Annotated in this window: 54 protein-coding genes (1 of these 54 running past the window's edge); 21 read left to right on the top strand and 33 right to left on the bottom strand. The window is 46.6% G+C overall.

The annotated features are described in order from the left end of the window. Together BC343_RS25130 and BC343_RS25125 are read right to left on the bottom strand one after the other, a co-directional pair. A protein-coding gene (locus BC343_RS25130) for a porin family protein (RefSeq protein ID WP_078350574.1) crosses the window boundary here: on the bottom strand, positions 1-651 show its 5' end (the start). The gene continues 690 nt to the left of window position 1, outside the view; 651 of the gene's 1,341 nt are visible here — the first part of the coding sequence; it begins with the start codon at positions 649-651; its stop codon lies beyond the left edge, outside the window. Beyond that, a complete protein-coding gene (locus tag BC343_RS25125; protein ID WP_078350573.1) occupies positions 648-1,292 on the bottom strand; it encodes an RNA polymerase sigma factor in 645 nt (214 codons plus the stop codon). Before BC343_RS25125 ends, BC343_RS25130 begins: the two co-directional genes overlap by 4 nt. Positions 1,293-1,558: 266 nt before the next feature. Between BC343_RS25125 and BC343_RS25120 the strand changes: the two genes are divergently transcribed. The 8 genes from BC343_RS25120 to BC343_RS25085 all read left to right on the top strand — a co-directional run bounded on the left by BC343_RS25120 (position 1,559) and on the right by BC343_RS25085 (position 10,974). Then, entirely contained in the window at positions 1,559-2,362 is an 804-nt protein-coding gene (locus tag BC343_RS25120; protein WP_162276938.1) for a glycosyltransferase family 2 protein, read from the top strand. Beyond that, a complete protein-coding gene (locus BC343_RS25115) occupies positions 2,362-3,783 on the top strand; it encodes an oligosaccharide flippase family protein (protein WP_078350571.1) in 1,422 nt (473 codons plus the stop codon). The genes BC343_RS25120 and BC343_RS25115 overlap by 1 nt, the downstream gene beginning before the upstream one ends. Before the next feature lie 118 nt (positions 3,784-3,901). Beyond that, entirely contained in the window at positions 3,902-5,569 is a 1,668-nt protein-coding gene (locus BC343_RS25110; RefSeq protein WP_078350570.1) for a hypothetical protein, read from the top strand. Further along, positions 5,562-6,512, top strand: coding sequence for a glycosyltransferase family 2 protein (locus BC343_RS25105; RefSeq protein ID WP_078350569.1), 951 nt, complete (start codon positions 5,562-5,564; stop codon positions 6,510-6,512). Before BC343_RS25110 ends, BC343_RS25105 begins: the two co-directional genes overlap by 8 nt. Further along, complete coding sequence (locus BC343_RS25100; protein WP_078350568.1) at positions 6,513-7,589, top strand: glycosyltransferase family 4 protein; 1,077 nt, start codon at positions 6,513-6,515, stop codon at positions 7,587-7,589. After that, positions 7,586-8,716 carry a DUF1972 domain-containing protein gene (locus BC343_RS25095; RefSeq protein ID WP_078350567.1) on the top strand — a complete coding sequence of 377 codons (1,131 nt, stop codon included), beginning with the start codon at positions 7,586-7,588 and terminating at the stop codon, positions 8,714-8,716. The genes BC343_RS25100 and BC343_RS25095 overlap by 4 nt, the downstream gene beginning before the upstream one ends. Continuing rightward, the gene (locus BC343_RS25090; protein WP_078350566.1) at positions 8,679-9,941 is read left to right on the top strand and encodes an O-antigen ligase family protein; all 1,263 of its coding nucleotides are present in this window, start codon (positions 8,679-8,681) and stop codon (positions 9,939-9,941) included. Before BC343_RS25095 ends, BC343_RS25090 begins: the two co-directional genes overlap by 38 nt. Before the next feature lie 52 nt (positions 9,942-9,993). Continuing rightward, a complete protein-coding gene (locus BC343_RS25085) occupies positions 9,994-10,974 on the top strand; it encodes a hypothetical protein (protein WP_078350565.1) in 981 nt (326 codons plus the stop codon). Between the two features lie 286 nt (positions 10,975-11,260). Here the strand turns inward: BC343_RS25085 and BC343_RS25080 are convergent, their stop codons facing one another. Genes BC343_RS25080 through BC343_RS25070 form a run of 3 tightly spaced genes read right to left on the bottom strand, consistent with a single transcriptional unit; the run spans position 11,261 to position 14,369 of the window. After that, positions 11,261-12,088 (bottom strand): class I SAM-dependent methyltransferase, encoded by an 828-nt coding sequence (locus tag BC343_RS25080; RefSeq protein ID WP_078350564.1) that lies wholly within the window; start codon positions 12,086-12,088, stop codon positions 11,261-11,263. Then, positions 12,085-13,551, bottom strand: coding sequence for a B12-binding domain-containing radical SAM protein (locus BC343_RS25075; RefSeq protein WP_078350563.1), 1,467 nt, complete (start codon positions 13,549-13,551; stop codon positions 12,085-12,087). Before BC343_RS25075 ends, BC343_RS25080 begins: the two co-directional genes overlap by 4 nt. Continuing rightward, a complete protein-coding gene (locus BC343_RS25070) occupies positions 13,548-14,369 on the bottom strand; it encodes a class I SAM-dependent methyltransferase (RefSeq protein WP_078350562.1) in 822 nt (273 codons plus the stop codon). Before BC343_RS25070 ends, BC343_RS25075 begins: the two co-directional genes overlap by 4 nt. Before the next feature lie 148 nt (positions 14,370-14,517). On the opposite strand from BC343_RS25070, the gene BC343_RS25065 reads away from it, so the two are divergent. From BC343_RS25065 to BC343_RS25050, 4 genes are read left to right on the top strand one after another with little or no spacing between them, the layout of a single operon-like run. Next, on the top strand, positions 14,518-15,681 hold the full coding sequence (locus tag BC343_RS25065) for an amidohydrolase family protein (protein WP_078350561.1): 1,164 nt from the start codon (positions 14,518-14,520) through the stop codon (positions 15,679-15,681). A 3-nt stretch (positions 15,682-15,684) separates the two neighbouring features. Continuing rightward, positions 15,685-16,686 carry a polysaccharide deacetylase family protein gene (locus BC343_RS25060; RefSeq protein WP_078350560.1) on the top strand — a complete coding sequence of 334 codons (1,002 nt, stop codon included), beginning with the start codon at positions 15,685-15,687 and terminating at the stop codon, positions 16,684-16,686. Continuing rightward, entirely contained in the window at positions 16,661-17,626 is a 966-nt protein-coding gene (locus BC343_RS25055) for a GNAT family N-acetyltransferase (protein ID WP_078350559.1), read from the top strand. Before BC343_RS25060 ends, BC343_RS25055 begins: the two co-directional genes overlap by 26 nt. 11 nt (positions 17,627-17,637) lie before the next feature. Beyond that, positions 17,638-18,741, top strand: coding sequence for a glycosyltransferase family 4 protein (locus BC343_RS25050; protein WP_078350558.1), 1,104 nt, complete (start codon positions 17,638-17,640; stop codon positions 18,739-18,741). Here the strand turns inward: BC343_RS25050 and BC343_RS25045 are convergent. From BC343_RS25045 to BC343_RS24945, 21 genes are all read right to left on the bottom strand, one after another. Beyond that, complete coding sequence (locus BC343_RS25045) at positions 18,729-19,778, bottom strand: glycosyltransferase (RefSeq protein WP_078350557.1); 1,050 nt, start codon at positions 19,776-19,778, stop codon at positions 18,729-18,731. The genes BC343_RS25050 and BC343_RS25045 overlap by 13 nt on opposite strands. Beyond that, entirely contained in the window at positions 19,771-21,441 is a 1,671-nt protein-coding gene (locus BC343_RS25040) for an ATP-binding cassette domain-containing protein (protein WP_078350556.1), read from the bottom strand. Before BC343_RS25040 ends, BC343_RS25045 begins: the two co-directional genes overlap by 8 nt. Positions 21,442-21,667: 226 nt before the next feature. Continuing rightward, on the bottom strand, positions 21,668-22,516 hold the full coding sequence (locus tag BC343_RS25035; RefSeq protein ID WP_078350555.1) for an OmpA/MotB family protein: 849 nt from the start codon (positions 22,514-22,516) through the stop codon (positions 21,668-21,670). A gap of 19 nt (positions 22,517-22,535) precedes the next feature. After that, positions 22,536-23,198, bottom strand: a complete 663-nt coding sequence (locus BC343_RS25030) for a DUF2461 domain-containing protein (RefSeq protein ID WP_078350554.1) — start codon at positions 23,196-23,198, stop codon at positions 22,536-22,538. Between the two features lie 37 nt (positions 23,199-23,235). Further along, positions 23,236-23,511: a hypothetical protein gene (locus BC343_RS25025; protein WP_078350553.1), complete on the bottom strand. Its 276-nt coding sequence runs from the start codon at positions 23,509-23,511 to the stop codon at positions 23,236-23,238. A gap of 11 nt (positions 23,512-23,522) precedes the next feature. Beyond that, positions 23,523-24,098: a DUF420 domain-containing protein gene (locus BC343_RS25020; protein ID WP_078350552.1), complete on the bottom strand. Its 576-nt coding sequence runs from the start codon at positions 24,096-24,098 to the stop codon at positions 23,523-23,525. A gap of 90 nt (positions 24,099-24,188) precedes the next feature. Continuing rightward, a complete protein-coding gene (locus BC343_RS25015) occupies positions 24,189-24,845 on the bottom strand; it encodes an SCO family protein (RefSeq protein WP_238381863.1) in 657 nt (218 codons plus the stop codon). Positions 24,846-24,886: 41 nt separating this feature from the next. Further along, positions 24,887-25,243 carry a cytochrome C oxidase subunit IV family protein gene (locus BC343_RS25010; RefSeq protein WP_078350550.1) on the bottom strand — a complete coding sequence of 119 codons (357 nt, stop codon included), beginning with the start codon at positions 25,241-25,243 and terminating at the stop codon, positions 24,887-24,889. A 21-nt stretch (positions 25,244-25,264) separates the two neighbouring features. Then, positions 25,265-25,984 (bottom strand): cytochrome c oxidase subunit 3, encoded by a 720-nt coding sequence (locus BC343_RS25005; protein WP_078350549.1) that lies wholly within the window; start codon positions 25,982-25,984, stop codon positions 25,265-25,267. Positions 25,985-25,991: 7 nt separating this feature from the next. After that, a complete protein-coding gene (locus BC343_RS25000; protein WP_238381862.1) occupies positions 25,992-26,573 on the bottom strand; it encodes a cytochrome c oxidase subunit 3 in 582 nt (193 codons plus the stop codon). Position 26,574: 1 nt separating this feature from the next. Next, on the bottom strand, positions 26,575-27,465 hold the full coding sequence (cyoE, locus tag BC343_RS24995) for a heme o synthase (protein WP_078350548.1): 891 nt from the start codon (positions 27,463-27,465) through the stop codon (positions 26,575-26,577). Then, the gene (locus BC343_RS24990; protein WP_078350547.1) at positions 27,462-28,523 is read right to left on the bottom strand and encodes a COX15/CtaA family protein; all 1,062 of its coding nucleotides are present in this window, start codon (positions 28,521-28,523) and stop codon (positions 27,462-27,464) included. The genes cyoE and BC343_RS24990 overlap by 4 nt, the downstream gene beginning before the upstream one ends. Positions 28,524-28,674: 151 nt before the next feature. Then, positions 28,675-30,564 carry a cytochrome c oxidase subunit I gene (locus BC343_RS24985; RefSeq protein ID WP_078350546.1) on the bottom strand — a complete coding sequence of 630 codons (1,890 nt, stop codon included), beginning with the start codon at positions 30,562-30,564 and terminating at the stop codon, positions 28,675-28,677. 19 nt (positions 30,565-30,583) lie between these two features. Beyond that, positions 30,584-31,744 carry a cytochrome c oxidase subunit II gene (locus BC343_RS24980; RefSeq protein WP_238381861.1) on the bottom strand — a complete coding sequence of 387 codons (1,161 nt, stop codon included), beginning with the start codon at positions 31,742-31,744 and terminating at the stop codon, positions 30,584-30,586. A gap of 82 nt (positions 31,745-31,826) precedes the next feature. Beyond that, positions 31,827-33,080, bottom strand: a complete 1,254-nt coding sequence (locus BC343_RS24975; RefSeq protein WP_078350544.1) for a quinol:cytochrome C oxidoreductase — start codon at positions 33,078-33,080, stop codon at positions 31,827-31,829. Positions 33,081-33,091: 11 nt separating this feature from the next. Beyond that, positions 33,092-33,667, bottom strand: coding sequence for a c-type cytochrome (locus tag BC343_RS24970; RefSeq protein ID WP_317043659.1), 576 nt, complete (start codon positions 33,665-33,667; stop codon positions 33,092-33,094). Then, positions 33,660-34,196 carry a DUF3341 domain-containing protein gene (locus BC343_RS24965; RefSeq protein WP_078350542.1) on the bottom strand — a complete coding sequence of 179 codons (537 nt, stop codon included), beginning with the start codon at positions 34,194-34,196 and terminating at the stop codon, positions 33,660-33,662. Before BC343_RS24965 ends, BC343_RS24970 begins: the two co-directional genes overlap by 8 nt. A gap of 2 nt (positions 34,197-34,198) precedes the next feature. Next, positions 34,199-35,668, bottom strand: coding sequence for an NrfD/PsrC family molybdoenzyme membrane anchor subunit (gene nrfD, locus BC343_RS24960; protein ID WP_078350541.1), 1,470 nt, complete (start codon positions 35,666-35,668; stop codon positions 34,199-34,201). A 22-nt stretch (positions 35,669-35,690) separates the two neighbouring features. Further along, positions 35,691-38,771 (bottom strand): TAT-variant-translocated molybdopterin oxidoreductase, encoded by a 3,081-nt coding sequence (locus BC343_RS24955; protein WP_078350540.1) that lies wholly within the window; start codon positions 38,769-38,771, stop codon positions 35,691-35,693. A 42-nt stretch (positions 38,772-38,813) separates the two neighbouring features. Next, positions 38,814-40,088 (bottom strand): cytochrome c3 family protein, encoded by a 1,275-nt coding sequence (locus BC343_RS24950; protein WP_078350539.1) that lies wholly within the window; start codon positions 40,086-40,088, stop codon positions 38,814-38,816. Between the two features lie 254 nt (positions 40,089-40,342). Beyond that, entirely contained in the window at positions 40,343-41,323 is a 981-nt protein-coding gene (locus tag BC343_RS24945; RefSeq protein WP_078350538.1) for a deoxyhypusine synthase family protein, read from the bottom strand. Between the two features lie 116 nt (positions 41,324-41,439). On the opposite strand from BC343_RS24945, the gene BC343_RS24940 reads away from it, so the two are divergent. Together BC343_RS24940 and BC343_RS24935 are read left to right on the top strand one after the other, a co-directional pair. Further along, positions 41,440-42,576 (top strand): BamA/TamA family outer membrane protein, encoded by a 1,137-nt coding sequence (locus BC343_RS24940; protein WP_078350537.1) that lies wholly within the window; start codon positions 41,440-41,442, stop codon positions 42,574-42,576. A 69-nt stretch (positions 42,577-42,645) separates the two neighbouring features. Then, positions 42,646-43,227 carry a Uma2 family endonuclease gene (locus tag BC343_RS24935; RefSeq protein WP_238381860.1) on the top strand — a complete coding sequence of 194 codons (582 nt, stop codon included), beginning with the start codon at positions 42,646-42,648 and terminating at the stop codon, positions 43,225-43,227. Between the two features lie 73 nt (positions 43,228-43,300). Here BC343_RS24935 and BC343_RS24930 read toward each other — a convergent pair whose 3' ends face one another. Next, positions 43,301-44,086: an O-methyltransferase gene (locus tag BC343_RS24930; RefSeq protein WP_078350535.1), complete on the bottom strand. Its 786-nt coding sequence runs from the start codon at positions 44,084-44,086 to the stop codon at positions 43,301-43,303. Positions 44,087-44,140: 54 nt separating this feature from the next. Between BC343_RS24930 and BC343_RS24925 the strand changes: the two genes are divergently transcribed. The 3 genes from BC343_RS24925 to BC343_RS24915 all read left to right on the top strand — a co-directional run bounded on the left by BC343_RS24925 (position 44,141) and on the right by BC343_RS24915 (position 47,379). Further along, the gene (locus BC343_RS24925; protein ID WP_078350534.1) at positions 44,141-45,010 is read left to right on the top strand and encodes a transglutaminase-like domain-containing protein; all 870 of its coding nucleotides are present in this window, start codon (positions 44,141-44,143) and stop codon (positions 45,008-45,010) included. Positions 45,011-45,164: 154 nt separating this feature from the next. Beyond that, positions 45,165-46,694: a sensor histidine kinase gene (locus BC343_RS24920; RefSeq protein WP_202909860.1), complete on the top strand. Its 1,530-nt coding sequence runs from the start codon at positions 45,165-45,167 to the stop codon at positions 46,692-46,694. Between the two features lie 4 nt (positions 46,695-46,698). Beyond that, the gene (locus BC343_RS24915; protein ID WP_238381859.1) at positions 46,699-47,379 is read left to right on the top strand and encodes a LytR/AlgR family response regulator transcription factor; all 681 of its coding nucleotides are present in this window, start codon (positions 46,699-46,701) and stop codon (positions 47,377-47,379) included. 400 nt (positions 47,380-47,779) lie between these two features. On the opposite strand, the gene BC343_RS24910 is transcribed toward BC343_RS24915, so the two are convergent. From BC343_RS24910 to BC343_RS24900, 3 genes are all read right to left on the bottom strand, one after another. After that, a complete protein-coding gene (locus tag BC343_RS24910; RefSeq protein ID WP_078350533.1) occupies positions 47,780-48,691 on the bottom strand; it encodes an alpha/beta hydrolase in 912 nt (303 codons plus the stop codon). A 205-nt stretch (positions 48,692-48,896) separates the two neighbouring features. Beyond that, positions 48,897-49,989 (bottom strand): peptide chain release factor 2 gene (prfB, locus tag BC343_RS24905; protein ID WP_143822344.1). Its coding sequence is split into 2 segments (ribosomal slippage): positions 48,897-49,928 and positions 49,930-49,989, totalling 1,092 coding nucleotides; the frame shifts between segments, so codons are not numbered across the junction. Positions 49,990-50,314: 325 nt separating this feature from the next. Beyond that, complete coding sequence (locus BC343_RS24900; protein WP_078350531.1) at positions 50,315-50,752, bottom strand: hypothetical protein; 438 nt, start codon at positions 50,750-50,752, stop codon at positions 50,315-50,317. A gap of 262 nt (positions 50,753-51,014) precedes the next feature. On the opposite strand from BC343_RS24900, the gene pgi reads away from it, so the two are divergent. Further along, positions 51,015-52,661, top strand: coding sequence for a glucose-6-phosphate isomerase (gene pgi, locus BC343_RS24895; RefSeq protein WP_078350530.1), 1,647 nt, complete (start codon positions 51,015-51,017; stop codon positions 52,659-52,661). Between the two features lie 158 nt (positions 52,662-52,819). Here the strand turns inward: pgi and BC343_RS24890 are convergent, their stop codons facing one another. Genes BC343_RS24890 through BC343_RS24880 form a run of 3 tightly spaced genes read right to left on the bottom strand, consistent with a single transcriptional unit; the run spans position 52,820 to position 54,224 of the window. Next, positions 52,820-53,191, bottom strand: a complete 372-nt coding sequence (locus BC343_RS24890) for a DUF805 domain-containing protein (RefSeq protein ID WP_078350529.1) — start codon at positions 53,189-53,191, stop codon at positions 52,820-52,822. A gap of 43 nt (positions 53,192-53,234) precedes the next feature. Then, the gene (locus tag BC343_RS24885) at positions 53,235-53,612 is read right to left on the bottom strand and encodes a DUF805 domain-containing protein (RefSeq protein ID WP_078350528.1); all 378 of its coding nucleotides are present in this window, start codon (positions 53,610-53,612) and stop codon (positions 53,235-53,237) included. Positions 53,613-53,651: 39 nt separating this feature from the next. Next, positions 53,652-54,224, bottom strand: a complete 573-nt coding sequence (locus tag BC343_RS24880; RefSeq protein ID WP_078350527.1) for a dihydrofolate reductase family protein — start codon at positions 54,222-54,224, stop codon at positions 53,652-53,654. Between the two features lie 178 nt (positions 54,225-54,402). Here BC343_RS24880 and BC343_RS24875 point away from each other — a divergent pair, with 178 nt between their 5' ends. From BC343_RS24875 to BC343_RS24865, 3 genes are all read left to right on the top strand, one after another. Further along, positions 54,403-55,374, top strand: a complete 972-nt coding sequence (locus tag BC343_RS24875) for a GlxA family transcriptional regulator (RefSeq protein ID WP_078350526.1) — start codon at positions 54,403-54,405, stop codon at positions 55,372-55,374. Positions 55,375-55,551: 177 nt separating this feature from the next. Then, positions 55,552-56,427, top strand: coding sequence for a CPBP family intramembrane glutamic endopeptidase (locus BC343_RS24870; protein ID WP_078350525.1), 876 nt, complete (start codon positions 55,552-55,554; stop codon positions 56,425-56,427). A gap of 262 nt (positions 56,428-56,689) precedes the next feature. Continuing rightward, positions 56,690-57,655 carry an IS110 family RNA-guided transposase gene (locus BC343_RS24865; RefSeq protein WP_078347262.1) on the top strand — a complete coding sequence of 322 codons (966 nt, stop codon included), beginning with the start codon at positions 56,690-56,692 and terminating at the stop codon, positions 57,653-57,655. Positions 57,656-57,671 lie beyond the last annotated feature (16 nt).

The following is a 57,671-nucleotide window of genomic DNA, read 5'->3' as shown; positions in this document are numbered from 1 at the left end:
ATCGCGCTGTGCCACCATATTAGCTTTGCCCGGCGGAACGGTATCTACCTTTACAACCGCTACATTATTGGCAGCAGGCGGCGTGGTATCTTTTTTAACAACATTAACATTACTGCTGTTATTTGCCGATGCTACGTTATTGATATTAGAAGTCGCTGCAACATTGTTATTGAAATGCGGGATATCGATACCATTACCCGGCTTTAATTTGGCAGTGCCGGTATTGTTCTGCCCCGGCAGCCTGCCTGCGGCAACCGCCGGGGTATGCAGTGGCGTGCTGTCCAACTGTAAATTCTCAACCCCCGCTTTGTTATCCGCAACATTGTTCAACGAGTCGCCTGTAATAGCTTTAATGCCATCAGTCCTAGCGGTATCGTTGTTTATCTTTTTCTCTGTAGGTGCTTTCACAATAGTATCGCCCGGTTTCACTTCGGTAGTTTGCCCTTTAAACAGGTACCAGCCCAAAACCAGCAGCAACATTGCCGCAATGCCACTCACTATGGGTAGCCAGTAAACTATAAGGGGGCGTTTTTTACCGGCATCCATCATTTGCTCAAGGGCGTCCCAGTCATCCTCGTTGTAGGCGAGGTTGTTCCCGGGCTCCTCCAGGCGCTTTTTAAATAATTTATCTACTTCCTCCCCCTCTTTCATCTCCTGATACCATTATTATAAAAAGCATTCCTAATGTCGTTGCCTACCATGGCCACAATGGGGTTATAACCCATCCCCCGGTTGTAGTTACTGTTGTTGTTGGCGGCTTCTTCTGCTTTTAATACCATTAATTTAAGTTTTTGCCTTGCCTTGTGCAGGTTCGATTTAGAGGTGCCCGTGCTAATGTTCAGCATCTCGGCTATCTCCTCGTGCGAGTATCCATCAACCGCAAAAAGGTTAAACACCGTACGGTAGGCCTGCGGCAATTGCTGCACCATACGCAGCAGGTCTTCATAGTTCAGGTTACGGTCAACCAACTGGCCGTCGGTAAGGTGTTCTGCCTTATCCAGATCATCGGTATAGGCCATTTTAAGGTTTGCCCTATAGTAATCTATAGATACGTTCATCATTATACGCCCCAGCCATGCTTTAAAGGGCCTATCCAAATCGAACCTATCTATATGCGTAAATACCTTTAAAAAGCCCTGGTTCATTACCTCGGCAGCTTCCTCGCGGTTGTTGGCGTAGCGCAGGCAAATACCCATAGAAAAGCCGTAGAATGCTTTATACAGCATCTTCTGGCATTTCCGGTCCTGCTTTACACAGCCTCGTATCAGTTGGTGTAACTCTTCGTCGCCCATGCGGGGTATTAAACTATATGCCTATAAATTTAACCTAATCTACCTACATCACGAAGCCCGAAGCCTAAAGGTTGCCTGTTTATGTAAAAAATATTTTACAACTTTTTAAACCACTGTTTTTAAATGCTTTAAATATTCAACTAAAAGCTCTCCCGCAATTATTGCCCCTGCATTTATAAAAGCGAGGCAACCCAAGCCGCTTTTGGTACGATATAGTTTATAACCTGCCGGCGCTGCCGCAGATGTTTACCTGTTATCTGTTTCGTATGATACCTGTTTCTATCGTCATCATCACTAAAAACGAAGCTGCCATTTTGGGCAGATGCTTAAAAATGGCCAATTTTATAAGCAATGATATTGTAGTGGTTGATAATGGCAGTACCGACGGCACTACAAAAATTGCCGAAGCCTTTGGTGCCCGGGCCTTCCAAATGGGCTGGGATGGGTATGGCGCCAACAAAAACAAGGGCATAGCATTGGCGCGCTACGATTGGGTATTAAGCATAGATGCCGACGAGATAGCCGATGTGCAGCTCATCAATACCCTGCATAAATTACCGTTGGATAATGCCAGCGTGGTTTATGATATCCAATTCCGGTCGTACTTTGGCGATAAGCTTATCCGTTTTGGCACCTGGGGGCGCGACCATCACCCGCGGCTGTTCAATCGTACGAAAGTGCGTTGGTCGGAAACGGAGGTGCACGAAACACTGGTGCTGCCGCCCGATGCCCGGGTAAAAAAGATAGGCGGTTACCTGCACCATTACTCGGTACAAAACATTGCCGAGTGCGAAAAGAAGGCTACCCATTACGCGCGTTTAAGCGCCATTAAATACGCCAATGCCGGCAAAAAAGCAGGCTTTGCCAAGCTGTACCTATCGCCTGTATTCTGCTTTTTGATGAGTTATATTTTCCGGTTGGGATTTTTGGATGGCGAAGAGGGTTTTGCCATCGCCCTGATGCTTTATAAAAACACCCGGCTGAAATACCAATACCTCAAACTGTTTGAAGGCAGGAAATACTTACCTTCGGATAAGCCCCTGCCCAAAAAACTGGCGGTTGAATACTAATGGCATTCAAAAGCACCCTGTTCCGCAACCTATCTGCCAATACGCTGCAACTGGTGGTAAACCAACTGGCGGGGCTGGCTATTTTCTACCTGCTATCAACAGGCTTAACAAAAAACGATTTCGGCTTACTGAACCTCGCATTAGCCATCTTAATGATAGCTTTCAATCTGCTCTCGCTGGGCATCGACCAGATAAGCATCCGCAAAATTGCAGCTGGGGATAATACAGCCGAAGTATTAGGGCTTTACATTTTTCATGTGCTATTTACCGGGCTGATATTTTACGGATTAATACTGGCAGGCGGTATATTCTTCTATCAAACCGCAGCCGTTTATCCCTTGTTACTGCTGATAGGAGCAGGTAAACTGATGATATATTTCTCCACGCCGTTCAAGCAGGCAGCCAGCGGCATGGAGCGTTTCCGGTTGATGGGCTTGATGCTGGTGGTATCTAACCTTTTAAGAAGCATAGCTTTGATGATACTTGCCCTGCTGCATATTATCTCCCTGCAAAACGCTGTAATTGTTTTTATTGCGGGCGATGTGCTTGAACTGACCATATCCGCCATAGCCTTTAGCCGCGGTACGGGTATGCACTTACACATTCTGGTTAATAAACAAAAATACTTTGCGTTGCTGCGCGAGGCATTGCCACAAACAGGCGTGAACATTATCACCTCCGCCATTGCCCGATTCGATTGGGTGTTTATCGGCATTATGGCATCGGCAGTAAAGCTTGCCGAATACAGCTTTGCCTATAAGGTTTTCGAGATGAGTACCCTGCCCTTGCTGGCTATTGCACCATTGCTGATACCCAAATTCACCAAAATGTTTAAGCAGGGCATGCCCGATACGGAAAGGCTTAAATACCTCATACGGATAGAAATGATAATTGCCGCTTTTACCGCACTGGTGCTCAACCTGCTTTGGCAGCCGGTAATGGATGCGGTTACCCACGGCAAATACGGCGCGGTAAACAGCAACACTTTTTTTATCCTTACGCTTTGCATCCCCTTCCTCTACCTCAATAATTTTTTGTGGACCATCTTCTTCGCCAAAGGCGAAATGAAGATGATACTCCGGGGCTTCGTCATCACACTTTTGGTGAACGCGGGGTTGGATTTGGTGTTGATACCGCTCTTTGGGAACGAAGGCGCAGCGGCGGCTTTCCTGGCATCGTGCTTGGCGCAAGCGGCGTTTTACCTCTACCATAACCAAATAAATGCGCTCAATGCTATTTGGCAAAATTTGCCGCTTTGTATGGGCTGTGCGCTCATATCGGGCTTTGCATCAAAGGCAATTACTGCTAATTATTGGCTGTCGGTACCGCTTGCCTGCATATTTTTTGCCTTGTTGCTATCCACCACTAAGCAGCTGAAAATCAGCGATGGCAGGGCGGCCTTAAATTTATTTTCTGCATAAATCTCCCGGCCTGTATCGCCACTCAGGCAACCATTGCAAAATACCCGGCGTAATTGTTTTTGAAAACCGGCCCGGCGGGCAGGATCACACTACATCAAAAACAGCACGGAAAAACGCAATGGCCATCAGCCTTATAGCCCTCAACACCCACAAATGGAAGCAGTATGCCGATTGGAAACTGCTTACCCTGCTGCTGCTGTTTTTGAACGTGAAACTGGCAGTGAAGATACCCGCTATTGCCCTGGTATACCTGCTGCAATTCAATTTCAAATTCGGCTTCAGCTTTAAAAATTCAAGGCTGCCACTATTTTACCTGCTCATTTTGCCTTTATCGCTTATTGGCTTATTCATCGGCAAGGGTTACCTAAATACCAACTATGTTATTGTGGTTGCCACGGGTGTTTTCTTTTGGCTGCTTTGCCTGCTGGCGGTGCACCAGGTAAAACTATCGGTAGAGCAGCATAGCGCCGATGTTATCCATCGCACCATCCTCATGTTTTTTATCATCAACGCCATCGCATCGGCGCTAAACCTGCTGGCCATTATTGCCGAAACGCACGAGCTTAACCCCTACACCTACCAGGGCAACTACCAAAAATATTTCATCGGCACGGGCGACTATATCAAGGGCATCACCTTTGATACCAGCACCACCAATGCCGCCATTAATGCCATGGGGGTAATATACTTTTTGGTGCGCCAAAAACCGGTTATGGTTCTGGTTTGTATGGCTACCCTGCTGCTCACAGGCAGCAACTTCATCAACATTGCTTTAATACTCATCCTTGCCGGGCTGTTCGCCCTTAACAGTGCGCCTTACCAAAAAAGCCTGGTGCTCATCTGCCTCATGTTTTTGGTGGTGTTTATGGTGAAGGTATCGCCGCAAAACAATACCTACCTTGCCGAAACGGTTAAGAACATTTTCGAAGGGAATAAAATGCATGGCGCAGTTGCGCAAACGGTAGATCTGCCCATCACCCAACGGCCCGACTCTACCCTTAGCCCCGAAGAGCGCAAAGAAAAAACAGCCCAGCTGTATTTAGATAGCCTGAGTGCAGCCACCTATTTAAAAGCGCACCCGGCAGTAATTGCGGCAGCCCCGCCGAAACCGGTTATCCGTAACGAGGAAGGGCGCATTACCTTGCCTAAAGTGCCTATCCACTCGGCAAGTTACCAAAGCATAAAAGTGCCGCAGGCTGCGCAACAGCCACTTATCAAATTCATCAACACGCACGATAGCGCCCTGCCTATTTCTGCCAAAACTATTAAGGTACCTAAACTGCCGGGCAAAGCCATCAGCATGGTACAAACCATAAAATTTATGGCTACGCATCCCGGTAAGATATTGTTGGGCGATGGCATGGGGAACTTCTCATCCAAGCTTGCCTTCCGGGCAACGGGATTGGGCATTGCAGGTGGCTATCCGCAAAAGTATACTTACATCAACCCCGATTTTTTGCATAACCATTTAGATGTATACCTCGATTTCTTCAGTAAACAAACCGGGCTGCACTCGCTCACTAATAGCCCGTTCTCGGTATACGGGCAGTTACTCAGCGAATACGGGCTTATGGGCGTCGGCATTTTTGTGGTGTACTACCTGTGGTTCTTCGCCCGGCATTACCGCAAGCTAAGCTATGGCTTGCCGCTGCTGATGCTGGTAATGGCGGTGCTGTTCGTCGATTATTGGTTCGAGCAATTATCCATCATGATATTTTTTGAATTGCTGATGTTCCTCAACATTAAAGAAACTGCTGAACAGGAAGGAGGGCTTACACATGCCTGAACCTAAAATAACCGTGCTGATGCCTGCCTACAACGCGGGCAAATACATCGGCGAGGCCATAGCATCGGTACTGGCGCAAACCTTTACCAATTTTGAGCTGATGATAGTGAACGATGGCTCTACCGACGATACGCTGGATATTATCAGCAGCTTCGACGATAACCGCATAGTAGTTATCCACCAAAGCAATAAGGGCGTATCTGCTGCACTAAACACCGGCTTAAAATATGCCCGTGCGCCTTACATTGCCCGCTTTGATGCCGACGATGTTTGCTACCCCAACCGCCTGCAGCTGCAATACGATTTTATTACCGCCAACCCGCAATACAGCATTGTAGGCTCGGAGGCGGATTATATTGATAACGAGGGCGAGTTTTTGTTCACCCACCAACTGGCGGCATACAGCTACGCGGATATCAAACAGCTTGATGTAAGTGTTTGCCCCATGATACACTCCTGCGTACTGTACAAAAAGGATGTTATTGTTGGCGCAGGCGGCTACAACGAACATGCCTACACATTTGAGGACCATTTTTTATGGGCGCAACTGCTGAAGACCGAGCAAGCCTGCAACCTGCCGCAGCCGCTGATAAAGGTACGCCTCAACCCCGAATCGGTTACTATCGACGAAAAATGGCATACCCGCAAGTTCAGGGCCATTAAGCAGGAATCGCTGAAAACACGGCGCATATCTGCATCAGAGGGTATAGAATTACAACGGATAGGCAAAGGGCAATATTCTGCCAAAAACAAACATGGGGCCTACTATGCGCTCTGCGGCAAAAAATTTTTGCTGAACAATTACCAGCCGCAACGCGCCCGCAACCATGTAGTACGCGCCATAGCCTTGCAGCCGCTACGGCTCGATAATTACCTGCTGTACGTTATCAGCTTTCTGCCTTATTCACTCATCAACTGGCTTCACCTTAACCTGGCAAAATAAATGAAAGTAGCATTTATCACACGGTCTACACTGTACTCGGTCCCCGGGGGCGATACCGTGCAGGTGGTACAAACTGCCGGGCATTTGGCTGCTATTGGGGTTGATGTAGAAATTAAACTGGCCAACGAAGCCATCCCCTATGCCGATTTCGACCTGCTGCATTTTTTTAATATCACCCGCCCGGCGGACATCCTGTCGCACAGTGCCCGCGCCAAAAAGCCCTTTGTAGTATCAACCATTATGTGCGATTACAGCGAGTACGATAAATACCACACCAAGGGACTGCGTGCGCTCCTTGGCAAATTACCCGCAGGCAGCATCGAATATTTTAAAACCATAGCCCGCTGGTTCTTAGGGAAAGATAAGTTGGCAAGCATGGCCTACCTGTGGCTGGGCCAGCACAACAGCATCAAAAAAATACTGCGCGAGGCTGCTTTGGTATTGCCTAATTCGCTATCAGAATACCGGCGCATTGTAGGTACTTATGCTTACAGGTCGGAGTACAAAGTGGTAACCAACGGTATAAACACCTCACTTTTTAACATTAGCGGTCAGCCTGTGCGCAACCACGAATTGGTGATCTGCGTGGCAAGGATAGAGGGCATAAAAAACCAGCTCAACCTTATTAAGGCGCTTAACAATACACGCTTTACTTTATTGCTGATAGGCTCGGCAGCGCCCAACCAGCAAAGCTATTACGAAGAATGCCGGGCCATAGCGGCCAGAAACGTACAGTTCATCAACCATATCCCGCAGCAGGAACTGCTATCGTTCTACCGGCTGGCCAAAGTACACGTGTTGCCCAGTTGGTTCGAAACCACGGGGCTAAGCTCGATAGAAGCTGCCGCTATGGGCTGCAATATTGTGATAACCGATAAAGGCGATACCCGCGAGTACTTCGAGGACGACGCCTTTTACTGCGACCCGGCACGCCCCGACAGCATACTGGCGGCCATTGAAAGGGCAAGCGAAGCGGAGTACAACCAAAATTTACAAAAACGCATCGAACAAAAATTCACCTGGCAGCGGGCGGCCCTGCAAACCTACCAGGCATATCAATTAGCATACTCAGCATGAAACTACGAATTGGCATTTTAGGCACACGCGGCATCCCCAACTATTACGGCGGTTTCGAGCATATCTCCGAATATGTATCGGAAGGGCTGGTAAAAAAGGGGCATTCGGTAACGGTATATAACTCGCACAACCACCCCTACAAAGCCGATAACTGGAATGGTGTAGATATAGTTCACTGCTACGACCCCGAATACCTGATAGGTACCGCCGGGCAATTCGGCTACGACTTTAATTGCCTGGCCGATGCCCGCAAACGCAATTTTGATGTGGTGCTGCTAATGGGCTATACCAGCAGCTCGGTTTGGGGGAAGTTTTACCCTAAGGATAGCACCATCATCACCAATATGGACGGGCTGGAATGGAAACGCAGCAAATACAGCAAACCCGTGCAGCGTTTTTTAAAGTACGCCGAGAAATTAGCCGTAAAGCATAGCCAGTATTACATTGCCGATTCGCGCGTCATCAAAACTTACCTGAAAGATAAATACAGCATCGATAGCTGCTACATACCCTACGGAGCCGACCTGCTATCGGACCATGAGCGCGAGCAATTGGATAACACACAGGCACAAAAGGAAGATTACTTTTTGCTGATGGCCCGCATGGAGCCCGAGAACAATATAGAAAGTATACTGGAGGGCTTCAACAGCAGTACATCCGAAAAAAGCTTTAAGGTATTGGGCGATACCGGCAACCGCTTTGGCAAGTACATCACCCATAAATTTAAGAACGACGAGCGCATTCAGTTCAAGGGTTCGATATTCGATAATGCCGCCGTGCGTTCGCTGCAGAACAACTCCTACCTGTATTTCCACGGGCACAGCGTGGGTGGTACCAACCCATCACTATTAGAGGCAATGGCCAGCGAGGCGCTTATTGCCGCGCACGATAACCCGTTCAATAAATCGGTACTGAGTTCGGATGCCTTTTATTTTAACAATGCTGCCGAGGTGCGCCAATTGGTAGAGAACGTGCAGCGGCACGATACGGAGAAAACCATGGTAAAAAACAACCTGCACAAAATACAGTGCCAGTTCAATTGGCCCAAGGTAATTGACGAGTACGAAGAATTTATAATGGAATGCTACTATGCCCGCAACTTCGAAAAAATTGTTTACGGTAGCTGATAGCCCGGCAAACCAACTCAGCTTTTATCATTTAGCGTTGCTATTGTTAAGCCTGCCTTACGACAGGTTTTACAGCCATTTGATACTCATCAGCTTCCTATTGCATACGCTCGTTAACTTGCGTAAAGGCGAAATAAAACCCGTTTTCACCCTAAGCAACCTGGCACTGGCATCGGTATTTTTTGTAACGGTAGCGGGTACGCTCTACAGCAGTAACAAGCCCATGGCCTTCAACGAATGGGCCAAACAAATCACCCTGCTGTTGTTCCCGCTGGCCTTGTGTTTAAACCCTATCGACCTAAAAAAATACCGCGATAAGCTGCTTTATATTTTTGCCATCGGCAGCGCGGTAACTATACTTTACCTATATCTGGAGGCATTGCGCACTATCCGTTTTTATCATTTACCCTTATCGGCTTTGGTTTCGGCAGATTTTACCAATCATAATTTCTCGGGGCCGCTGGATATTCATGCTACCTTTTTTTCGATGCAGATAGCCGTTGCGTTGGTGTTTTTAATAAGCCAATTGGTTAAGGGTAACGGCTCTAAAATTTTGAATATCGTTTGCTGCGCGATATTATCCGTCGGCATCATCCAGTTGGCTTCTAAATCGGTTTTCATTGCCTTGCTTATCATCATCAATATTTGCCTGCCTTACTTTTTATTGAAGGGCACCGCAAGATGGCGCTTCGCGGCAATAACAGTTTCGTTATCGGTTTTGGTGTTTGCCGGCATCTACAGTCTCGGCAATTTTAAAGAACGCTACATCAACGACCTGAAAACCGACCTGAGCAAAGCGAAAGCCGATGAGCTTTTCGACCCGCGGCTGGCACGCTGGCAGGTGGCGCTGAAACTTGTTGGGCAGGCACCCATCATAGGCCATGGTTCGGGCACCGAAGTTGGTTTATTGAAGCAACGCTTCTTCGAGGCCCGGTTCTATCGCTCGTACCTGGCGGGGCTTAATGCGCATAACCAATATATCAGTTTCCTTATCAAAACGGGGATTATCGGGCTGCTGGTTTACTTGGCTACGTTATACTTCGGCTTCGGGCGGGCGTTGCGTAGGCGCGATGTTTTGTTGTTGGCCTTTATGGTAATTGTAGCCACTGTTTCCTTCTCCGAGAATTTTTTGGATGTAGATAAGGGTATATTTTTTTACGCGGTATTCTTCTCGCTTTTCCTCTTTTCGGAAAAGGAAGATACATTAAGCACAACCGATAAATAGTTTACACACAGGCAACCAAACAGGGCTTGCCCCCGTCATTACAGTATACCCCATGAAGATGCACACCGGCTTAAAACCCGTAACAGATAACATAGCAAATAACCACAGGGACGTGTTAAGGATAAACAAAAATATTTTAGCTGCACTGGCGTACTTTGATATGTTCGACTACCCGCTGACCTATGGGGAAATATTTATGTTCCTGGGCGAGCGCCATTGCAAAAGCGAATTTACTGAAGCGCTTAATTACCTGGTGGCCGGTAAAATGGTATACCACTTTGACAAGTTCTATTCGCTGAAAAACGATTACCTTATTGTTATCCGCCGTAACCGTGGCAACCAAAAAGCTGCCGAAATGATAACCAAGGCAAGGCAGGTGGGCAGCTTCCTTATCCAGTTCCCTTATGTGCGGGGTATTGGCATTTCCGGTTCGTTATCTAAAAACTTTGCGGATGATAAGTCGGACATCGACCTGTTCATCATTACCGCTAAAAACCGCCTTTGGGTAGCCCGCACGCTGATGCACTGTTTTAAAAAATTCACCTTTTTGGTGAACAAGCAGCACAACTACTGCATGAATTATTATGTAGATGAGCAGCAATTGCAGATAGCCGAAAAGAATATTTACACCGCCATCGAAACAGATACGCTGATACCCTTAGAGGGCGACCTCACGTTCGAACGTTTCTACACGGCCAACACCTGGACACGCAACCTGCTGCCCAATAAAACCCTGCGGTTAGCATCGGCAAAGCCATTGAAAAAGTATTTTCTGAAAACCCTGATAGAAACCTTACTGAATAACCGGATGGGCGAACTGTTGGATAATTTTTTCCTGCGCATTACCTCATCCCGCTGGGCCGAGAAAACAAAGCAGAAGAAACTGAACCTTCGTGGGCTGGTGATGGGTATGTCGGCAGGCAAGCACTTTGCCAAACCCGACCCGGTAAATTTTCAAAACCGGTTGATGGAGCGGTATAAAAACAAGTTGAACTATGTGCTGCAATTGACGGAGGAACGTGTGGCGCAGTAGGTTGTTGCGCTTCCGACCATCCTGATCAGGGGGCTCCTCCGGAGCCGAAAGATGCTTACTTTTTTCTACAAACACGTGGCCCACTCCGGGGTCTCATTTGTCCTGAAATAGGTTTACGCTCCGCTAGGAACATCGTTCTCGCAGCGCATTGCATTTTCCTGAAACAGGTTTACGCTCCGATAGGAGCATCGTGTTTGTAGCCAAATTAAAAAGCGCATTTTGGCTACAGCATAGCCTCCTTGCGCTTCTCTTCGCGCCCGTTCCGGTGGTTCCCACCGAAACGAAATTACGACGTTTTCCTTACCGTAATAATGTAATAATCCCCAATATATTTCCAGGGCCAAGTATCTTTTAGCTTATCCTCTAAACGGGATAAAAACCTATAAGCCAAGGGGTGTTTCTCCGCAAAACCTTCTATGTACGATGGCGGCACAATAGTGCACAATCCTTCGATACCAACGAGCTCAAATTTATTTCCCAAATGCCTAATTACATACGATGGGTTATAATACCAGCATTTGAAATGTACCCCCTCTACATGAGCCGCCCGCCCTTTAGCGCTAAAGAACCTGCGGAATGCTGTTTTGAATTTGCCCTTAAAAACCAGCAGTGTTTCCCATAAACAAAATTTGGGGAGAATAACCAGCGTTGCCAGTCCGCCGGGGTTTAGTAAGGCGGGGAATGACGCCAGCACTTTATCCAACTCGCCGGTACAATTTAAACCTGCGAAGTTGGAGAATATCAGGTCGTAAGGTCCTTTGCTTTGAAGTTGTTGCAGTTCGGTGTAGGAGCAAATTTCGTTAGTGATTATATCTGCAAATCCTGCACTTATTGCTTTCCGTTTCAACTCGCTTTGCATCCCTGCGGAAATATCCGTAGCATGTACCCTGAAACCGTTCTGCGCAAAAAACAAGGCATCTTCGCCTGTGCCGCTATTCAGTTCTAAAATACTGCCGCCGGGTTTTACATGCTGCAATACATGGCTGCGCACCCTTTCGCGTTTGTAGGCGATGATGCTATCGCCCGAATATAGCTTGTCGAACACAACAGATTGGTTGCTGAAGGCCGCTTGGGCAAGTTGTTCGTTTTGGGCGGAGCCAATAGCTTCGGTCATAAGGCACTCTCCAATCGGTTAAGTTTTAGTTTTTCGATATAGGTACGCGGCGTATGGTAAAATACCGAAAGTGCTTTGCGCAAGCCAGCCTTAGTAATGGCCGACGGCTGCCTGAACAGTTTCAGCAGGCTATTTTTGGCCAGGTGCTTATGGTAATTTTGGTGCACGTAGCTGTGTAGCTGCTTATAGTACGGCGCGGGAAAAGTATTGGTAAACATCAGCGCCATCTCGTCGCTATCGCTCCAATTGGTTTTCTTTTTAAGTTCAGCTTTCACGCGTTCGTAAAAGCCGGTACCCGGTAAGGGGTACGATACTGATATGCCTATCTCGTGCGGCAACAGGCGGTTGATCATATCGATGGTGAGGCTGATATCATCCCGCGTTTCGCCGGGGTACCCGAACTGGATGAAGAAGGACGGCTTGATGCCATGCTTTTTCATCAGCCCGGTGGCAGTTTCTATCTGGGCGATAGAAGTGCCTTTATCCATGGCATCCAGTATTTTTTGCGACCCGCTTTCGGCGCCTATCCAAACATTATCGCAGCCGGCAAGGGCAAGTGCTGTCACCAGTTCTTCTTCAACCAGCAGGTCGGCGCGCGATTGTATCTTGAATTTAATACTTATCTGCTCCCGCTCTATCAACCGGGCAAATTCCATCACCCAACCCGGCTTCAGGCCAAAAATATCGTCACAAAACCAAATATGATCCATATTATAGTTTTGCTTCAGCAGCTTTATTTCATCGAGCACGTTTTGCGGGCTGCGCGAATTATAGCGGTTGCCGTAAATAGGCTTGGCGCACCAGTTGCATTTAAAAGGGCAGCCGCGCGTGGTGCCTATGTTGATAGAAAAATAACCTGCGTTGGCCATCCAACTATCGCGGTATTTACCGATATCCACCAGATCCCATGCGGGTAATGGCAGGCTGTCAAGGTCTTTAAGTACAGGGCGTGCAAGCGTTTTTACAACCTTGCCGGCATCACTATAGGCAAGCCCCATAATGCCGGCATAGTCGGTGCCGTCATTTTTTATATAGTTGCAAAGTTCCAGCAGCGTATGTTCTGCTTCGCCGATGATCACAAAATCGGCACCTTCGGCGAGGTATTCAGCGTAGCGATCGGTAGAGTCGGAACTTGAAACGATCACCGTGCAACCCCGCGCTTTGGCCAGCTTGCACATTTCAAAAGCTGCCTCGCGCATATTGGTGAGGCACATTTTGGTGAGGTAATTAAAGCCATCATCGTAAACTACGAAGAACTGCGGTTGATGCTGTTCAATAGCAGGCAGCACTTCTGCAGCACTATGCGCGAACATGGTATCGTGCAGTGCTACATCGTAACCATTCTCCCGCATCAGCGAGGCGGCGTAGATGGTACCCAGTGGGGCATAGGGCAAACCTATCGACCATTGTTTTGGATCGAACCTGAGGAAATACGAATGGCTGAATAAAATGCTGCTCGTCATACAGAGGTAGTTTCGGTGTTGTTCATCACCTTTATCCAATAAAAAGGGCTGCCCTTTAGCAGGCGCGCCACTGGTCCGGCTGGTTTGTGCATTACCTTGTAATTAAAGCCCTCCAGTTCATCTAACCTGTGATGAAAGTAAAAGTCTGCCAGTTCGGGGTAGCCCATGCCGGTGTAATACTCCTGCGTCCGTTTGGCGGCATCTGCCACCGTAAAGTGGTCGTAAAAGTTACTGTCCACCAGGTGTACCTCTCCTTTTGGGGCGAGCCAGGGTAGTAGGCCGTGCAGCACCTCGCTCAATGGCGAAAAATATTGTATAGCGGCGGCGAATAACACTACATCAAATTGCGTTGCGCCAAAACGCCCCCTGTTTAAACTGCCGCTAAAAAATTGCAGGTTGGGTTTATTAAAAACACGTTTGGCCTGGTGCACCTCGGTGCGGTTCACGTCTATGGCACATACGTTGGCCTTAGGTATATCCGCCAGTTTTGCGGCAAGCCAGCCGTTACCGCAGCCGATCTCGAGGATATTGAGCGTCCGTTTTTTCGCGGCGAGGTACCTCACCAGCCGCTTAGCCGACTGCCTGCGGATGCGCCATTCGGCGCGGTGTATGTGTCCGCGAGGTAATGCCGGTAAGCGCGCCAGTTGCAGGTCGGTATATATGCGTTGTTCCCGGCGGCGCAGTTCCAGGTATAGCGCTTCAAAATCGGGGGTCGGGGCCTCCGCGGGTATGTTGTTGAGGGGTTGCAGCATATCCAATACTTCATCATCAAAAAAAGCCCCGGGCAGCAAAGCTGGCCTCACCGCCGGGGTGCCCATATAACAAAAACTTTTATCCTATCCGCACTTATCGTAATCACATTAATAGTTACGCCGCAATGGGGAAAGCCGTTGCCTCCGGGTATAAATAAAGCATGCTGGCAACCTTTAACAAAGGGCCGCCGTAACCTTTTATACAACCGCTGCGATGATACTAAACAATGTGCAACTGATAGATGGCTCTACCGCGAGCATCCGCGTTAGCGGGAGCAAAATTGCGGAAGTATCGGCTGTGCCCATGATAGATAAAAGCGACCCGCAGATCGTCTTTTTAAACGCGCTGGCTTTCCCGGGGCTCATCAACTCGCACGATCATCTCGATTTTAACCTCTTCCCCAAGCTCGGGCATCGCGTTTACAAAAGCTATACCGAATGGGGGCCGTACATACATCAAGAGTATCCCGCTGAAATAGCCTCAGTACTAAAAATACCTGCCGAATTGCGCCTTCAGTGGGGCATTTACAAAAACCTGCTTTGCGGCGTTACCACTGTGGTGAACCATGTTGGGCCAAAAGTAGTTGCGCAAAGCCTCATCAATATCGTTGATAATAAGCAGGATCTGCACTCGGTAGGCTTTGAAAAACAATGGCGAAAAAAGCTTAATAACCCGCTACGTTTCAGGCAGCCGGTGGTGGTGCATATAGGCGAAGGCACTAATGCAGAAGCACGTGCCGAGGCCAATAAACTGATCAGGTGGAACCTGTTGCACCGCAACCTAATAGGCGTGCATGGAGTGGCCATGAGCCCGGCGCAGGCAAAAGCTTTCGAGGCGCTGGTGTGGTGCCCGCAGTCGAACTATTTCTTGCTGAACGCTACCGCGCCTATTCATCACCTGAAGAAATATACCCATATCCTTTTCGGTACCGACTCTACCCTTACTGCCGACTGGGATATTTGGGAGCACATCCGCATGGCCCGCGGCACCCAAATGCTTAACGATAATGAGCTATACCGCGCTTTAACCACTACGGCGGCAGAGGTTTGGAAACTGAACAGCGGCGAAATAGCGGAGGGCATGGATGCTGATATTGTGATAGCCAAAACCAACGGCAAAACACGGGGCATGGAAGCCTTTTACCAGGTAGATCCGGGGCGTATTTTACTGGTTATAAAAGGTGGCGAAATAAAACTGTTCGACCAAAGCCTGTACCACCAACTGAGCGATGTTCCTTTATCTCAGTTCAGCAAAGTGTATAGCGGCGGGGCGGTAAAATATGTGCAGGGCGATATAAACGGGTTGATGAACGAGATAAAACGATACCGCCCCGATACACCATTTCCTGTTTACCAACCATCCGAACCTGCCGCCTGATATATGGATGTATTACAAAAGATAGCCGGCAGAACCAGCCAAAAAATGCGCCGCCTGCGCGGAGGGCTTTCGCATTTTACGGGTGCCGATAAGCGCTTTTATGCCAGAGCCCGCGGGTCACGCATACTTTGCTATCATGGCGTTTGCCAAAGCCATCCCACCAAATTCAATTCGCTGTTCATCACCAAAGAAACTTTCGAACAACATTTGCAATACTACATGCGGTACTTCAATATGGTATCGTTGGATGACTACTATAAGCAAAACTTCAGCAACAACAAATTCAATATCTGCCTCACTTTTGATGATGGCTTTGCCAATAACTACCATTACGTGCTCCCTTTGCTGGAGCGGTATGAGGTACCCGCCACTTTTTTTGTTACGGGCATTGGCGCTGCCGGCTATGATATTTTGTGGAACGATATGCTGAGCATTGCAGGCTTGTATGGCCCTGAGAGTTTCACATTTGAAGGTGGTACCTACCGAAAGAACAAACATCGCCAATACTGCAATACCGCAGGACAAAGCCTGAACAACTTACTCAGGCAAACAGGCTTTGGCCAAAAGGCAGAGTTGCTGCGGATGCTGGATAAAACACTCCCCTTCCGCAGGCTGAAGCAGGAAACGGACTACTGGCTGCAAATGAGCGCCGAAGAAATTACGCGGGCTTCGCGCTCGCCCTTTGTTACCATTGGCGCGCATGGCTACTACCATAACGACCTGGCGGGCATCTCTGCGGCAGATGCTGCCAAGGAAATGGCAGACTGCAAATATTACCTTGAAGGTCTCACCGGGAAAGCTGAGAACAGCATCGCATTCCCCTATGGCAGTTATAACGCCAATGTTACGGCAGCCGCAAAGCAATGCGGTTACACGCAGTTATTAACTGTAGACATTAAAGACCCTGCCGATCATAACGACGTATCTCTCCGAGAGCGCCTCACCATCAACCCATTCATCTCTATCACCAACCAACTGTATGCAAACATTAACGGAGCCTATTGAAAGCATCACCCTCCCGGGCGGGTACCGTGCCGAGCGTTTCAGCGCCCAAAAGCTGGACTGCCTTAATTACCTGTACGCCGCCGTTTACAACAAGCTCCCACCAAAAGAATACTTCCTGCAAAAATACAATACCTCGTTTGCCGTAGTGAGTTACACAGGCTACCTGGCCTACAGCGATGATGGACTTCCGGCCGCTTTTTACGCCGTGCTGCCTTGCTTTGTTGAACACGAGGGGCGGTTGATACTAGCTGCACAATCGGCAGATACCATGACTCACCCCGGGCACCGCAACCAGGGGCTTTTTGTAGCCCTTGCCGAGCTTACCTATAGTTTGTGCCGAAAGGAGGGCATTCGCCTGGTGTTCGGTTTCCCCAACCAAAACTCGTTGCCGGGTTTTATGAATAAACTGGGCTGGCAGGCAGCAGGCCAATTAGAGCGCTTTGCCCTACCGGTTAAAACAATGCCGCTCGAAAAACTCGCCGCCAAACTCAGCTTTTTATCGCCGTTGTATAAATGGTATGTAAACCTGCGGCTGGCAAAGGCACAACGAAGCGGGATAGCCAATTCGGTATTAGCCAATGGATACGCAGGGCTTTACCGCGACGAGGACTTTTTAGCCTACAAAACCTACACGCCTACCTATGCCATGCAGTTCGGGCGAACTTGGGTTTGGTTCAAAATACAAAACGGCATGCAGGTTGGCGATATGCTTGGCCCGACCGGTGACGTTGACGCTACGGTTCAACAATTGATAAAACTATGCACTAAACTTGGTTTACAGCAAATACAGTGGCAGGTTACAACAAAAAGCCAAAGTTATCCTCTACTGAAAAAATATGCCTCACCATTACTTTCGTTCACCATTGGTATCAAAGATCTTGGCGCGGGTATTGCGCCGCAGCAGTTCGACTTTACCTTTGCCGATATAGATATTTTTTAAAGCCCCCCTGCATGAGATTTGTTTTTGCCGGTTACGTGCATTACTCAAATGATTTTGATAGCCCCGATGCCTGGCTGCAGCGCACCAATGCCTACACCGGTATACTGCAGGCGTTGGCCCGCCATAACGAGGTGATCAGCATAGAACAGATCAATTACCAGGGGCGGCAGTTCAGCAATGGCGTCGACTATCATTTTCGTCGATACCCCCGGCTTGCGCTGCGCTACTTCCCCCAGAAACTGAACCGGTACATTAAACAGCTACGGCCTGATGTAGTGGTTATCCACAGCCTCAACTTCCCTTTTCAGGTGATACTGCTGCGGTTGATGCTGGGCAGGCGGGTAAAAATAATGGTGCAAAACCACGCCGAGAAACCTGCAAATGGAATAAAAAAGCACCTGCAAAGACTGGCTTCCCGCTGCACCGATGCTTACCTGTTCGCCTCCTACGCTATGGGGCTGGACTGGGTGAAAGCCGGCAGCCTGTCATCGCCTTTAAAAATTCATGAGGCTATGGAGGTGTCCTCTGTTTTTTATCCGATAGATAAAACTGAGGCGCGACAAAGAACAGGTGCTGACGGCAACCCTGTGTTTTTATGGGTGGGCAGGCTGAATGCCAATAAAGATCCGCTTTGCGTACTTAGGGCATTTTTAAAATACGCGGCCAAGCACCCCGATGCGCGCTTGTATATGCTTTACCATACCGAAGAATTGCTGCAAGAAGTAAAAACCCTGCTTGACGAAAACGAACATGGCCCTTCAGTAACCCTCATCGGTAAAGTCCCCCATGCTGAGTTGTTGTACTGGCTCAATAGTGCCGACTTCATCCTTTCGGGTTCGCATTACGAGGGGAGCGGTGCTTCGGTCTGCGAGGCTATGTCCTGCGGGTGTGTACCCATTGTTACCGATATTCTTTCTTTCAGGATGATTACCAATAACGGTGATTGCGGGATGCTGTACCCTCCGGGAGATGAACAGGCCCTGCTGGAAACATTGCTGCAAACCGATAATATCGACATTACAGAAAAAAGGCAGAAGTCGTTGGCCTACTTCAAATCGCATTTATCTTTCGACGCCATAGCCAAATGTATGGCGGAGATCGCTTATTCGTTGTAGCCGAATAGCACCATCATTGCCTTTACATTATCGGCAACGGGGTATGGCAGCATATTCGGGCCTTGTGCGGGAGATTGCTCCGATAGGCCTTGCACCGTTCGCTCTAATTCTACCTCGCTGTTGATGATATGCCAATTGGCGATATCATGGTTCATGGGGCGGATATAACTAACCACACAGCAACCTGCATAAATGGCTTCGAGGCAAACGGTACTGAAGCCCTCGTATTCGGACGGGTGGACGAATACTTTCGTGCGCTGCATCAGGGCTAATACCTGCCAGTGGGGTATCTCGCCCACCAAGGTTAAATTATCTTCAAGCCCGAGGTTAGCTATCATTTCTTGTAGTGCCTTCAACTCCGGGCCTCCACCGCAAAGTGTGGCTTTTATGCCGGGCTTGCTTTTCGTCAGCTCGAAGATCAGCTTTACAAACAGGTGATAGCGCTTCAACGGTATCAGCGAACCAGCACCTAAAATATCAATATCCCTCAACTGATCAACACTTAACGCTGCAGGCTCCACCCCCACAGGGATCACATGCGCAGGGCGAATACCGTAATTATCAAAATACCGGCCCATCACAAAGTCGGATATCGCTATCAATTCATCGCTCTTAGGTTTTATCCAACGGGCATACTTGTTTCCTGCTTTTGCATCTTGCCCCAACAGCCAAGCGTAATGTTTTAACCCTTTCCACTTTGCGAACATACTACCAACGAACGATGCTTCGCCCAGCCAAAAACTAAGGATGCCAATAAGTTGATGCTGCTTATATAATTTTTGTAGCACGCGCCAGGCCTTAAGCCAGGTCATGACCCGGTGCAACCTCCCCCTACCCTTTCCGCCAAATGCAATTATCTCTACACCATGCCATGTATAGCTTTTCGCCTCCGCAGGATATTGCAGGGCAAGTACGATCAGATGCAGTTCGGGGTAGGTTTGCTTCAGCGTCCGCACAAAAACCTGCTGCTGCGGAATAAAGCCATCTCCTTCGTGCGCAGGGAAAGCGGGGCTGATGATGACGAGCGTATCAGGCATAAGCTTCGGTTAAATTCAGCACTTTAGTACAAAATGCAAGGCTTGCTTTGTTGTGGGTTATCAGTATCACTATCTTTCCTCCGGCCACCAGTTCAGCCAGCCGTAGCAATATTTCCTGCTCGGCATCGCTATCCATTTCGCTGAAGGGTTCGTCGAGTATCAGCAGGTCAAAATCGTGGTATATGGCGCGTGCAAGTGCCAGCCGTTGCCGTTGCCCTCCGCTGATGTTTTTGCCGTTCTCGGTAATCAGTTGGTTTATGCCATCAGGATATTGGGTAAGCACTTTATCCAACCCGCAAAACTGTAGCGCGTATTGCAACCGCGGCCGATCGGGTTCATCATCGCTCAGCGTGATATTCTTTATTAGGGTATTATGAATAAAGAAAGGCTGCTGCTTTACTAAAGAGATATGGCTGCGATAAGCCGCCCTATCTGCAAATGCAGTTGGTTTATGGTTGATACTAATGTTGCCATCCTCCACCTCTAAAAAGCCAAGCAATAAATTGATGATGGTAGTTTTCCCCTTTCCCGAAACGGCGGATAACCCCAACAGATCTCCCTTACTTAGTTCAAACGATAAGCCTTCCAACACCCGGCGTTGGGGGTAGCTAAAAACTACATCTTTAAACTCAATATTGTCTATTTCGTTGATGGTAGCCTTGGGAGATGTATTCAGTTCTTTGTTAGGCATAAGGCTATCCAATATAAACTCGTAGGTTTTTATCTGCCCTGCGCTGTTCATCATTTTCACCAAAGCCGGCATCACTTTGTAAGCGGCGGCCATAAATACACCAATGGTTAGCATATCCATCCCCGCTACGGGGCCATTGCTCTTACTTAATACGACCAACATTAAAATACCCGCAACGGCAAAAACTTCCATGGCGCGTGCGGGTAGTGCTTGCCAGGTTTGCTGCGAGGCCAGGGTATTATTCAGCCCTTGCTGATAACGCAGGTAACGTCTGCTGAAAAAGCCTTCGCCATCGTAAATATTGCTTTCCACGTAACCCGCCAACGATTCGTTAAGATGTTGGATAACCTTTGCGTTGGTTGCTTTTATCTGCTGTTTCAACGCAGTTAACTTTCGACGGCTAAAGTAATGCAAAGCTAAAGACGGCGGCAGTAACAGCAATGTTAAAGCCAGCACAAGGGCTGGATGGTAAAGCAACAAGACCGTAAGGGTAAAGGCAACCAATAACCCTTGCGATACCATTTGCTGTAAACCGGTAAGTATATGATGGCTAAACTCGATAGGCTGGTTGCTGATGCGCCGCATCTCTACTGATGAATCGGTATGCACAAATCGGCCATATCCATCGCGCAGGTATTGCAGTATATTCCTCTCCGACAAACGTGAAGCCACGCCGTAAAAAAAATGATGCTGTTTTTTTTGAACCCAAAAGCCGAAGGCATTCTTCGCGGCAAAGAGTAGTAAGAACACCCCCATCAGCAACAAGGGCTCTTTACCGGCAAGCATTTGTGTGAGCCATGCTTTGCTGCCATTGGGGGCTGTACCGGTGTAGTAATTAACCAAGAGTACCAGCGCGCTCAAAAAGGCGATATCCAGTAAAGTGGTAAACACATCAAATGCAACAAGCCACGCCAGCCTGCGTTTCTCGTGGGGGAACAGTATGCGGGATATGCTTTTTAAAATTTGTACCAATATCGTAAGGCTGTATTAGCGTTACGGTTGGTTTGGAGGTTAGGTTGCCTCGGTTATGATGGTGGCTATTTTACCGCAAAGGGCGCAAAGAAAAAACGCAAAGGGCGCAAAGTTTTTGTTTTGCGCCCTTTGTTAATAAAGTTGGTATAGTGCTTCATTCAATTGCGTTTTTAAGCCTTTGCGTTTCTTTGCGAAAACTTTGCGCACTTTGCGGTTAAAATAAAGCCTATTTGGTTATCAAATTATACAATTCATCCAATTTCGGCGTCAACACAATTTCTATACGGCGGTTTTTGGATAGGGCCTCGGCGGTGGTACCTGCATCTATCGGCTGGAACTCGCCTTTGCCGGTAGCGGTAAGCCTGTGCGGGTCTACCATTTCTACTTCGGTTAGGTAACGTGTTACCGATGTTGAACGGAGTACGCTCAGGTCCCAGTTATCTTTTATCTGCCCAAGGTTCTTTACTTTCTTATCGTCGGTATGCCCCTCTACCGAAATATTAATATCCGGTTCTTTGTTCAATACTGCCGCAAGTGATTTCAATGCTTGTTTACCCTTATCATCTATCACTATACTGCCCGAAGGAAAGAGCAGTTTATCGGTTAAGGATACATAAACCTTGCCGTTGCGTACATCCACACTTAAGCCGCTTTGTTGGAAGCCAAGTAATGCTTTCTGTAGTTTTTCTTTGAGGGCATTGGTTGCTTCATCGCGCTTGCGCAATATTTCTTCTACTTCTTTCAAACGTGCTTCGCGTTTTTGCAGGTCGGCAGATAACTGGCTTACTTTACTGTTGCTGGCGTTGTAGTTGGAGTTAAGCGAATTGTAGTTTTTATCCAGTGCGCCGTACTTCTTATCCAGGTCGTTGTAGTTACCGGTTAGTTTGGCTATGTCGGCATGCAAGCGTGCTGTATCGTTCATCAGTCGAGTACGCTCGTCTTCTAAATTAGTGGTACGCGTGGCCAGCGAATCGCGCTGAGCTAACAGGGCTTTGTATTTTTTGGGAGATAATACCACGCAGGCATTTAGTGCCATCATAACGCATACAGCAGCAAAAAGGGATTGGATCTTCATGATAAAATATATGTTGGTTTTAGCTTATCGCGCGTCTCAGGAAAACATTCAGCGGGTATATGCGGGCACATAGCACGGCAATATCATCGGCAAATGTGGGGCTTTGTACTTCCTTATCGGTGAATTTATGAAACACCACAAAGCTTTTCAGCTTGAGTAATTCGATGTTCTCATTATCGGCGCTGTAATCGCGCGGAATGGTTTTTAGCTGTTCCTGCGCCCTGAAATCGCCAAACAGCTTTACAAAGCCGGGCTCATCAATGATTTCTTTCAGTTCGGCAGCGTTGTAATCTATTTCCTGCCTTATGGCTTTCAGGTGCTCGGTTTCGGGCATCCAGTAGCCGCCGGCAATAAAGCTGTTGCCCGGCTGTATCTGCAGGTAATACTCGGCACCGCCCAATTTGGGGCCAAGCGTAGGAAGGCTTACACCGAAGTTGTTTTTATAAGGCGTTTTGTTTTTACTGAAGCGGATGTCGCGGTAAATACGCATCACGCATTTTTTGGGGTCAAGGTCGGGGCTAACCTCGGGGTCCACCTTATGCACCTTGCCAATAAGCGAAGTGGTTAAAGCAATCAGATTCTCGCGTGCGGTATCGTAGCGCTCCTTATTGGCCTGGAACCATTCGCGGTTGTTATTATCTACAAGTTCTTTTAAAAATGTAAGCGTTTGGGGCTGTATCATTCCGCAAAACTAATTTTACCCTTTGGTTGGGGCAATTTTAATTTAAGTTGAACTTTTCGTTAGGCACATTAAGTGCAACGTTTTTGCGGCGATAACTTTTGTACCATATAAAGCCACAGGCGGCAACTGCCAGGTAAGGCGCGGCCAGCAAATACATAATACCCGCATTGAGGCCTTTGGTAGCATGATTACCGCTCTTATTGCTCGATTCTACCGTAGCGGTACACATAGCACACTGCGCTTTGGCAGGCACGGTGCCCAATACCATTAAACCAAACATGAGTACGAAGAATAAATAGCTTAATTTTTTCATGTGTTTACCTGTTAAAAGTGGTAGTAGGGTTTAATCATCAAATATACAACAACGCCCGATACCGTAACGAATAACCATATAGGGAACGTCCATTTTACTAATTTCTTGTGTTTGGCCACCTGCATTTGCAAACCCGAGTTAAAGCTCAGCAAAACCAAAGGCAATACGCCTGCCGCTAATATTATGTGCGGAACAAGTATAGCAAGGTATAAGGTACGTAAACCACCCGCTGCTGTTTTCTCCTCTGGAGAAGCAATAAAGTCGCCGTTTACATCGCCATAAGGTGTATCGTGCTGCATCAGGTAATGGAACAAGATGTACGACACCAAAAAGAGCGACGAAAGGCAAAACGTTAAAATGTTAAGCCTTTTATGCAGGGCAACGTTGCCTTTTTTGATAACGCTAAGCGATACCAACAGCAATATGCTGCATGTACCGTTTAATATCGCATTCAGCATAGGCAAGTATGGCGTGAACGAGGGTGGTGTTGCAGGGCCCGGTATAATGTGGCGGTTAAGCAGAATCACAACGGCTATTACAAAAACGGTAACGCCGGCAACAAAACGGAATATGAATTTATCAGTCATGTTATGTTAGAGTCAAGAATCAAGACGCAAGAGTCAAGATCATATATATAGTTAGCAAGTCCCTTGATACACTCCGCAGACTTCTCGTGTCTAATAAAGCGCCTTATCTACTTTCCGTAGTTCTTCGGCTATCTGCACTTTTATTTCGTCGTTCAGCTTCATTACGTCGGCACGGGTGCTGCCCGAGTAATAGCCTCGAACGCGCCTTTCGCCATCTATCAGTATCAGCTTGTCATCCAAAATATAATTGCCTTCGCCTGTTTTCAGCGCATTTACCAATAAGCCGTTGCGGGCAAGGTTATAGGTGGTAGTAGTATCGCCACGCAAAAACAACCATTTATCGCTCGGCTTAAATTTATCGGCATAGGCCTTTAAAACCGGCGGTGTGTCATGATCAGGATCCACCGTAATGGAGGCGAATTGCACCATCTTATTCTTACGGTAATTTACATCAAGGCTATCCATAAAGCTATTCACAGTGGTGCAAACTTCGGGGCAGCGGGTGTAAAACAGGGCAACAACCAATACCTTCTTGTCGAAGCTTTTTGCGTTTACCGGTTTGCCGTTCTGGTCGGTAAAGGTAAAATCGCCAATAGTATGGTAAATGGTATCGGGTATAACCTTACCGTGCACTTTATGGCTGGTTTTAGCCACCGTTTTACTACCGTAAAAAGCCAGCGGCTTGTATCGGTTTTTACCTTTAGCGGTTAGTAAATAATATAAAAATCCCGGTAATGCCAATATCATTACCAGGATCGTTATTTTTTTTAGAAGGCTTGCCTTGCGCATTACGACTTAACGGGGCGCAACAACTCTACCCAGTAGTGGCTTTCGTTGGTAAGCACCAATATTAACCCGATGATGAACAAAATAGGTACGATGATAGATAACATCAAACCAACTTTCTCAAACTTAAGGTGCATAAAAAATGCAACTATATAAAATGCCTTAAGCAAGGTTAATATAATGTAGATAGGATTCGCTAAATGCAGCGGTACAATATTTTTAGGCACTAATGCAAGCGCGATGATGAACTCAACTACGGTGATACCAAGTAAGATCAAAAACACCTGGATGATCTTTTTCTTGGTCATTCCTTCGTGTTCGCCGTGGGCTGCGTGTGCTTCGTTATGTTCTGATGACATGATATTGATCAGTTTAAATTTTTATACTAAATAGAAGAAGGTGAATACAAACACCCATACAAGGTCTACAAAGTGCCAGTAAAGGCCAACTTTTTCAACCATTAAATAGCTACCACGTTTCTCGTAAGTACCGGCTAACACGTTAACTGTGATGATGATATTGATAACAACACCGCTGAATACGTGGAAACCGTGGAAACCAGTGATAGTGAAGAACAGGTTAGCAAATTGCTGTGCGTATACAGTATAGCTTGCTTCCGGGCCTTCTTTAAACAGGTGCTTCAACTCTTCCATGTGCGGAATGCTGCCCCACCAAAAACCTTCGTGGTGCAGGTGAGTCCACTCTAATGCCTGGCAACCCAGGAAGGTGAAACCACCAATAATTGTAGCTACCATCCACCACAGTACTTCTTTACGAGCCATACGGTGGCCGGCCTCTACCGCCAACACCATAGTTACCGAACTTAGGATGAGGATAAACGTCATTAAACCTACAAACACCAGTGGTGCGCCGCTATCCGTCATACCGGGTACCGATTGGAATACCAAATCAGGTGCGGGCCATGCGTCAGAGCTGAAACGTAATGCGCCATAGGCGATCAAAAGAGAAGAGAAGGTAAACGCATCCGACAGGAGGAAAAACCACATCATCATTTTGCCATACTCTACTTTGAAAGGCGACGAGCCTCCCGACCATGGCGTGGTTTTTACTTCATCAATAGGTGATACTTGTGCACTCATGTGTTTGTTAATATTGGTTCAAAAGTAAAAAAACATACAGATAAATCCATATAATATCGACAAAATGCCAAAATATAGAGGACATCTGCATTCCGAATAAATTCTTTGCCTGGGGCCTTTCCTTGTAGCTTCCCCACAAGGTATTGGCCAGTAATAACACACCTGCTAAAATGTGTAATAAGTGCATCCATATAAATACATACACAAATGATTGCGATGCATTAGGATTGCTGAAATAAACGCCCATACCGGGCAGCAGTATTAACCATGCATAGGTTTGCAGCGCAAAAAATGCTACGCCTAAAGCAATGGTTATAATCAAAAACAACCGTTGTTGCCCTAATTGTACCTGGCGTGCCGCGCGCGATGCCATAAACATGCTTATGCTGCTTAATACAATAACAACGGTACTGTAGGTAAAAATGGCGGGCAACTTCATGTCCATACCGGTGCCATGGCCGCCGGCGTATACGATAAACCCGCTGGTTAGCGCTGCAAAAAACATGAACGATGTGAATACGAAAACCCACATGTTGAATTTTTTTGGCGCAAACTGGTATTTATCTTCCTGTTCTATCTTAGCCATCATCTTACTTTCCTATAAAATCAAACAAAAACATTAATTGCACTACCGGCAAATAATAAAAAGAGCCAAACATTAGCTTACGTGCCGCAGGAACGTCGAGCGTACGCAGCAGGCCGTATGCCTGGTATAAAAACAGCAGGCTCATGGCTAATGATACCCCGCCTACATAGTAACCACCGTAACCGTAAATAGTTGGCAGTAAGCTTACCGGCAGCATTATTATCGCGAATATGAACGTTATAACCGCGCTCGGCAGGTCGCGTTTACCCGTTGGCAACAGCCTGAAGCCGGCCAACTTATAATCATCATCAAGCACCCAGGCAATGGCCCAAAAATGCACAAACTGCCACACGAACTGTATTCCAAACAATATCAGCGCTATCTCGTCTATCCTGCCATGTGGCTGCCCGGCTACGTAGCCTATTAAAGCGGGTAATGCGCCCGGTATTGCTCCCACAAAAACCGCAATAGGCGATTTCTTTTTTAAAGGGGTATAAACAAAAGCGTACAACACTATCGAGAATACCGAAAGTAGGCCGGTTAATATATTCAGGCTGCCTAACAAATAGGTGCCCAGTATACCCATCCCTAAACCCAGCACCAAGCCCTGGCCGGTTGCCATACGCCCGGCAGGCATAGGCCTGTCCATCGTACGCTTCATTAGCTTATCGGTATCCACCTCAATTACTTCGTTGAAGCAGTTGGCTGCCGATGTTACCAAAAAGCCACCTATAACCAGTTTCACCCAGTTGATCCACATGGTGGTGCTATACAGCGTACCCCAGGTGGCATTGGTGTTGGCTTTTACGGCTATGATGAAAGATATAGATGCCGAAAAGGTCACCAAAAAGGTAAGCCTTAACTTGATCAGTTTATTAAAATCACTCATCTTCATCTTCCCGCCCCCTGCACACTTACCGACTTAAACAAATTAAGCAACAGGTAAAACTGCGCGCCAAAAACTAAACTCGCTAATACTATATGTGTTGCCTGCGCATAAGGCGGCAGGCTCGAATAACTTAATACTATACCGGTCACTATTTGCAGCATCAGCATCAAAAACGTAAAGCTCATTAGCTGCTGCTGCATCGAATGCCTGTTAAAAGTCTTCCTTATTAATGCGTAAAGCACAATGTTCAATATCAATACAATTACCGCCATATCGCGGTGCTGGCTAAATACCTCGCCGGCACGGCTTACCCAGCTATTGCGGTAGCTACCTTCCAAATGGTTGGCAACCGCATCTATCTTCTCGCGCACTTCGGTACCAAACGTTATTTGCAAAACGCTAAGTACCAATACAACCAGGGTAAGTACCACCACAAAGGGCTTTACCTGTAATGCGGGCCTGCCGTTAACTTTAGCCATATGGTAAGTTGTAATGGCTACTGCCAATATGGCCAATGCCAATAGCATATGTACCGTAACTATCCAGGCAACAAGGTTGGTTGATACTACAATAGAGCCCAACCACCCCTGGAAACCCACCAGCACTAAATTAAAAATGCTGAGGATAGCTATAAGCTTGTTCTGCCTCCAATATTTAAAAGAATAAACTACGCTCAATAGCATAAATATACCGGCTATTACACCAACTACCCGGTTAACGTATTCCGTCCAGGTACGGGCGCTATTGAACTCCTCGGGCACCAATATCGATTTATCGGTACGTATGCGTGTTGCGAGCTGTTCATAACCAAAAACATCAAGCATTTTTGCAAATTTGAGGTTCTTGGCCACGCGCTTCTCTACATACATTTGTTTGTAGTTTGGCGGCAACTCCGATGCATCTGTCGGCGGTATAACCCTGCCGAAACATTTAGGCCAGTCGGGGCATCCCATTCCCGAACCCGAGCTGCGCACTACTCCACCTGCCAGTATCACTACAAATAGTGATATGATGGTAAAGAGGTTTATTTTTAAAAATACTTTGCCGGGTGCGTTATTGGCCATTCAAATTATTTCTAACAAATAAGGGTAACTATTTTAAGTCTTAAGTTGGAAGCCGAAAGTTTTAAGTCCTAAAATTTCCGACTTAGAACTTCTGACTTTAGGCTACGGACTTGAAACAGTTACCCCTAAAAGATCAGATCTGTATAAAACGTTATTTTACTTCGTCGCTCTTTTTCTGAGCTTCTGCCCATTTAGCATAAGCTTCAAGGCCTGCAGGGTTGTCTTCAAAATCGTGAGGCAAGTTAGAGCTCATAGTTTGCGACAACGGTACTGTTTGAGGGATGTAATCCTCATCGGCACCAGGCTTGCTGTAATCATATGGCCAACGGTAAACGGTTGGTATTTCGCCAGGCCAGTTGCCGTGGATGTGCTCTACAGGTGCTGTCCACTCCATTGTATTTGCTTCCCAAGGGTTTTGAGTTGCTTTTTTACCCCAGAATATAGAGTAAATGAAGTTGAACAGGAATGCAAATTGTGCTACGGCCGCCATAATAGCTGCCCAGGTTACAAAGGTGTTAACAGATAACCAGCGTTTCATCGATTCGAACTCGGTGAAAGCGTAGTAACGGCGAGGCACACCATCTAAGCCCATAAAGTGCATTGGGAAGAACACCAGGTAAGCACCAATAAAGGTGATCCAGAAGTGCAGGTAACCCAAACGCTCGTTCATCATACGGCCGTACATTTTAGGGAACCAGTGGTAAACACCGGCCAACATACCAAATATAGCTGCCGAACCCATTACCAAGTGGAAGTGAGCTACCACGAAGTAAGTATCGTGCAGGTTGATATCCAAAGTAGCGTTACCCAGGAATATACCTGTTAAACCACCGGAGATGAAGAACGACACCATACCGATAGCGAACAACATAGCTGCGCTGAAACGGATATTACCGCGCCATAATGTTGCCAGCCAGTTGAATGTTTTTACCGCCGATGGCACCGCAATAATCAATGTAGTGATCATGAACACACCGCCCAGGAACGGGTTCATACCCGTAACAAACATGTGGTGGCCCCAAACAATGAACGAAAGAACGGTGATACCGATAAGCGAGTAAACCATGGCGTGGTAACCGAAGATAGGTTTACGTGAGTTTACCGACATAACCTCCGACGATATACCCATCGCAGGCATAATTACGATGTACACCTCAGGGTGACCCAGGAACCAGAACAAGTGCTGGAACAGGATAGGGCTACCACCTTCGAAAGGTTGAACGCTGCTACCACCCAAAACAATTTCTGAAAGGTAGAAGCTTGTACCGAAGCTACGGTCGAATATTAAAAGTACAACACCCGCAACCAGAACCGGGAAGGCCAGGATACCGAGGATAGCGGTAAGGAAGAACGCCCAGATAGTTAGAGGCATTTTCCAAAGGTCCATACCCTTGGTGCGCATGTTAAGTACAGTACTTACATAGTTAATAGCACCCATTAATGATGATGCAATGAAAAGCACCATACTGATGAGCCACAAAGTCATACCCATTTCTGAACCGGGCATTGCTTTTGGCATAGCCGATAGTGGCGGGTAGATGGTCCAGCCACCGCTTGCAGGGCCTTTTTGTACCAGGAACGACGAAAGCATTATAACACTGGCCAAAAAGAAGAACCAGTACGATAACATGTTCATAAACGGCGATGCCATATCGCGCGCACCAACCTGCAATGGAATAAGCAAGTTACTAAAGGTACCGCTAAGGCCCGCAGTTAGTACGAAGAATACCATGATGGTACCGTGAATGGTAACCAGTGCCAAATAGAAGTTGGCATCTAAACGGCCACCGGGAGCAAAACGGCCCAGTAAAGTTTCTAATAAAGGGAATGCTTTATCAGGATAAGCTAATTGGATCCTGAACAGGATAGAAAGAATCATCGCGATAACCGCCATAGTAATACCTGTTACCAGGAATTGCTTGGCAATCATTTTGTGGTCCTGGCTGAAGATGTACTTCGACAGGAACGTATCGTGATGGTGGTGTCCGTGATCTTCGTCGTGGTGTGCTACTTCGTGATCGTGAACTGCTAATGTTGACATACTCGCTAATCTTTTTGAATTAATTGTTTAACGCTAACCTGTTTTCTTTTGCGGCCGGTTTTGTTTCGGCAAATTTCAGATCCTTTTTAACCTGGTCGGTCATGTAAGGTTTCTGTGTTGCTAACCATGCCTGGTATTCGGCCTCTGATACAATACGTACAACTTTTTTCATGTTGTAGTGGGCACCACCGCAAATTTTATTGCAATAAACCAGGTATTCGAAGGTTGGGTCGCCTTCCTGGCGGCGCATTTCTGCGGTAGTAACAGTTGGCGTAAATTTAAAATAGGTTGGCAAGCCCGGTACAGCGTTAAGCTGAACGCGGAAGTGTGGCATGTAAACGCTATGGATAACGTCTTGTGCGTGGATATTTAATCTGATAGATTTGTTTACCGGCAATACCATGGTATCGGCCTGCAAATCGTCGTAAGTGTTTTTATCAACTGCGAAATCTAAACCCAGTTTATTAGTACCGGTTACCAGTTTGTAATTGGTTTTACCCAATTTACCATCTGTACCCGGGTAACGTAATTCCCATGCAAACTGGTGGCCTGTAATATCAACATCTATAGAAGCAGTTTCGCCTTTGGCATCAACCGTATTGGTAATTTGCTGCCAAGTGAAGAAACCGAATATCACCAAAATGGTTAATACGATAGCCGGTGCAATGGTCCAAACTTTCTCGATAGTGTTATCGTGTGGCAGGAAGTGTGCACGGCGTTTTGCATTGTAACGGTAACGGAACAAGAAAGTGAACAGTAATATCTGGGTTATAACAAACACGATCATGGTAAGTACCGTAGTTGTCCAGAACATCTGGTCGATCTTTTTACCGTGTACCGATGCTGCGCCAGGCAATATCATTGAACCGTGTACAGTAAACGACCAGTATGCACCATACATACCCGCTACCAGGAATATAAGGCATAAAACGCCCATTACATTATGCCAGTTAATAGGCTTTTTACCTTGTATTTGCTGGCTAAGATCGTATACACGTAATATTTTGCCTACAATGCCAATGGCAAAACATACCACAGCAAATAGTAAGATATAATATGCGGGGCCAAGCCAAACACTTGGGGTAGCTGCATCGCCGGTGGCAGCTGCCGCAGCAGGCGCCTCTTGTGCCATAAGCAGGTTGGTACCCAACAGCAGGAACGCAGCTACAAGCGAAAGCATTTTTTTAGAACTAATTAAACTTTTGAATCCCATTTTATTGGCTTTATATGAATGCTGTATTTTGGTGCAAAAATAACAATTATTAAATGTGATGATGCAGGCTCTCTTGCAAGAACGGATGTTTTTTAGGTATAAGCGATGTAAACTTGCTTAACTGCGTAAGCATCAGGAAAGTAAACAAGCCGCCAAATGCCAGGAACGAACCTACTTCAGCAAAACCAAATTCTCTGTGCTCTTTTACAGTACCCGGCATAATCATGATGTAATAATCTAACCAGTGGCCTGCAATAAGCAATATACAAACCCACATCAGGCGGTTAGTCATACGTTTCGCATCGCGCGACATTAACAATAGCAATGGCGACAAGAAGTTCATTACGATGTTTAACCAGAACCAGAATTTGTACTCAGGCTCCCAACGGATATAGAAATAAACCGATTCCTCAGGAATGTTGGCGTACCAGGTCAGGAAGAACTGTGCGAACCAAACGTAAGTCCAGAAGATAGAGAAACCAAAGATGATCTTACCCAAATCGTGCAGGTGGTTTTCAGATAACCAGCCCATGTAACCTTTTTTACGCAAAAGGATAATTACAAGTGTGATTACCGCAACACCGCTTACGTGCATCGCAGCTAAGTTATACCAACCGAACATGGTAGAGAACCAGTGTGCCTCTAAAGACATGATGGTACCGAACGCAAATATCGGGAAGGTGAAACCGAAAATTACAAGGAAAGTACAAGCTAAAGCAAAGCTTTTGTTGTAGTTACGCATACCGCCTTCGGTATCTTCGTCGTTAGATGCTTTGGTTAGCGCGTAGCCGAAGTAGCTATAAGCTGCCAAAAACACAACCAACATACCGTAGAAGAATTTCAGGTTAAGGAAACCCGATTTACCGTCGATAATTTTATCGTAGTTTTCTGCTTTAGGGTCGGTAAGGCCATGAGTAGCCCAGTGTGCATAAAGGTATGGCTCAACCTCGGTTTTACCATGCTCGTGTACCTCGTGGGTGGTAAACAAACCGGCAGTAACTACCAGTATCAATACCAAACTTGCTATAGGGAGTACTTTTGCAAATGCCTGCGGAACCCTGATAAGCGATGCAGACCAACCTGCCTGCGCTACGTATTGGTAGGCTAAAAAGAAAACGCCCGCTATACATACGCACACAAAGTAGTACGACATCAATAATAGGTTGCTGAAGGTTTGCGCAACGTGGCCGGTTGCAAAGCCAATGGCCACTGCAATAACACCAACTGCAAGCGCAGCCAAACTCCATGTTTTGGCACTGCCTTCAAATTTAAATGTCTCTTCGAAACTATTATGAGTCTTCATTAATAATGATCTTATAATTTTTGTAATTGGTGAACATACATCACTATTTTCCAGCGGTCTTCAGGCGCAATTTGCGATGCGTACGAACCCATTGAGTTTACACCGTAGGTGATAGTGTGATAAATTTTACCGTCGGTAAGGTCTTTCATAGCACCACCGCGCGATGATTGCCCTTTAGAATACGAAGGCGGAGCCGGGTAACCATGTTTTACAACCAAACCATCGCCTTCGCCGGTAGTACCGTGGCATGGCGAGCAAAAAGTAGTGAACAACACTTTACCTTCAGCTAAATGCTTTGGTGTTTGGGCTATCAGGCTGGCTACTTCCAGGCTGGCTTTATCGTAACCTTCACGTGTGTTAGGGTAATCGAATTTTTTGAAACCCACCGGTATAGTACCTGCCGGCGGAACCTGTGCAGTTTTGCCGTCTTTAAATTGCGAGTTTGGTTGGTCGGGGTCGTATGCGGTATGTTCGTACATATTGGGAGCATATTCCCAGCCTGTGCTGCGCCTATCTTTGCACGATGTTGCTACAATAGATGCAGCAATAACGATAGCTGTTGTGCCCAATATTTTGATCTTATTCATAGCTAACATATTTTCTCTTGTTATGCTTTATTTCTACAGCGCCTGCTTCTTTTAATAAATTAGTGATATCCTCGTGAGGTACGTTACCTTTCGCATCAACAGCTATAATAAAACGGTCGTCGGTTGCACGCAGGTCCATTACCCTTGGCGCACGGCCCGGGAAAAGGTGAGTAGCGGCAAAGAAGGTAAGCGTCATACCAAAGGCTGTGAACAGGATGGTCCACTCGAAGGTAAATGGTACAAAGTTAGGCATAGCGAAATTTGGCTTACCGCCTACGTTCATTGGCCAATCGTGTACCAAAGTATAATAAACAATGCTGAAGATAACCGAAGCACCAAGGCAACCGAAGCAAAATGCAGCGTAACCCAACCTCGAATCTTTTATGCCCAATTTAGCCTCGATACCGTGAATAGGCATTGGCGTATATACATCGTAAATAGGGATGCTATTTTTTTGCAGCTTCTCTATCCCGTGCATCATTTCATCGGGATCATCAAATAGGCCTAATATAAATTTTGTGTTGCTCATTTTTATATTTTTTCGTATTGAGACATATCAACACTGTCATACTTCACTAACGACTCTTTGTAGTACTGAACTTCCGCCGGCTCTAAGTGGCCTTCGTCTATCAGTTTCTTTTTAGATTGCTCACTGGCTGTTTTCAGCAACAGTTTCACCTCTGCCATAGCCACTGAAGGCAATACCCTGATGAACAACAGGAACATGGTGAAGAACAAACCGATTGATCCAACAAACACACCTACGTCTATCCAGGTTGGGTAGAACATAGCCCAGCTCGATGGGATGTAGTCGCGGTGCAGCGAGGTAACGATAATTACGAAACGCTCGAACCACATACCAATGTTCACCACGATAGAAAGTGCCCATGAGAACTTGATGTTGCGGCGCAATTTAGCCGACCAGAATAACTGCGGCGAAATTACGTTGCAGCTCATCATGCTCCAGTATGCCCACCAGTACGGACCAGTTGCGCGGTTGATGAAAGCGTATTGCTCATATTCTACACCAGAGTACCATGCGATGAAGAACTCGGTGATGTAAGCCACACCCACGATAGAACCGGTAAGCATGATGATCTTGTTCATCGATTCGATGTGGAACATGGTGATGTAGTTCTCTAAACCTAATACCTTACGGGTAACCAGCAATAGCGTTTGCACCATGGCGAAACCCGAGAAGATAGCACCCGCAACGAAGTATGGCGGGAATATGGTTGTGTGCCATCCCGGTTCAAGGGAGGTAGCAAAGTCGAAAGATACGATGGTGTGTACCGAAAGTACCAGCGGTGTAGAGATACCTGCAAGTATCAACGATACAGTTTCAAAACGCTGCCAGGTTTTTACCGAGCCTGTCCAACCGAATGAAAGTATCGAGTAAATACGGCGGCGAAGGCCGGTAGCGCGGTCACGGATGGAAGCAATATCGGGCAACAAACCGGTGTACCAGAATACTAATGATACCGAGAAGTAAGTTGATATCGCAAACACGTCCATCATCAGCGCCGAGTTCCAGTTTACCCAAAGTACGTACTGGTTGGGTAATGGTAAACAGAAGTAAGCTAACCATGGGCGGCCCATGTGCGCCACAATGTATGTGGCGGCGCAAATTACCGCGAAAATGGTCATCGCCTCTGCCGAGCGGTTGATGGAGTTACGCCAGTTTTGGCGGAAGAGCAACAGTACCGCCGAAATAAGCGTACCGGCGTGGCCTATACCTACCCACCACACGAAACCGGTGATGTCCCAGGCCCAGCCTACTGTTTTATTTAAGCCCCATGAGCCTAAGCCAAACCAAAAGGTAAAGCTGATAGACACTACCCAAAGCATAGCACCAAGGGATGCAACTACGAAGCCGATCCACCAGGCCTTATTGGGTTTATTTTCTACAGGGTTTAATACCTCGTTAGTAATTTGGGCATAGGTGATATTCTTGCCCGTAATTAACGGTTCCCTGATTATCGATTCACTGTGAGATGCCATATATATAAATCTCTTGTAGTAATTAAGCGTGTAATTCTGATATCGTGTTCCTAACCTTCACCTGGTAGCCAATACCCGGTTTCACGTTCAACTCTTCCAGTACGTAGTAAGTACGCTCGCTGGCCAAAGCCTTCGAAACTGCAGAGTTAGGATCGTTACGGTTACCAAATACAATTGCATTTGCCGAACAAGTTTGCTCGCAGGCCATTTTAACTTCGCCATCGGCCAATGGGCGTTTTTCTATTTTAGCTTTCAGCTTACCTGCTTGTATACGCTGTACGCACATCGAGCATTTTTCCATTACACCACGGAAACGGGTAGTAACATCAGGGTTCAACACCAATTGAGTGTGCTCGTTGCTCAGGTAGTTATCAAAGCGGCTATCGTTCCAGTAGTTAAACCAGTTAAAGCGGCGAACTTTGTAAGGGCAGTTGTTTGCGCAGTAACGTGTACCAACGCAACGGTTGTAAGCCATTTGGTTCAAACCTTCGCTCGAGTGAACGGTTGCCAATACCGGGCAAACAGTTTCGCAAGGTGCGTGGTCGCAGTGCTGGCAAAGCATTGGCTGGTGTACCACGGTTACGTTATCAAAGTCTTGCAGTTTAGCAATATCTTTTTCTTTAGTAACCATGCCTGTACGGCCGTCTGTTTTAGCCTCACCGTTTTGCTCGAAGCTGTAGTAACGGTCAATACGTATCCAGTGCATTTCGCGACGGCGGGCAACCTCGGCCTTACCAACAACAGGGATGTTGTTTTCGGCGTTACAAGCTACAACGCAGGCACCGCAACCGGTACAAGCATTCAGGTCGATAGCCATAACCCAGTCGTAAACCGGGCGTGCGTGGCTTGCATCGTCATCGCTCTTATCCCAAAGGTCGTATTTCTCGTGTTCTTCTTCGCCTATACCTGCTGCTTTATCCTTTTTGTATTCGGTAAAGGTAGCTTCGCGGATAACGGTACGGCCTTCAAATGAACTGTGTGTTTGTGTTTGTGCAAGCGGGAATATATCGCTTGTTTTTTCTACCGATACACCCGAAACGGTTTGGAAAGTACCATTAAGCAGGTTGTAGAAAGGGAATGCGTTTTTACCAACGTTGTTACCAACCAAACCGGCAGAGGTGCGGCCGTAACCAACAGCCACCGATATGGTTCCCCTTGCCTGGCCCGGTTGAGGCAATACAGGCAGGTCGATAGTGTAACCGTTAGCACCTTTGATGGTAATTACCTGGAATTCTTCCAGGCCCATCTCTTTCACATCGGCAATGGCCATTGCAGCAAAGTTATCCCAGGTAACTTTAGATACCGGGTCAGGCAATTCCTGCAACCATGGGTTGTTAGCTTTTTTACCATCGCGCATTGCTGGTGTTTGGTAAACCTGCAATTCGAATTTGCCTGCAGCTGCTACTTTAGCGCTTTGGCTGATGATGGTTTGTGCAACAGCATTAAGGTCTAAAGCAAAGCTGTAAGTGCCTGCTGCAACCGGTGCTGCGTTGATGAAGCCTTTTTGCAAAAGGGCTTCCCAACCAGCCTGGCCTGCTAAGCCGCCTTTGGCCAATAAGTTGGTGTCCCAGTTATTGCGAACGTAAGTGTAATAGCTTTTTACCGCGTTATCGCTCCACAGCAACAGGCTTTCTTCTGCCTGGCGGGTGTTGCCTACCGGGTTAATGGTTGGCTGCATTACGGTGTAGTAACCTTCAATAGCGCTATCATCACCCCACGACTCTAAGTAGTGGTGGTTTGGCGCTACAGCGGTACAAAGTGCCGAAGTTTCATCGGCCTGGTCAGAGAAAGTTACTTTTACACGTACTTTAGCAAGTGCAGCTTCTATCTCTTTTGTATTGTAGTAATCGTAAGCGGGGTTAGCATCCAGGAAGAATACGGCATCAACCTGGCCAGCTTTTGCATCGGCAATAAATTGTGCCCATACAGTATCGTTACCTGCGTATTGGCGCGATGGAGCATCCAGATCGATAGTAGTGCCGTAGCTACCCAGCAGGGAGTTGATGGCGTTTACTAAAGTTTGGATAGATACATCGTTAGAGCCTGCAACTACCAATGCTTTGCCTTTTGCTGCCAAAAGTTCTTTAGCGGCCAGTACAATTGCTTTATCAGCGTTTGCGTTGGTTAATTTTTTTGAACCCGGTAAAGTAGTGCCGGTTAGGGCGTTGTACAGGTTCATTAGTGCTATACCTTCTTCAGATGCTTTTATTGGCAAACGAACGTCGGCGTTAGTACCTGTCATGCTCATACCAGCTTCGAACTGGATGTGGCGCGACATTTTCTTTTCTTCCAGCGATTTGCTGTTGCGGTTTTTTACGTATTGCGTAGTAAACTCTTCGCCTGATATCCAGGTACCCAGGAAATCGGCACCGAAGCTTACAATTACATCGGCATTACCAAAGTTGTAGTGAGGTACTACTGCTTTACCAAAGCTGTTTTTGTTTGCCTGGATAATACCTGTGTATGATACTGCATCGTAAGTAACGTGGGTAGCAGTAGGGAAAGCCAGTATAAAATCGGCAATAACAGCTAAGGTAGAAGGGCTATGTACCGTTGACGATACGATGCTGATTTTTTTACCAGAGGCTTTAATAGCAGCAAGTTCGTCTTTTACATATTTATCAAGCTGTGGCCAACCTGTAGTGTTGCCGTTTAGCTTAGGGTCTTTAACGCGGTTGTTATCATACAACTCCAGTACCGATGCCTGTGCCTGCGCGCTTAAGCCGCCTTTTGATAAAAGGTCGCCGGGGTTACCCTCAACCTTAATTGGCCTGCCCTCGCGGGTTTTTACAAGTATTGCACTGCCTTCGTATGTTGAAGAGTAGTAGTTGGCAACACCCGGAGTAACCTCCTCTGGTTTTACCAAGTACGGGATAGATTTGTGTACCGGAACCTTTTGGCAGGCTGCAAGAGTTACCGCACCCACACCAAAACCAAGCGCCTTCAAAAAGTCGCGGCGTGGTGTTTTTGCCGATAATCCGCCTCCGCTTAAAACCTCTTCAATAGGTATCGGCTCCGCAAACTCATGCTTATTTTTCTCAACAAATTCTGGCGTTCTGTTTAGTTCCTCTAAACCTTTCCAGTATGTTTTATTGCTATCCATTTAAGTTATATAAACTGTAATGCTAAGTTCTGTTCTTGTTTATTAATAGTGGCACTTGCCGCACTCTATACCGCCCAATACATCAACGGTAAGTTTCTTACCTTTTTTGATATCGTTGTGCATAGCCAATATCTTATCGTAGTAACCGTTGCCTTTAGAGTTCACGTTAGTACGTTTGTGGCACTGTATACACCATTTCATGGTAAGCGGCGAGTATTGGTATACTTCCTGCATTTCCTGCACTTCACCGTGGCATTTTTGGCATTTAACGCCGCCAACTACTACGTGCTGCGAGTGGTTAAAGTAAGCCAGGTCGGGCAGGTTGTGGATACGTACCCACTGGATAGGCTGTGCTTTAGTGCTGTCGTATTTCTGAGTTTGCGGATCGTAACCCAGCGCAGTGTATATTTTCTGTATTTCCGGCGACTCGGTTTTAACAGCCTTGTGGCAGTTCATACAAACGTTAAGCGACGGGATAGAAGCGTTTTTAGATTTGAACGCACCGGTGTGGCAGTACTGGCACTCAATTTTCATGGTACCGGCGTGCAGTTTGTGCGAGTATTTAATTGGCTGTACCGGTTGGTAACCCTGGTGCATATTGGTGTTCCACATAGTAACCCAGCTAAAGCTACCCAAAGCTATAACACCGCAGAGCACAATAAAGAAAACAAGTTTCTTGTTCTTCAGCGCTTTTTTAACGCCTGCAAACTTGTCGGTTTTTTCTTTTTCTTCTTCAACCTCTTCCTCAAATACCAGGGTATCTTTGTTTTTGGTCAGCAAGTTTTCCAACGTACCGATAACCCTGTTTAATACCAGGATAACGATGAAGGCAATAACGATAACGCCGATAAGTGCAAGGATAACCAGGTTGCTTGGGCCTGCATCTTCTGCAGCAGCACCGCCACCGGCAGGTCCTTTAGCTTTTGCTTCCTGTTGTTTTTTCCAATCCTCACGTACGTAGTGGATAACGTTGGCAACATCAGCATCAGATAGTTCGGCAAAAACCGTCATACCTGCCTGGTTGTACTCGTTAAAAATTTTAAGTGCTTTTGGATCTTTTGCGGCGATAAGGGCCTGGTTGTTTTGGATCCACTTGGTTAGATAGGCATCGTCAGTTTCCTGGGTAAGTTGAGGGCCAAGAGCCGGGCCAACCATACGGGTTTCTACTTTGTGGCAGGCGGTACATTTGGCTTTGAAGATAGCTTCCCCTTTTGCCGCATCGGCCTGTGCATTTGCAGTAAGCCCGCATAGCGCAATGCCTGCAACCAGCAAAACCGACTTCGAGAACTGTTTAAGAATCAATGAGATATTTCTCATAAAGTGTATTTATGCTAAATAATTATAATAGTTAATGAGTTAAACTGACGTAGTGAATTACGTTTTAGCCACTTTTACAGCCACAAAAGTAAAATTTTATAAGGTATGGGTGACAAATTAGTGACAGTTAAGTCTAATTTATAATCGTTCTAAACTAATTAAAAAAGGCCTTTCTTAGCTATGAGAAAGGCCTTTTTAACTCCTATTTAAAAAATTGCCAACAAAATATTTTTTGGCTTTTTTCTAAAAAATAATTATTGTTTTAATATCCAGGCAAAAATGAGTGGTGCAACAATGGTTGCATCGCTTTCTACAATAAATTTAGGGGTGTTGATGTCCAGTTTACCCCAGGTAATTTTTTCGTTTGGCACCGCGCCCGAGTACGATCCATAAGAAGTAGTAGAATCAGATATCTGGCAGAAGTAGCTCCAGAAAGGAATCTCCGGCATCTCCATATCCTGATAAAGCATAGGCACAACGCATATCGGAAAATCGCCGGCTATACCGCCGCCTATCTGGAAAAAGCCTACGCCTTTGCCTCCCGAATTTTCCGGGTACCACTGCGCCAGCCATGCCATGTATTCGATACCGCTTTTCATAGTGGTAGCTTTTATATCGCCTTTGATAACGTATGATGCAAAGATATTACCCATGGTGCTGTCTTCCCAACCCGGTACCACAATTGGCAGGTTACGCTCGGCAGCGGCCAGCATCCACGAGTTTTTAGGGTCTATCTCGTAGTATTGCTCCAGCTCGCCGCTTAGCAATATTTTGTACATAAATTCGTGCGGAAAGTAACGCTCACCGGCGGTATCTGCATCTTTCCAAATTTTGTAGATATGTTTCTGCAAACGGCGGAAGGCTTCTTCCTCCGGGATGCAGGTATCAGTAACGCGGTTGTAGTGGTTCTCTAAAAGGTCCCACTCATCCTGCGGGCTCAGGTCGCGGTAGTTGGGTACACGTTTGTAGTGCGAGTGTGCCACCAGGTTCATAATATCCTCTTCGAGGTTAGCGCCTGTGCAGCTGATGATATCTATTTTTCCCTGGCGGATCATTTCGGCAAGCGATATGCCCAGCTCGGCAGTACTCATGGCACCGGCAAGGGTAACCATCATTTTACCACCTTCCAGCAGGTGTGTTTCGTAGCCTTTTGCTGCATCTACCAATGCTGCTGCATTGAAATGCAGGTAGTTTCTTTCGATAAATTGCGAAATAGGGCCTCTTTCTGTGCTCATAATTATTGATGCTGATTATTTTGCGCAAAAGTAGGCATTTTGAGGTTAACTGAATTTTAATTTGAAAAATGGCTAAAACAAATGCTTAAACTTTACCTTTAGCATCAACTACCTACATGAAAAAACTTGCCTTTTTACTGCTCTTTACGGCTTCCTTACAGCCTGCTTTTTCTCAAAATTTCCTGCCGAAATTCATTCGCAAAATGTACTTCGATAAAGACACTACCAAGAAAATCAGCTTTGTGATACTGCCTGTGCTAAGCACCGCACCCGAAACCGGCGTTGAGCTTGGCGGTGCCGGGTTGTATTCTTTTTACACCGATACCACCGCAAGCCACAATACACGCGTATCAAACGTGTTCGCTTACGCAACCATAACTACCAAAGGGCAAAGCCGCTTTAGCCTGAGCACCAACTACTGGACCCCGCAAAACAAGTTCCACTACATTGCGGCTATCAGCTATATTAATTTCCCGTTCGATTTTTATGGCACAGGCAATCAAACCTTAAAAAGCAATGCCGACAGGTTAGGCTTGAAACGCTTTAAACTGGCGCTGAATGCCGAAAAGCGGATATCCAAAAAGCTGTATGCCGGTTTGGTAGCCGGCGGGTTCGATTACCGCTTTACAGACGAAGATAAAACCGGAATATTTGAAACCGATGCAAGCCTCGAAGGCAGGCATGGCGGCACATCGGTATACATGGGCCCTACCCTCATCTTCGACGATCGTAATAACAATACCTACACCACCAAAGGCGCGGTTATAACAAGCTATTTTAATGCCATGAAGGGTATAGGAAGCAACAGCAGCTACAGTGGTGGCTTATTCAATATCGAGTACGCGCAGTTTTTCTCGCTTGGCAAAAGCCTTGTTTTAGGGTTTGATGTGCAGGAACAAAGTTTAACCGGTAGCCAGTCGCCATTTTACCTGATGCCTGCTTTGGGCAGCGACGAGATGATGCGCGGCTACTACAACGGCCGTTTCCGCGACCGCAACCTATTAGCCGCCCAAACCGAACTGCGTTACCGCATTGGCAACCGCATAGGCATAGTGGGCTTTGTAGGCACCGGCCAGGTATGGAACAAAAACTTCAGTTTCGACGATTTTAAACCCAACTACGGAGGTGGCTTGCGCTATTTCTTCGATACCGAGAAAGGCTTGAGCGTACGCGTAGACTACGGTGTAGGCGAGAAACGCCCTAACGAGAAAAGGATGAGCGGTTTTTATATCGGGCTGGGGGAAGCGTTTTAGGCCGGATGTGCATATGGGCAAATTTCAGATGTGCAGATGATTTGTTAAATTTGATAAAAAATGGAAGTGATGCAATTATCTGATCTCGATCTTAGTAAGACTTATAGTTACGCCGATTATCTCAAATGGACATTTGAAGACAGGCTTGAACTTATCAAAGGAAAGATATTTAAGATGACGCCTGCTCCAAACTTGTATCATCAGGATATATCGGCAGTTGTTTCTGGTGAGTTATATGATTACCTGCGCGGGAAGCCGTGTAAAGTTTACAGTGCTCCTTTTGATGTAAGGTTGCCTCGTACCGACAAGGCCAACGACAAAGTATATACAGTAGTACAGCCCGATGTTTGCGTAATATGCGATAAGGCAAAGCTGGATAAAGGAGGTTGTATAGGTGCTCCTGATATTGTGGTAGAAATACTATCGCCGGGTAACAACCAAAAAGAACTTCGTAATAAATATGAAGTTTATGAAGAATCGGGTGTGCTGGAGTACTGGATCATCTCCCCGCAGGATAAAACTTTTATGAAGTATATATTAACGGATAAGCAATATCAGCCAACCAAACTCATGACCATTGGCGACACGATAATTACCCCTATCCTCCCAGGATTTGAATTGGATCTTGAAATAGTATTTGCGGGAATATAGTACTTCATAGATAATGGTTCATAGGGGCTTCATTCTCCTGCTATGAACTATCATCTATCAACTATGAACCGCCCTAAAACCGTATCTTAAAATCTTCCTTCACCCTGCCACCTTTAAAAAACACCAAGCCTATCCAAAATAGGTCCACCGTTACGGTTACTTGCGGGTTGGCCTTTATTTGTGCCCAGGCTTGTTTCATGCCTTCGCTCCAGTAGATATCATCGAAGATAAGCATAGTATCTTCGTGCACCTTGGGCAGGCATTGTTCAAAGTAGTTTAGAGTAGCTACGCGTTGGTGGTTACCGTCTATATATACCACATCCAGTTTATCCAGCTTACTTAATACGCCACTAAGGGTATCATCAAAATTACCAGTAATCAAGTTCACATCACGGATACCTGCACTATCGAACACCTCTTTGGCTACGCCTGCGGTTTGCGGACAGCCTTCCATGGTGTACAGTTTAGCATCGGGTGCGGCCTCATGCAGGTATAGCGTGGTTATGCCCAGGCAGGTGCCCAACTCTACAATGCTTTTTGGTTTGGCAAAGGCCGTGAGGCGGTAAAGCAGTTGCGCCAGTTTTGGCGATTTGAGCGCATTGATGGTAATATCGCTTATCTTCTTCTCGCGGTTCTTGTTCAGGTGCGAACCGGCGCCAAGGTCGGTTACGGTAATTACGCGATCGTCTATCAACAGGTTATCACGTTCTCTTTCAATTTTATCGTAGGCGTGCTTGGGCTTGTAGTCGTATATCACTTCGTCGACCAGTTTGTATACAAACGGCGAATGCAAACCATGACGGTTTTTTGACGTGAAACGATGAAACAAGAAATCTTTAGTGAACGTTAACTTAGACATTGGTTTATATTGCTGTAAAAGTATATAAACTTTAGTATTTTAGTGCATAGCAATATGATAGACCCTAAAGAACTCAACTCTCTTATACGATTGCTCGACGACCCTGATACGGAGATATTTACTCACGTACACCAAAAATTACTGTCGTACGGACCCGAAGCTATCGAATACCTCGAGAATGCTTTTACGGAAGCTTTCGACCCGATACAGCAGGAACGCATTGCCAATTTGGTGCACGAGATACAGTTCGGCATGGTAAAAAACGACCTCAGGCTTTGGTTCCAGGGGGGCGCGTTCGATCTGCTGCAAGGCATCCTCATCATTAACCGATACCAATACCCCGACCTTGACGAGCAAAAGGTGATCAACCAGATCGAAGCCATTAAACGCGATATATGGCTGCAAATGAATAACGAGGGCAGCCCGGTGGAGCAGGTAAAACTCATCAACCATATTTTTTATAGTATACACGGCTTTAGCGGCAACACCGCCAATCACCGCGACCCGCAGAACAGTTACATTAGCCAGGTGCTGGAATCTAAAAAGGGCAACCAAATATCGCTTGCTATTATCTATTCCATCATTGCCCAAAAGCTTGATATACCTGTTTACGGTGTAAACCTGCCCCAGCATTTTATTTTAGCCTATTTGGATGAGAGCCGCGAAACCGAGTTTGAAGGCGGTATACTGTTTTACATCAATGCCTTTAACAAAGGCTTCATTTTTGGCCGCAGGGATGTAGATATGTTCCTAAAGCAGCTTAACCTGAAATACGACAAGCAATTTTACGAGCCATGCTCTAACGCCGATATCATCCGCCGCGTGCTGCGCAACCTCATCAGCGCGTATGAACACGCCGGCGCATCTGCTAAGGTAGATGAGTTAAATGAGTTGTTACAAATACTTGAAGCCCCGGCCCCCTAACCCCCTGAAGGGGGAACCGAAATTCAATTACGCGAATCAAAAGTTCCCCCTTCAGGGGGCGGAGGGGGCTTCGTCCCAACTATTAGCGGTTTCATCCCATTCTCTTTGCCTGCTTTATTGCCGGGGGTATCTTGCGGCATAATTTAACACCTGCATGATCACTCTTGTAAAAAAACCTATCGACCTAAAGAAGATCGAATATTGGGCATCGGGCACCATCTACGCCTTTATTTTATTGCTGATGCTTACCCGCGTTGCCGGCAGCAACGTAAACCCTGTATGGACACCCTACCGCTACCTTTATAACGAACTTCATCTGCACTACTCCTATTCTAAATACTATTTTTTCCCCATGGTGGCGCGGTACAGCCTGTACTACTTCGCTTTCCTGCTGTGGAATTTTGTGATCATCCCCTCGCTGGTAGAAAGGCGGCGTACCGTGTTGATGATCGTACTGGCGGTGGCACTATTCGGGGCGATATGGCTGTTCTGCGGCATTACCGATACCTGGCTTAAGGGCTATCTGTTTTACAACCACACGCCCGGTTACGTGTACAACATTGTTTTTAAAACCAATTTGATATACGCCATTTGGGTGATGATGATGCTGACGCTGTACAGCGTAATAAAACACGTGGCCAACTACCTGTTGGATAATACCGACCGTATACAATCGGAATATAAGGTGCTCACCCGCGACAGCATCATAGCGCTAATTGTGTGGATGATATTGGTTTTCGGCTTATTACTGAATGATGCCAATATCGATATCATTGCCATGTTCTTCGTTATCCCCCCTATTGCCATTGGCGTGCATGGCTTATCCACTTACAGCCTTATCCCCACTACGCTTGCCGATAACAAACGCTTTTTCACCTATTGGATAAAGGTGCTATTTGTAACGGCTGCGGCATCTATTCCCGCCGGTTTTATTATGGCAATGGCATTGCGCAGGCCCGAGGCTGTTTTTGTTATACTGGGCTTTAATGCCGGGGTGCAACTGATAGCCATAGCGCCTTTCTCGTGGATAACCTACAAACGCCGCATGGCCGGCAAAGCCGAGATACTGAACCTAAAAACCGCGCTGGGTACTTCTACCGCCAGCCTCGATTTCCTGCGCTCGCAAATAAACCCACACTTTTTGTTCAATGCCCTGAATACGCTTTATGGCACAGCCCTGCAAGAGAACGCCGACCGCACCGGCGAAGGCATACAGCGCCTGGGCGACATGATGCGCTTTATGCTGCAGGAGAACGTGCACGATAAGATACTACTCACCCGCGAGATAGATTACCTGAATAACTACATTGCCCTGCAAAAACTGCGCACCCAAACCTCACCCGATATTGTGATAGATACCAATATTGAGGACCATATCCTCGGCTTGCAAATTGCGCCGATGCTGCTGATACCTTTTATTGAAAATGCGTTTAAACACGGCATCAGCCTGCGCGAACCATCGCACATTAAAATAACCCTGCAAACCAAAGATGATAAGCTTTACTTTGATGTGCACAACAGCATACACATACGCCCCGATAACGATCCCGAAAAAGGTAAGAGCGGCATCGGGCTGGAGAATGTGAAACAACGCCTCAAGCTGCTTTATAACAATAAGCATGAACTGATCATCCGCGAAAATGCCAGCGAATTTTTCATACATTTAACCATTAACCTGTCCTGATATTTTGATTACAGCAGTAGCTATAGACGACGAACCTTTGGCCCTTGGGGTGGTGCGCTCCCATGCGGCGAAGGTTCCGTTCGTTGATCTGAAAGCCGAATTTACCGATGCCTTTAAGGCGATGGAGTACCTGCAACACAACCCCATCGACCTGCTTTTCCTGGATATTAAAATGCCCGATATCTCGGGCATCGACTTGCTTACCTGCCTCAACAAAAAACCGCTGGTGATATTCACTACCGCCTACACCGAGCATGCGGTTACCAGTTTTGAACTGGATGCTGTGGACTACCTGCTGAAGCCTTTCTCGCTGGCCCGCTTCACCAAGGCATGCAATAAGGCTTACGAGCTTTACAATTTCCGTAATGTAAAGGAGGATAAAAAGGACTACCTTTTCCTGAAGACAGGCTATGAGCAGGTGAAAGTATTGTTTGATGATATATGCTATCTGGAAGCCACCGGCAACTACGTAAACTTTGAGTTGAAGGACAAACAGGTACTCACCCGCATGACCATCTCCGAAGTAGAAGGCCTGTTACCTGCCGATAAGTTCATCCGCATACACCGCTCGTTTATTGCGGCTGTAAACAAGGTAGAGAAAATAGAGCGGCACCAGTTGGTGGTTAATGGGGCGGTGTTGCCTGTAGGAAGCTCCTATTATCAGAATTTAGGGTTGGTAAAGTAGTAAGCTTCAGCCCCCTAACCCCCTGAAGGGGGAACCGAAGTTTAAGCGCCTTTAACAGGCCAAGTGGCAGCAAAGAGGGTTAACATAACTTAACACATTTCGAAAAATATATTTTACAAAAAACTAACTATCAGCACTTTATAAAATATTCAAGATTAGTTATGTTAACCTAAAATCACACATGATGAGGTCATGTGCTGCCGCGATTTTAGCGAAGCGTAACTCGTGGTAAAGCACGAGTTAAGCTTCCAGCTTAAAGTCGTAAAGGGGCAGCTCAAATTCCCCTCTTGAGAGGGGGCGGGAAGGAAAGAGCGGTGGCTGGGGTGTGTTAGTCCGCTTTGCAATGCCACTAACACACCCCTAACCCCTCTCAAGAGGGGAACCATAGTTTGCGAATACCCTACTTCTTCAACCACTCATTCTGTTCCATCCAGGCTTGTGCCCAATCGAACCATTTCTCTTTGGTGGTAGAGTTTGGCATTCCAAAGCCGTGGCCGCCGGCCTGGAAAAAGTGCATTTCGGTTTTTACTTTGTTTGCCAGTAGTGCTTCGTACATCATCATGGCGTTTTCTATAGGCACTACGGTGTCATCCTCCGCGTGTATTATAAATGCCGGTGGGGTGTTCGGCTTTACCTGTTTTTCGTTGGAGTAAAGGTCTACCAACTCCTGCGATGGGTTTTTACCAATAAGGTTTTCTTTAGAGCCCGAGTGCGTTTTTTCACCGAAAGTGATCACCGGGTATATCAGCATCATAAAATCGGGACGAAGGCTGGTACCTTCTTTATTGTCGATAACCGCTTTCTCGAAATGTGTACCCAGCGTTGACGCCAAGTGCCCGCCGGCCGAGAAGCCAATGATACCAATGCGGTTTGCGTCGATATTCCATTTGGCAGCACCCTGCCTTACAATTTGTACAGCACGCTGTGCATCCTGCAAAGGGCCAATGGTTTTATCAACCATAATACTATCGCTGGGCAGGCGGTATTTTACTAAAAAGGCAGTAACACCAATATTGCTGAAAGCCTTGGCAATATCCATCCCCTCGTGCGCATTGGCCAAACCGACATACCCCCCACCCGGGAAAACAATAATAGCCGAACCATTGGCAGTACCGGCGGCAGGCAGGTAAGGCGTAATGGTAGGCACGCTTACTTTGCTTATCCAGTTAGTGGAGTTGGTTACTTCCTTATACGTGGCCGGCGTAGGCTTGGAGTTTGGTACACCTTTAGGATATAAAGGCATAGTTTTTTCCTGGCTGTGAGCGGCAAAGGTAGCGGTGGTAAGCATGAGGGCGGTTAGAATATTTTTCATTATAGGTTACGACATTGATTTCCGCAAGTTACAAATCCATAAACAAAAAACGACGCTGTTGTGCAGCATCGTTTTTTGTTTTAGTCTAAAAGGTTTGTCATGCTGAGGGACGAAGCATCTATTCGCCGATTTGCATCTCCGCTAATGTATGGCCGCTAACAGATCCTTCGCTTTCGCTCAGGATGACAAAAAAGGGAAGATCCTTTTACCCCTTCGGCCCGCCAAATTCCATCAGGTAGGCCTTCAGGAAATCGTTCAGGTCGCCATCTAATACGGCGGCGGCGTTGGAGGTTTCGTGGTCGGTGCGCAGGTCCTTCACCAGTTTGTATGGATGCAGCACATAATTGCGTATCTGCGAGCCCCATTCGATCTTCTTTTTGCTGCCTTCTACCGCGCTTGATGCCTCGGCACGTTTGCGCATCTCTATCTCATACAACTGCGATTTCAGCAAGCGGATGGCGTTCTCTTTGTTCTGCAATTGCGAACGCGATTCCTGGTTCTTGATGATAATGCCTGATGGCTTGTGGTACAAACGCACCGCAGTTTCTACCTTGTTCACGTTTTGGCCGCCGGCACCACCCGCGCGGAAGGTTTCAAATTCTATATCTGCATCCTTCACCTCTATCTCAATGGTATCATCAACCAATGGGTATACGTACACCGAAGCGAACGAGGTGTGGCGTTTGGCATTGGCATCAAAAGGCGATACGCGCACTAAGCGGTGTACACCATTTTCTCCTTTGAGGTAGCCGTAAGCAAAATCGCCTTCCAGCTGCAGCGTAACGGTTTTTACACCGGCCACATCACCGGCCTGGTAATCCTGCTCGGTTACTTTGTAGCCGTTCTTTTCGCCCCACATAATGTACATACGCATCAGCATACCGGCCCAATCGCAGCTTTCGGTACCGCCCGCACCGGCAGTTATCTGCAATACAGCGTTAAACTGGTCTTCCTCGGCGCTGAGCATGTTTTTAAACTCAAGCTCCTCTACCGTAGTTACAGCAGCATTATATTGCTCCTGCATTTCGGCCTCGGTGGCATCGCCCCCCTGGTAAAACTCAAACAATACGCCCGTATCATCAACTACCGATACTACTTTTTGGAAAGCGTCGGTCCATACTTTTTTTGCTTTGATAGAAGCCAGTACTTTCTCGGCCTCTTTAGGATGGTCCCAAAAATTAGGGCCGAGGGTTATATCTGTTTCTTTTTGCATCGCATCGAGTTTGGTATCGATGTCAAAGATGCCTCCTCAGGGAAGCTGTTCTATCCCTTAGATCCTGGATGTTTTCCTTAGTCATGAAAGCAAAGATAGGGGAAAGTTGGAGAATAATACCCTTATTGCTATAGTTCATTATTTAACCACGGAGGACACAGAGGTTACGCGGAGTTTCGCAGAGAACTTTGCAAACTGGTTAGAGAGCTTATGTGGTGGCTACTTATTTTCTTTGGCGGCTTAGCCCAACTCATGAGTAATTTATCCGTAATATAGGCTCTGTGAACCTCCGTGTAACCACTGCGTACTCTGCGGTAAAAAAACGCTTCGCCATCTCCGATCCTTCCCCCAAAAAAAAGCCCGCATCGACTAAACGACGCAGGCTTAAAAGTATAAGAGTTTTGGTTTTGTTACGCTATTTTAAGCTGGGCTATCAGTAAGCCCATATCGGCAACCTGGCCGCTTATTTTCGACAGGAGCGTAGTTAGTGCAAATTCTTTATTCTGTTCGGTTTTGCTTTGGCGGATGAGTTCCTGCATTACCGGGCGTATTAGTTCGTTGGATATTTGTTTGGCCTGTACCGATGGTATATCGTAGTATTTATCAAGCTTAATGGCAAATTTATTAACGGCACTATTGATAAGCGGATTATCATACACACCCGAAAGCTGAAAATACTTCACCAGGTCTTTTAATTTGCCACTCTCTAACTGCGACTTTATCACCTCGATGATCGAACTCGTCGCATCATTTATTACTGCAGCATGAAACTTTGGAGCAATTAAGGGGTTGTTAATAACAGCCGTCCCGGCGTTATTTTCAACAAGTGAATAGAGTTTTTCAAACATAATGGCAAATTTGTTAGCGTATTGATAATTTAATTACAAAAAACCGTTTTGGTTATCAACCAAACAAATATATTCATAAAAGTTTTACGATTTATGAATTATTTCACATTTATGTTAAAAATATGACAATTTTAATCGTGTAACTCAAACACTAAGTCTAAATTGTCAAAACGACACTAAATCACACGGTTATGCCATAATTTACTTTTTTGTGCGCGCCCCTCAATTTACTTACTACTTTTACCAAAAAATATCCCAATTTATGCTACCTACTACCGATTTTACCGCCACCCAGGCTTACAAGTATTTAGCCGACCATTACATCAACATTGCGCCGAAGCACCTCAAATCGTTTTTCGATAGTGATGCCGCACGTTTCGAAAAATTTTCGCAGCAGTTTGAAGATATACTGGTTGATTACTCGAAGAACCGCATAGACGAAGAAACGCTGGCCTTGCTGATACAATTGGCACGCGAATGCGGTGTAGGCGAAGCCATTAAGGCCATGTTTGCCGGCGAGCGCATCAACGTTACCGAGAACCGCCCTGTTTTGCACGTGGCCCTGCGTAATCGCAGCAACTCGCCAATTTTGGTTGACGGGCAGGATGTAATGCCCGACGTGAACCGCGTACTGGCACAAATGAAAGATTTTAGCGAAGCCATCATCAGTGGCAGCTGGACCGGCTACACCGGCAAAGCCATTACCGATGTGGTGAATATAGGCATAGGCGGCTCGGACCTGGGCCCCGTAATGGTTACCGAAGCGTTAAAGGCTTACAAAAACCACCTTACCCTGCACTTTGTATCTAACGTTGACGGTACACATATTGCCGAAACGCTGAAAACCGTTAACCCGGAAACTACGCTGTTCCTGATAGCCTCAAAAACCTTTACCACGCAGGAAACTATGGGTAACGCCCATACCGCGCGCGATTGGTTTATTGCCGCCGGTGCTAAGGAAGAAGATGTGGCTAAGCATTTTGCCGCACTATCAACCAATAGCGAAGGGGTTTCAAAATTTGGTATCGATACCAAAAACATGTTCGAGTTTTGGGATTGGGTTGGAGGCCGTTACTCGCTTTGGAGCGCCATTGGCCTATCCATAAGCCTGAGCATTGGCTTTGATAATTTTGTAGAACTGCTGGAAGGCGCACATGCTATGGATAACCATTTTCAGTCGACAGAGCTGGAAGAGAACATCCCTGCACTGCTGGCACTGATAGGCGTATGGTATAATAACTTCTTCGAATCGGAAACGCAGGCTATTTTGCCTTACGACCAATACATGCACCGCTTTGCTGCCTATTTCCAACAAGGCGATATGGAAAGCAACGGTAAATACGTTGGCCGCGACGGCAAACCGGTAGACCACTCAACCGGCCCCATCATCTGGGGCGAACCCGGCACCAACGGGCAGCACGCCTTCTATCAACTGATACATCAGGGCACTAAACTGATTCCTTGCGATTTTATAGCACCTGCGCAATCGCACAACCCAATAGGCGAGCACCACCCTATGCTGCTTTCTAACTTCTTCGCACAAACCGAAGCGTTAATGAACGGCAAAACCGAGGAAGTAGTAATTGATGAATTGAAAAAGGCAGGCAAATCAGAAGAAGAAATTGCTAAGATAGCGCCATTTAAAGTTTTTGAGGGCAACCGCCCAACCAACTCTATTTTGGTTAAGAAGATCACCCCGCGCAGCCTGGGTTCGCTGATTGCCATGTACGAGCATAAAATATTTGTACAAGGCATCATCTGGAACATCTACAGCTTTGACCAATGGGGCGTTGAGCTGGGCAAACAATTGGCCGGCAAAATATTACCCGAACTAAAAGGCGACGAGCAAATCACCTCGCACGACGGTTCTACCAACGGGCTGATCAATCAGTATAAAGCCTGGAGGTAAATTCAGTTGGCAGTTTACAGTGGGCGGTTTGCAGTTACAAATGGTAATTGCAAACCGCCCATTTATTTTAACTCCCCCCGACATACTTCCAACTAAGAACGAGCTACCGCGAACTGTATACTGCCTACTGCGAACTGCCCACTGCAAACCGCCAACTGCTAACTGGGATCTTCCGGCCTACGGTAATTATAGGGTTTATCGTAGGCATCGTCCACACCTTGATAGGGCTCCACTTTAGGGTCGCCACCGTATTGGTTGTTGCCCGCCATACCGGGTTGGAATAACAGCCAAAGATTATATAAGGGCACCAACTGCCACCAGCCGCTTTTATTAACATCGTGCATGCGTTTGGTACCCTGCGCAATAGCGAACCACAGCATAGGGACCACCAATATCATGGCTAACGGGCCACCACCGCGGCCTTCGCCCATGCCCCATATAAAATAGTAAACAAACAAGTAGGCAACGCAGCTAACAAAGTATTCGGCACGCCTGATGCGGCCTTTAAACGATAAGGGATTCTTACGCATGGTGGTAATTAGGAGCCCTAATTTACAACATTTTAATACGCAATCAATACTTTGAATTTGTTGGGCCGGTAGGGCCAAAATGATTTTTAGAACCCGGTGGGTTACCCGGGTAAAACGGCCAGTTGTTGCCTTTGGGGTTTTCGCCATAACGGTTGGGCCCGGTTTCGCCATCTGCCAGCAACATCCAAAAAGAATAGAAGGGAATTATTTGGAACCAGCCGCTGTTGCCCAGATCGTGGCAGCGCTTGGCCCCTTGTGCAAGCCTGAACCAAAACAAAGGCAATAGCGCCACCATGTATATATCATGGTTATGCGAGGCCTGTGCTATCACCCATATCAAAATCACGCCGTATATAAGCAGGCTGTAGCCGTACTCTTTCCGCCGGATGCGCCCGAAAAATACAAATGGATTATTGAACATCGCGATATAAAAAGGTTTGCCTAAATTATAAAAAGCCGCTTACTTACGCAAGCAGGTTGTATAGGCCATCAACACTACCCCCGTTTCAAAGGCTTCCTGCCCTACCAACCTTAACTTTTGTGAACCGCCGAACAGTGGTTTGCCGCCATCAACCACTACCGGGTGTACCCACAGGCGGTACTCATCTATCAGCCCGTGTTTATCAAGCGCTTTTACAAGCCTGCCACTGCCATAAACCAAAATATCTTTACCATCGCCCTGCTTCAAGGCCTTTATTTCGCCTGCTAAAGTTTTTTGGGCAAGGCGGCTATTTTGCCAGCGGGTTGTGTGCAACGTTTTAGAGAATACCACCTTGTTGCAGTTGTTCATCATATCAACCAGGTCATCATCGCGGCGCGAGCCAAAAACATTATTTGCTTTGGCCACCCAATAGCTCGCCATGGCCTCGTAGGTTTTCCGCCCGAACAATAGAGTATCCGCCCGGCTAAGCTGCAAGGCGGTGGCACGGGCCATATCTTCGCCCCAAAGGTTGTAATGCCAGTCGAGCTCGCCATTAGGACCCGCCATACAACCGTTAAGGGTGACGTTCATTGATACTATTAGTTTACGCATTATCACTTATTTACATCCTACATATTTAGGGCTTCACAACATCAAAGGTAGGCTATGCCCTTGCCCGGCTCGGGGTGCATACAGGACTTTTTAGGGGCGGTTAGCGACTTTAGCGCCCGCAGCATTTTATTTGTATTGGCCGAGTATGTATCTTTAACCAAACCAATAGCCCTTTAAAATGAAGCATGTATCTATACTGATAACCAACGAAGCCGTTTTAGCCAGCATAGCCGACCCGCGTATTATGTTTACCGGCGTGAACGATTTTTTGGAGGCTGCAGGCAGGCCGCCACTGTTTAAAGTACAACTAATAGGGCTTGATAAAGAGGTGCGCCTGCACAGCGGGTTGTTCTCGGTACATACCGATGCTTTATTGAAAGATGTAACCAAAACCGACCTGGTGATCATCCCCGCTATGGGTGGGGATATGGCAACCGCTATAAAACGTAACGAAGAGTTTTTACCCTGGATAATACAGCAATACCAGCGCGGTGCCGAAGTGGCCAGCCTTTGCATTGGCGCATTTTTGTTGGCTGCTACCGGTTTGCTTGATGGAAAAGAATGCAGCAGCCACTGGCGCTTTGCCGAACTATTCCGGGCTATGTTCCCGAAGGTGACATTGGTTGACGACCGCATTGTTACCGAGCAGCAGGGCCTTTACAGCAGCGGCGGGGCAACATCGTACTGGAACCTGTTGCTTTACCTGGTAGAGAAACACGCAGGGCGTGATATGAGCATTATGGCCTCGAAAATGTTCGCGCTGGAGATAGACCGAAAGAGCCAGTCGCCCTTTATTATGTTTAACGGGCAAAAAACACACGAGGATGAACCCATAAAAAAAGCGCAGGAGTTTATAGAGGCCAATATTGCCGAACGTATTTCGGTAGAACAATTAGCCGATAAATATGCTATTGGCAAGCGCCATTTCGAGCGCCGATTTAAAAAGGCCACCAATAATACGCCGGTAGAATATATTCAGCGCGTAAAAATAGAGGCAGCCAAAAAGCACCTCGAGAGCAGCCGAAAGAACGTTAACGAGGTAATGTACGATGTTGGCTACTCTGATACCAAAGCCTTCCGTACGGTGTTCAAAAAGATAACCGGGCTATCGCCTATAGAGTACCGCAACAAGTATAATAAGGTTGCATAAATAATGCTGCAATACTTGCACAATATTCCTGCTGCCACCTTACAGCGGCTTATTTTGTTATTCCTGCTGGTTTTAGGGTAAACAAATCGTTTGTTAAAAACAACTTATAAACAGATATTTACTGCGAACCTTTATTTAAGTATTTTGTATACTTAAACTAACACACGCATAAATAATTTGAAGGCTTTATTTACCAAATATCCCGTTGCCGGGTTTATTGGGCTCACGTTTCTCATTTCGCTGGGCATGGGTTTCCCTTTAAAGCTTTTTGTGCTGAACCCGGTGTTCTTTGGATCCGAAATCGGGATCAATTATATTTCTAAAATACTCGTAGTTTTCGGCCCGGCCATTGCTGCAGTAACGGTTACAGCAATTACCGGAGGCGGCGAAGGCGTGTTGGCCCTGCTTAAAAAACTAAAACCCGATACCGAGCATATCATTTGGTGGGTAGGCTTACCCTTTGCATGTATGGGCATTACCATAACAGCTTTTGTAATTGGCGGCTTTACGCTGGAACAATTGGTTGTGGCCATGACGGACGTTAGCCCCTTGTTACTGATGGCGCACATTTTTGCATCGATGCTGATGATAGGGCTCGGCGAAGAGATAGGCTGGCGGGGCTGGCTATTACCCAAACTTTCGCATGGGCGGCCAATAGGGCTGGCCACCCTAATGGTTTTTACAACCTGGGCGCTTTGGCACTTCCCTATATTTTTCAGTGGCTACCGTACAGCTATCCCATTTATTGTTATGGTATCGGCGCTATCGGTGTTGTTCACCTGGTTATGGTACCGTACAGATGGTAATCTGTTCGTGATGGTTATTGCACATGCTTCGGTTGATTTCCCTTATGCGTTTTTTGATGAGCGGGTAGGCAAGAAACATTTACCCGAAGTATTGAATGCCTGGATAGCGCTGGCCATTATTTATTTGGTTATTGCCGCAGCTATATACTACGCCACAAAAGAATGGTGGGCAACGGATATCACCGCCAAGCCAGAAGCGCCCGCCGATCCGCTGGAGGATATGGATAAGTCGAATAGTTTTATGTAATTCCCTACACCCTCCTCTCCGATGTCATCCTATGTTTGCTTATAGGAAAAAGTTAAGTGTTTAGAGTAAATTTAAAGTAGAAGAAAAAGGGTAAAGAGAAAGATCACGAGTTGTCATTGGCTGTAGGAAGCCGTTCGAAATGCAGATCACTTTACCCCTTTGCTTACAAGCTTGAACAGTTCATTAGGCCACAAGAGCCTGTATGTAGGATTGATAAGCAGTAAAGCAGGTTCTTCTACAGTATTTATCTCAAAACAAAGTTATGGAAACTCATGCAAATTACATTGGTGTAGACATTTCAAAAGCGTCCTTTGACGTATCAGCCGGCCGACGCCATTATCAGTTCAGCAACGAAACTACAGGCTTCGACGGCTTCTTAAAGCTATTGGATACAGATAGCCATATCGTGATGGAAGCATCCGGCCCATATTATTTAAGGCTTGCTTGCTTCCTGCATACGAAGGGCATTAAGGTAAGTGTGGTAAATCCTTTGGTGATTCGCCGCTACAGCCAAATGCGTATGTCCCGGGCTAAAACAGATAAGAAAGACGCACTCCTGATCGCAGAGTATGGTGCCATGGCTAAGCCGGAGCAATGGGCCCCACCACAGCAGCATGTGGTAGAATTACAGCAAACAGAAGCCATTTTATCAGGATTGAGCAAGCAGCATACTGTGTTAAGCAACCAGCTTGAAAGCTTTACAGCTACAGGAATGATGCAAAAAGCACTGAGGCAGACGATACAAAAAGAGCTATGCCACCTTAAACAACTTATATCACGGCTTTCAGCTAACATGGAAAAGATCGTTCTTGAACATTATGGGCAAATGCTATCAGGACTGAAAAGCATACCTGGCATTGGCAAAAAAACAGCGATAATGCTCATCCTGGTAAGCGGTGGTTTCGAGCGTTTCGGCGATTGCAGTAAATTAAGCTCTTACATTGGGACATGCCCGCGCCTGTTCGAATCGGGCAGCAGTGTAAAAGGCAGGCCAAGAATATGTAAAATGGGCATGTCTGCGATCAGGGCCTCATTGTATGTATGCTCATGGAGCGCAAAACGCTGCAATAAAGCCTGCCGGGAGCTTTATGAACGCTTGCTGGCAAAAGGAAAAGCCAAAAAAGTTGCTTTGATCGCAGTCGTAAATAAGTTGCTAAAGCAAGCTTTTGCAATAGCTAAAACTAACTCAACATATCAGGAAAATTATTCAAATATTATTTGCTTTTAAACACAGTTCATTTCGA

Origin of the sequence: Mucilaginibacter pedocola (assembly GCF_002013915.1) — a bacterium.
Classification (GTDB): domain Bacteria; phylum Bacteroidota; class Bacteroidia; order Sphingobacteriales; family Sphingobacteriaceae; genus Mucilaginibacter; species Mucilaginibacter pedocola.
This window is presented reverse-complemented; position numbering and strand designations above follow the sequence as displayed.

Bases quoted from the DNA above. Each gene is read 5' to 3' on its own strand.
- BC343_RS25125 (WP_078350573.1), bottom strand. From the start codon at position 1,292: ATGGGCGACGAAGAGTTACACCAACTGATACGAGGCTGTGTAAAGCAG.
- BC343_RS25120 (WP_162276938.1), top strand. From the start codon at position 1,559: ATGATACCTGTTTCTATCGTCATCATCACTAAAAACGAAGCTGCCATT.
- BC343_RS25115 (WP_078350571.1), top strand. From the start codon at position 2,362: ATGGCATTCAAAAGCACCCTGTTCCGCAACCTATCTGCCAATACGCTG.
- BC343_RS25110 (WP_078350570.1), top strand. From the start codon at position 3,902: ATGGCCATCAGCCTTATAGCCCTCAACACCCACAAATGGAAGCAGTAT.
- BC343_RS25105 (WP_078350569.1), top strand. From the start codon at position 5,562: ATGCCTGAACCTAAAATAACCGTGCTGATGCCTGCCTACAACGCGGGC.
- BC343_RS25100 (WP_078350568.1), top strand. From the start codon at position 6,513: ATGAAAGTAGCATTTATCACACGGTCTACACTGTACTCGGTCCCCGGG.
- BC343_RS25095 (WP_078350567.1), top strand. From the start codon at position 7,586: ATGAAACTACGAATTGGCATTTTAGGCACACGCGGCATCCCCAACTAT.
- BC343_RS25090 (WP_078350566.1), top strand. From the start codon at position 8,679: ATGCCCGCAACTTCGAAAAAATTGTTTACGGTAGCTGATAGCCCGGCA.
- BC343_RS25085 (WP_078350565.1), top strand. From the start codon at position 9,994: ATGAAGATGCACACCGGCTTAAAACCCGTAACAGATAACATAGCAAAT.
- BC343_RS25080 (WP_078350564.1), bottom strand. From the start codon at position 12,088: ATGACCGAAGCTATTGGCTCCGCCCAAAACGAACAACTTGCCCAAGCG.
- BC343_RS25075 (WP_078350563.1), bottom strand. From the start codon at position 13,551: ATGACGAGCAGCATTTTATTCAGCCATTCGTATTTCCTCAGGTTCGAT.
- BC343_RS25070 (WP_078350562.1), bottom strand. From the start codon at position 14,369: ATGGGCACCCCGGCGGTGAGGCCAGCTTTGCTGCCCGGGGCTTTTTTT.
- BC343_RS25065 (WP_078350561.1), top strand. From the start codon at position 14,518: ATGATACTAAACAATGTGCAACTGATAGATGGCTCTACCGCGAGCATC.
- BC343_RS25060 (WP_078350560.1), top strand. From the start codon at position 15,685: ATGGATGTATTACAAAAGATAGCCGGCAGAACCAGCCAAAAAATGCGC.
- BC343_RS25055 (WP_078350559.1), top strand. From the start codon at position 16,661: ATGCAAACATTAACGGAGCCTATTGAAAGCATCACCCTCCCGGGCGGG.
- BC343_RS25050 (WP_078350558.1), top strand. From the start codon at position 17,638: ATGAGATTTGTTTTTGCCGGTTACGTGCATTACTCAAATGATTTTGAT.
- BC343_RS25045 (WP_078350557.1), bottom strand. From the start codon at position 19,778: ATGCCTGATACGCTCGTCATCATCAGCCCCGCTTTCCCTGCGCACGAA.
- BC343_RS25035 (WP_078350555.1), bottom strand. From the start codon at position 22,516: ATGAAGATCCAATCCCTTTTTGCTGCTGTATGCGTTATGATGGCACTA.
- BC343_RS25030 (WP_078350554.1), bottom strand. From the start codon at position 23,198: ATGATACAGCCCCAAACGCTTACATTTTTAAAAGAACTTGTAGATAAT.
- BC343_RS25025 (WP_078350553.1), bottom strand. From the start codon at position 23,511: ATGAAAAAATTAAGCTATTTATTCTTCGTACTCATGTTTGGTTTAATG.
- BC343_RS25020 (WP_078350552.1), bottom strand. From the start codon at position 24,098: ATGACTGATAAATTCATATTCCGTTTTGTTGCCGGCGTTACCGTTTTT.
- BC343_RS25015 (WP_238381863.1), bottom strand. From the start codon at position 24,845: ATGATATTGGCATTACCGGGATTTTTATATTATTTACTAACCGCTAAA.
- BC343_RS25010 (WP_078350550.1), bottom strand. From the start codon at position 25,243: ATGTCATCAGAACATAACGAAGCACACGCAGCCCACGGCGAACACGAA.
- BC343_RS25005 (WP_078350549.1), bottom strand. From the start codon at position 25,984: ATGAGTGCACAAGTATCACCTATTGATGAAGTAAAAACCACGCCATGG.
- BC343_RS25000 (WP_238381862.1), bottom strand. From the start codon at position 26,573: ATGATGGCTAAGATAGAACAGGAAGATAAATACCAGTTTGCGCCAAAA.
- cyoE (WP_078350548.1), bottom strand. From the start codon at position 27,465: ATGAAGATGAGTGATTTTAATAAACTGATCAAGTTAAGGCTTACCTTT.
- BC343_RS24990 (WP_078350547.1), bottom strand. From the start codon at position 28,523: ATGGCCAATAACGCACCCGGCAAAGTATTTTTAAAAATAAACCTCTTT.
- BC343_RS24985 (WP_078350546.1), bottom strand. From the start codon at position 30,564: ATGTCAACATTAGCAGTTCACGATCACGAAGTAGCACACCACGACGAA.
- BC343_RS24980 (WP_238381861.1), bottom strand. From the start codon at position 31,744: ATGCTTTCGCTTGTAGCTGCGTTCCTGCTGTTGGGTACCAACCTGCTT.
- BC343_RS24975 (WP_078350544.1), bottom strand. From the start codon at position 33,080: ATGAAGACTCATAATAGTTTCGAAGAGACATTTAAATTTGAAGGCAGT.
- BC343_RS24970 (WP_317043659.1), bottom strand. From the start codon at position 33,667: ATGAATAAGATCAAAATATTGGGCACAACAGCTATCGTTATTGCTGCA.
- BC343_RS24965 (WP_078350542.1), bottom strand. From the start codon at position 34,196: ATGAGCAACACAAAATTTATATTAGGCCTATTTGATGATCCCGATGAA.
- nrfD (WP_078350541.1), bottom strand. From the start codon at position 35,668: ATGGCATCTCACAGTGAATCGATAATCAGGGAACCGTTAATTACGGGC.
- BC343_RS24955 (WP_078350540.1), bottom strand. From the start codon at position 38,771: ATGGATAGCAATAAAACATACTGGAAAGGTTTAGAGGAACTAAACAGA.
- BC343_RS24950 (WP_078350539.1), bottom strand. From the start codon at position 40,088: ATGAGAAATATCTCATTGATTCTTAAACAGTTCTCGAAGTCGGTTTTG.
- BC343_RS24945 (WP_078350538.1), bottom strand. From the start codon at position 41,323: ATGAGCACAGAAAGAGGCCCTATTTCGCAATTTATCGAAAGAAACTAC.
- BC343_RS24940 (WP_078350537.1), top strand. From the start codon at position 41,440: ATGAAAAAACTTGCCTTTTTACTGCTCTTTACGGCTTCCTTACAGCCT.
- BC343_RS24935 (WP_238381860.1), top strand. From the start codon at position 42,646: ATGCAATTATCTGATCTCGATCTTAGTAAGACTTATAGTTACGCCGAT.
- BC343_RS24930 (WP_078350535.1), bottom strand. From the start codon at position 44,086: ATGTCTAAGTTAACGTTCACTAAAGATTTCTTGTTTCATCGTTTCACG.
- BC343_RS24925 (WP_078350534.1), top strand. From the start codon at position 44,141: ATGATAGACCCTAAAGAACTCAACTCTCTTATACGATTGCTCGACGAC.
- BC343_RS24920 (WP_202909860.1), top strand. From the start codon at position 45,165: ATGATCACTCTTGTAAAAAAACCTATCGACCTAAAGAAGATCGAATAT.
- BC343_RS24910 (WP_078350533.1), bottom strand. From the start codon at position 48,691: ATGAAAAATATTCTAACCGCCCTCATGCTTACCACCGCTACCTTTGCC.
- BC343_RS24900 (WP_078350531.1), bottom strand. From the start codon at position 50,752: ATGTTTGAAAAACTCTATTCACTTGTTGAAAATAACGCCGGGACGGCT.
- pgi (WP_078350530.1), top strand. From the start codon at position 51,015: ATGCTACCTACTACCGATTTTACCGCCACCCAGGCTTACAAGTATTTA.
- BC343_RS24890 (WP_078350529.1), bottom strand. From the start codon at position 53,191: ATGCGTAAGAATCCCTTATCGTTTAAAGGCCGCATCAGGCGTGCCGAA.
- BC343_RS24885 (WP_078350528.1), bottom strand. From the start codon at position 53,612: ATGTTCAATAATCCATTTGTATTTTTCGGGCGCATCCGGCGGAAAGAG.
- BC343_RS24880 (WP_078350527.1), bottom strand. From the start codon at position 54,224: ATGCGTAAACTAATAGTATCAATGAACGTCACCCTTAACGGTTGTATG.
- BC343_RS24875 (WP_078350526.1), top strand. From the start codon at position 54,403: ATGAAGCATGTATCTATACTGATAACCAACGAAGCCGTTTTAGCCAGC.
- BC343_RS24865 (WP_078347262.1), top strand. From the start codon at position 56,690: ATGGAAACTCATGCAAATTACATTGGTGTAGACATTTCAAAAGCGTCC.